Annotated in this window: 60 protein-coding genes (1 of these 60 running past the window's edge); 33 read left to right on the forward strand and 27 right to left on the reverse strand. The window is 69.8% G+C overall.

Features of this window, described 5'->3' with window-relative positions:
- Positions 1-307: 307 nt before the first annotated feature.
- Complete coding sequence (locus tag ACBJ32_RS51255; protein ID WP_375133118.1) at positions 308-745, reverse strand: ester cyclase; 438 nt, start codon at positions 743-745, stop codon at positions 308-310.
- 394 nt (positions 746-1139) lie between these two features.
- Here ACBJ32_RS51255 and ACBJ32_RS51260 point away from each other — a divergent pair, with 394 nt between their 5' ends.
- The 4 genes from ACBJ32_RS51260 (at position 1140) to ACBJ32_RS51275 (ending at position 5671) form a co-directional block, all read left to right on the forward strand.
- A complete protein-coding gene (locus tag ACBJ32_RS51260) occupies positions 1140-1589 on the forward strand; it encodes a hypothetical protein (protein ID WP_375133119.1) in 450 nt (149 codons plus the stop codon).
- A gap of 265 nt (positions 1590-1854) precedes the next feature.
- Positions 1855-2223, forward strand: a complete 369-nt coding sequence (locus tag ACBJ32_RS51265) for a hypothetical protein (RefSeq protein WP_375133120.1) — start codon at positions 1855-1857, stop codon at positions 2221-2223.
- Positions 2224-2396: 173 nt separating this feature from the next.
- On the forward strand, positions 2397-2795 hold the full coding sequence (locus tag ACBJ32_RS51270) for a hypothetical protein (protein WP_375133121.1): 399 nt from the start codon (positions 2397-2399) through the stop codon (positions 2793-2795).
- A gap of 152 nt (positions 2796-2947) precedes the next feature.
- Complete coding sequence (locus ACBJ32_RS51275) at positions 2948-5671, forward strand: ABC transporter substrate-binding protein (protein ID WP_375133122.1); 2724 nt, start codon at positions 2948-2950, stop codon at positions 5669-5671.
- Positions 5672-5686: 15 nt separating this feature from the next.
- Here ACBJ32_RS51275 and ACBJ32_RS51280 read toward each other — a convergent pair whose 3' ends face one another.
- The 3 genes from ACBJ32_RS51280 to ACBJ32_RS51290 all read right to left on the reverse strand — a co-directional run bounded on the left by ACBJ32_RS51280 (position 5687) and on the right by ACBJ32_RS51290 (position 8250).
- Positions 5687-6154 carry a flavodoxin family protein gene (locus ACBJ32_RS51280; protein ID WP_375133123.1) on the reverse strand — a complete coding sequence of 156 codons (468 nt, stop codon included), beginning with the start codon at positions 6152-6154 and terminating at the stop codon, positions 5687-5689.
- A gap of 77 nt (positions 6155-6231) precedes the next feature.
- Positions 6232-7044, reverse strand: coding sequence for an isocitrate lyase/phosphoenolpyruvate mutase family protein (locus ACBJ32_RS51285; protein WP_375133124.1), 813 nt, complete (start codon positions 7042-7044; stop codon positions 6232-6234).
- A gap of 291 nt (positions 7045-7335) precedes the next feature.
- The gene (locus ACBJ32_RS51290) at positions 7336-8250 is read right to left on the reverse strand and encodes an SDR family oxidoreductase (protein ID WP_375133125.1); all 915 of its coding nucleotides are present in this window, start codon (positions 8248-8250) and stop codon (positions 7336-7338) included.
- Between the two features lie 104 nt (positions 8251-8354).
- Here ACBJ32_RS51290 and ACBJ32_RS51295 point away from each other — a divergent pair, with 104 nt between their 5' ends.
- Together ACBJ32_RS51295 and ACBJ32_RS51300 are read left to right on the forward strand one after the other, a co-directional pair.
- Positions 8355-9569 carry a cytochrome P450 gene (locus tag ACBJ32_RS51295; RefSeq protein WP_375133126.1) on the forward strand — a complete coding sequence of 405 codons (1215 nt, stop codon included), beginning with the start codon at positions 8355-8357 and terminating at the stop codon, positions 9567-9569.
- A 168-nt stretch (positions 9570-9737) separates the two neighbouring features.
- A complete protein-coding gene (locus ACBJ32_RS51300; protein WP_375133127.1) occupies positions 9738-10715 on the forward strand; it encodes a DUF418 domain-containing protein in 978 nt (325 codons plus the stop codon).
- On the opposite strand, the gene ACBJ32_RS51305 is transcribed toward ACBJ32_RS51300, so the two are convergent.
- Both ACBJ32_RS51305 and ACBJ32_RS51310 read right to left on the reverse strand, forming a co-directional pair.
- The gene (locus ACBJ32_RS51305) at positions 10676-10954 is read right to left on the reverse strand and encodes a hypothetical protein (protein ID WP_375133128.1); all 279 of its coding nucleotides are present in this window, start codon (positions 10952-10954) and stop codon (positions 10676-10678) included. The two genes, ACBJ32_RS51300 and ACBJ32_RS51305, sit on opposite strands and share 40 nt — an antisense overlap.
- A gap of 62 nt (positions 10955-11016) precedes the next feature.
- Positions 11017-11775, reverse strand: coding sequence for a class I SAM-dependent methyltransferase (locus ACBJ32_RS51310; protein WP_375133129.1), 759 nt, complete (start codon positions 11773-11775; stop codon positions 11017-11019).
- 71 nt (positions 11776-11846) lie between these two features.
- On the opposite strand from ACBJ32_RS51310, the gene ACBJ32_RS51315 reads away from it, so the two are divergent.
- Positions 11847-12416 (forward strand): CGNR zinc finger domain-containing protein, encoded by a 570-nt coding sequence (locus ACBJ32_RS51315; protein WP_375133130.1) that lies wholly within the window; start codon positions 11847-11849, stop codon positions 12414-12416.
- 87 nt (positions 12417-12503) lie between these two features.
- Here ACBJ32_RS51315 and ACBJ32_RS51320 read toward each other — a convergent pair whose 3' ends face one another.
- From ACBJ32_RS51320 to ACBJ32_RS51330, 3 genes are all read right to left on the reverse strand, one after another.
- The gene (locus ACBJ32_RS51320) at positions 12504-13451 is read right to left on the reverse strand and encodes a D-2-hydroxyacid dehydrogenase family protein (RefSeq protein ID WP_375133131.1); all 948 of its coding nucleotides are present in this window, start codon (positions 13449-13451) and stop codon (positions 12504-12506) included.
- A gap of 256 nt (positions 13452-13707) precedes the next feature.
- The gene (locus ACBJ32_RS51325; protein WP_375133132.1) at positions 13708-14073 is read right to left on the reverse strand and encodes a ClpX C4-type zinc finger protein; all 366 of its coding nucleotides are present in this window, start codon (positions 14071-14073) and stop codon (positions 13708-13710) included.
- 18 nt (positions 14074-14091) lie between these two features.
- Positions 14092-14451 carry a hypothetical protein gene (locus ACBJ32_RS51330; RefSeq protein ID WP_375133133.1) on the reverse strand — a complete coding sequence of 120 codons (360 nt, stop codon included), beginning with the start codon at positions 14449-14451 and terminating at the stop codon, positions 14092-14094.
- A 291-nt stretch (positions 14452-14742) separates the two neighbouring features.
- Here ACBJ32_RS51330 and ACBJ32_RS51335 point away from each other — a divergent pair, with 291 nt between their 5' ends.
- The 10 genes from ACBJ32_RS51335 (at position 14743) to ACBJ32_RS51380 (ending at position 24293) form a co-directional block, all read left to right on the forward strand.
- Positions 14743-16584: a glycosyltransferase family 2 protein gene (locus ACBJ32_RS51335; protein ID WP_375133134.1), complete on the forward strand. Its 1842-nt coding sequence runs from the start codon at positions 14743-14745 to the stop codon at positions 16582-16584.
- Positions 16585-16671: 87 nt separating this feature from the next.
- A complete protein-coding gene (locus ACBJ32_RS51340; protein ID WP_375133135.1) occupies positions 16672-17673 on the forward strand; it encodes an energy-coupling factor ABC transporter permease in 1002 nt (333 codons plus the stop codon).
- A gap of 3 nt (positions 17674-17676) precedes the next feature.
- Positions 17677-18432 carry a cobalt ECF transporter T component CbiQ gene (gene cbiQ / locus ACBJ32_RS51345; protein WP_375133136.1) on the forward strand — a complete coding sequence of 252 codons (756 nt, stop codon included), beginning with the start codon at positions 17677-17679 and terminating at the stop codon, positions 18430-18432.
- The gene (locus ACBJ32_RS51350) at positions 18426-19163 is read left to right on the forward strand and encodes an energy-coupling factor ABC transporter ATP-binding protein (protein WP_375133137.1); all 738 of its coding nucleotides are present in this window, start codon (positions 18426-18428) and stop codon (positions 19161-19163) included. The genes cbiQ and ACBJ32_RS51350 overlap by 7 nt, the downstream gene beginning before the upstream one ends.
- A gap of 185 nt (positions 19164-19348) precedes the next feature.
- Positions 19349-19687, forward strand: coding sequence for an STAS domain-containing protein (locus ACBJ32_RS51355; protein WP_080043295.1), 339 nt, complete (start codon positions 19349-19351; stop codon positions 19685-19687).
- A gap of 47 nt (positions 19688-19734) precedes the next feature.
- Positions 19735-20508 (forward strand): SDR family NAD(P)-dependent oxidoreductase, encoded by a 774-nt coding sequence (locus ACBJ32_RS51360; protein WP_357892982.1) that lies wholly within the window; start codon positions 19735-19737, stop codon positions 20506-20508.
- A 10-nt stretch (positions 20509-20518) separates the two neighbouring features.
- A complete protein-coding gene (locus ACBJ32_RS51365) occupies positions 20519-21283 on the forward strand; it encodes a crotonase/enoyl-CoA hydratase family protein (RefSeq protein WP_357892980.1) in 765 nt (254 codons plus the stop codon).
- A gap of 108 nt (positions 21284-21391) precedes the next feature.
- Complete coding sequence (locus ACBJ32_RS51370; RefSeq protein WP_357892978.1) at positions 21392-22033, forward strand: rhomboid family intramembrane serine protease; 642 nt, start codon at positions 21392-21394, stop codon at positions 22031-22033.
- A 93-nt stretch (positions 22034-22126) separates the two neighbouring features.
- Positions 22127-22723 (forward strand): hypothetical protein, encoded by a 597-nt coding sequence (locus tag ACBJ32_RS51375; RefSeq protein ID WP_375133138.1) that lies wholly within the window; start codon positions 22127-22129, stop codon positions 22721-22723.
- Complete coding sequence (locus ACBJ32_RS51380; protein WP_375133139.1) at positions 22716-24293, forward strand: SRPBCC family protein; 1578 nt, start codon at positions 22716-22718, stop codon at positions 24291-24293. Before ACBJ32_RS51375 ends, ACBJ32_RS51380 begins: the two co-directional genes overlap by 8 nt.
- On the opposite strand, the gene ACBJ32_RS51385 is transcribed toward ACBJ32_RS51380, so the two are convergent.
- From ACBJ32_RS51385 to ACBJ32_RS51400, 4 genes are all read right to left on the reverse strand, one after another.
- Entirely contained in the window at positions 24290-24874 is a 585-nt protein-coding gene (locus tag ACBJ32_RS51385) for a TIGR00645 family protein (protein ID WP_375133140.1), read from the reverse strand. The two genes, ACBJ32_RS51380 and ACBJ32_RS51385, sit on opposite strands and share 4 nt — an antisense overlap.
- Before the next feature lie 205 nt (positions 24875-25079).
- Positions 25080-26189 carry a phosphoserine transaminase gene (gene serC, locus ACBJ32_RS51390; RefSeq protein ID WP_375133141.1) on the reverse strand — a complete coding sequence of 370 codons (1110 nt, stop codon included), beginning with the start codon at positions 26187-26189 and terminating at the stop codon, positions 25080-25082.
- An 85-nt stretch (positions 26190-26274) separates the two neighbouring features.
- Positions 26275-26421, reverse strand: coding sequence for a hypothetical protein (locus tag ACBJ32_RS51395; RefSeq protein WP_375133142.1), 147 nt, complete (start codon positions 26419-26421; stop codon positions 26275-26277).
- A gap of 204 nt (positions 26422-26625) precedes the next feature.
- Complete coding sequence (locus ACBJ32_RS51400) at positions 26626-27732, reverse strand: citrate synthase 2 (RefSeq protein WP_375133143.1); 1107 nt, start codon at positions 27730-27732, stop codon at positions 26626-26628.
- A gap of 182 nt (positions 27733-27914) precedes the next feature.
- Between ACBJ32_RS51400 and pdxH the strand changes: the two genes are divergently transcribed.
- Together pdxH and ACBJ32_RS51410 are read left to right on the forward strand one after the other, a co-directional pair.
- A complete protein-coding gene (gene pdxH, locus ACBJ32_RS51405) occupies positions 27915-28568 on the forward strand; it encodes a pyridoxamine 5'-phosphate oxidase (protein ID WP_375133144.1) in 654 nt (217 codons plus the stop codon).
- 10 nt (positions 28569-28578) lie between these two features.
- Positions 28579-29880 (forward strand): MFS transporter, encoded by a 1302-nt coding sequence (locus tag ACBJ32_RS51410; RefSeq protein WP_375133145.1) that lies wholly within the window; start codon positions 28579-28581, stop codon positions 29878-29880.
- Between the two features lie 3 nt (positions 29881-29883).
- Here the strand turns inward: ACBJ32_RS51410 and ACBJ32_RS51415 are convergent, their stop codons facing one another.
- Positions 29884-30501 (reverse strand): UdgX family uracil-DNA binding protein, encoded by a 618-nt coding sequence (locus tag ACBJ32_RS51415; RefSeq protein ID WP_375133146.1) that lies wholly within the window; start codon positions 30499-30501, stop codon positions 29884-29886.
- A gap of 100 nt (positions 30502-30601) precedes the next feature.
- On the opposite strand from ACBJ32_RS51415, the gene ACBJ32_RS51420 reads away from it, so the two are divergent.
- From ACBJ32_RS51420 to ACBJ32_RS51430, 3 genes are all read left to right on the forward strand, one after another.
- Positions 30602-31306, forward strand: coding sequence for a metal-dependent transcriptional regulator (locus ACBJ32_RS51420; protein WP_357892961.1), 705 nt, complete (start codon positions 30602-30604; stop codon positions 31304-31306).
- A 123-nt stretch (positions 31307-31429) separates the two neighbouring features.
- The gene (locus ACBJ32_RS51425) at positions 31430-33652 is read left to right on the forward strand and encodes a SpoIIE family protein phosphatase (protein ID WP_375133147.1); all 2223 of its coding nucleotides are present in this window, start codon (positions 31430-31432) and stop codon (positions 33650-33652) included.
- Entirely contained in the window at positions 33649-34428 is a 780-nt protein-coding gene (locus tag ACBJ32_RS51430) for an alpha/beta fold hydrolase (protein WP_375133148.1), read from the forward strand. The genes ACBJ32_RS51425 and ACBJ32_RS51430 overlap by 4 nt, the downstream gene beginning before the upstream one ends.
- Positions 34429-34560: 132 nt before the next feature.
- On the opposite strand, the gene ACBJ32_RS51435 is transcribed toward ACBJ32_RS51430, so the two are convergent.
- The gene (locus ACBJ32_RS51435; RefSeq protein WP_375133149.1) at positions 34561-35439 is read right to left on the reverse strand and encodes an NAD(P)-dependent oxidoreductase; all 879 of its coding nucleotides are present in this window, start codon (positions 35437-35439) and stop codon (positions 34561-34563) included.
- A 49-nt stretch (positions 35440-35488) separates the two neighbouring features.
- On the opposite strand from ACBJ32_RS51435, the gene ACBJ32_RS51440 reads away from it, so the two are divergent.
- On the forward strand, positions 35489-35896 hold the full coding sequence (locus tag ACBJ32_RS51440) for a MerR family transcriptional regulator (RefSeq protein ID WP_357892951.1): 408 nt from the start codon (positions 35489-35491) through the stop codon (positions 35894-35896).
- A 29-nt stretch (positions 35897-35925) separates the two neighbouring features.
- Here ACBJ32_RS51440 and ACBJ32_RS51445 read toward each other — a convergent pair whose 3' ends face one another.
- From ACBJ32_RS51445 to ACBJ32_RS51465, 5 genes are all read right to left on the reverse strand, one after another.
- Positions 35926-36468, reverse strand: coding sequence for a GNAT family N-acetyltransferase (locus tag ACBJ32_RS51445; RefSeq protein ID WP_375133150.1), 543 nt, complete (start codon positions 36466-36468; stop codon positions 35926-35928).
- A 155-nt stretch (positions 36469-36623) separates the two neighbouring features.
- Positions 36624-37091 (reverse strand): NUDIX hydrolase, encoded by a 468-nt coding sequence (locus tag ACBJ32_RS51450; RefSeq protein ID WP_375133151.1) that lies wholly within the window; start codon positions 37089-37091, stop codon positions 36624-36626.
- A gap of 10 nt (positions 37092-37101) precedes the next feature.
- A complete protein-coding gene (locus tag ACBJ32_RS51455) occupies positions 37102-37833 on the reverse strand; it encodes an XRE family transcriptional regulator (protein ID WP_375133152.1) in 732 nt (243 codons plus the stop codon).
- Positions 37834-38663: 830 nt separating this feature from the next.
- The gene (locus tag ACBJ32_RS51460) at positions 38664-38825 is read right to left on the reverse strand and encodes a hypothetical protein (protein WP_357892943.1); all 162 of its coding nucleotides are present in this window, start codon (positions 38823-38825) and stop codon (positions 38664-38666) included.
- Positions 38826-38880: 55 nt separating this feature from the next.
- Complete coding sequence (locus tag ACBJ32_RS51465; protein ID WP_357892941.1) at positions 38881-40026, reverse strand: acyl-CoA dehydrogenase family protein; 1146 nt, start codon at positions 40024-40026, stop codon at positions 38881-38883.
- Positions 40027-40304: 278 nt separating this feature from the next.
- Here ACBJ32_RS51465 and ACBJ32_RS51470 point away from each other — a divergent pair, with 278 nt between their 5' ends.
- From ACBJ32_RS51470 to ACBJ32_RS51495, 6 genes are all read left to right on the forward strand, one after another.
- The gene (locus ACBJ32_RS51470) at positions 40305-41579 is read left to right on the forward strand and encodes a hypothetical protein (protein WP_375133153.1); all 1275 of its coding nucleotides are present in this window, start codon (positions 40305-40307) and stop codon (positions 41577-41579) included.
- Positions 41579-42376, forward strand: coding sequence for a class F sortase (locus ACBJ32_RS51475; RefSeq protein ID WP_375133154.1), 798 nt, complete (start codon positions 41579-41581; stop codon positions 42374-42376). The genes ACBJ32_RS51470 and ACBJ32_RS51475 overlap by 1 nt, the downstream gene beginning before the upstream one ends.
- Before the next feature lie 140 nt (positions 42377-42516).
- On the forward strand, positions 42517-43824 hold the full coding sequence (locus ACBJ32_RS51480) for a hypothetical protein (RefSeq protein ID WP_375133155.1): 1308 nt from the start codon (positions 42517-42519) through the stop codon (positions 43822-43824).
- Between the two features lie 6 nt (positions 43825-43830).
- The gene (locus ACBJ32_RS51485) at positions 43831-44595 is read left to right on the forward strand and encodes a class F sortase (RefSeq protein WP_357892933.1); all 765 of its coding nucleotides are present in this window, start codon (positions 43831-43833) and stop codon (positions 44593-44595) included.
- Positions 44596-44618: 23 nt separating this feature from the next.
- Positions 44619-45347, forward strand: coding sequence for a hypothetical protein (locus tag ACBJ32_RS51490; RefSeq protein ID WP_375133156.1), 729 nt, complete (start codon positions 44619-44621; stop codon positions 45345-45347).
- Positions 45348-45404: 57 nt separating this feature from the next.
- Positions 45405-46550 (forward strand): acetyl-CoA C-acetyltransferase, encoded by a 1146-nt coding sequence (locus tag ACBJ32_RS51495; RefSeq protein WP_357892929.1) that lies wholly within the window; start codon positions 45405-45407, stop codon positions 46548-46550.
- A 473-nt stretch (positions 46551-47023) separates the two neighbouring features.
- On the opposite strand, the gene ACBJ32_RS51500 is transcribed toward ACBJ32_RS51495, so the two are convergent.
- The gene (locus ACBJ32_RS51500) at positions 47024-47428 is read right to left on the reverse strand and encodes a hypothetical protein (RefSeq protein ID WP_375133157.1); all 405 of its coding nucleotides are present in this window, start codon (positions 47426-47428) and stop codon (positions 47024-47026) included.
- An 85-nt stretch (positions 47429-47513) separates the two neighbouring features.
- Complete coding sequence (locus ACBJ32_RS51505) at positions 47514-47729, reverse strand: DUF397 domain-containing protein (protein WP_357892926.1); 216 nt, start codon at positions 47727-47729, stop codon at positions 47514-47516.
- A gap of 137 nt (positions 47730-47866) precedes the next feature.
- Here ACBJ32_RS51505 and ACBJ32_RS51510 point away from each other — a divergent pair, with 137 nt between their 5' ends.
- On the forward strand, positions 47867-48409 hold the full coding sequence (locus ACBJ32_RS51510; protein ID WP_375133158.1) for a GntR family transcriptional regulator: 543 nt from the start codon (positions 47867-47869) through the stop codon (positions 48407-48409).
- A gap of 2 nt (positions 48410-48411) precedes the next feature.
- Complete coding sequence (locus tag ACBJ32_RS51515; RefSeq protein WP_375133159.1) at positions 48412-49134, forward strand: GntR family transcriptional regulator; 723 nt, start codon at positions 48412-48414, stop codon at positions 49132-49134.
- Between the two features lie 55 nt (positions 49135-49189).
- Here the strand turns inward: ACBJ32_RS51515 and ACBJ32_RS51520 are convergent, their stop codons facing one another.
- Positions 49190-49543 carry a MerR family transcriptional regulator gene (locus tag ACBJ32_RS51520; RefSeq protein ID WP_375133160.1) on the reverse strand — a complete coding sequence of 118 codons (354 nt, stop codon included), beginning with the start codon at positions 49541-49543 and terminating at the stop codon, positions 49190-49192.
- Positions 49544-49596: 53 nt separating this feature from the next.
- Between ACBJ32_RS51520 and ACBJ32_RS51525 the strand changes: the two genes are divergently transcribed.
- Positions 49597-50760: an MFS transporter gene (locus tag ACBJ32_RS51525; RefSeq protein WP_375133161.1), complete on the forward strand. Its 1164-nt coding sequence runs from the start codon at positions 49597-49599 to the stop codon at positions 50758-50760.
- Positions 50761-50827: 67 nt separating this feature from the next.
- Here ACBJ32_RS51525 and ACBJ32_RS51530 read toward each other — a convergent pair whose 3' ends face one another.
- From ACBJ32_RS51530 to ACBJ32_RS51545, 4 genes are all read right to left on the reverse strand, one after another.
- A complete protein-coding gene (locus ACBJ32_RS51530; RefSeq protein WP_375133162.1) occupies positions 50828-51388 on the reverse strand; it encodes a hypothetical protein in 561 nt (186 codons plus the stop codon).
- Positions 51385-51936, reverse strand: a complete 552-nt coding sequence (locus tag ACBJ32_RS51535; protein ID WP_375133163.1) for an RNA polymerase sigma factor — start codon at positions 51934-51936, stop codon at positions 51385-51387. The genes ACBJ32_RS51530 and ACBJ32_RS51535 overlap by 4 nt, the downstream gene beginning before the upstream one ends.
- A 56-nt stretch (positions 51937-51992) precedes the next feature.
- Positions 51993-53384 carry a serine hydrolase domain-containing protein gene (locus ACBJ32_RS51540; protein ID WP_375133164.1) on the reverse strand — a complete coding sequence of 464 codons (1392 nt, stop codon included), beginning with the start codon at positions 53382-53384 and terminating at the stop codon, positions 51993-51995.
- A gap of 70 nt (positions 53385-53454) precedes the next feature.
- Positions 53455-53916 carry an Lrp/AsnC family transcriptional regulator gene (locus ACBJ32_RS51545; protein ID WP_357892911.1) on the reverse strand — a complete coding sequence of 154 codons (462 nt, stop codon included), beginning with the start codon at positions 53914-53916 and terminating at the stop codon, positions 53455-53457.
- 81 nt (positions 53917-53997) lie between these two features.
- On the opposite strand from ACBJ32_RS51545, the gene ACBJ32_RS51550 reads away from it, so the two are divergent.
- Positions 53998-54449: the 5' portion of an APC family permease gene (locus ACBJ32_RS51550; protein ID WP_375133165.1), read on the forward strand. The gene runs 772 nt beyond the window's last position; 452 of the gene's 1224 nt are visible here — the first part of the coding sequence; it begins with the start codon at positions 53998-54000; its stop codon lies beyond the right edge, outside the window.

Consider the following 54449-nt stretch of genomic DNA (forward strand, 5'->3'; position numbering starts at 1 on the left):
CCCGGTCCCGGCAGGCCTCCAGGCTCGAAGAACCGGGCTCCCGCCCGTCACCACGACGTGGGCAAGACCACCAAACGCGCCGAAACGCTCGCCGAGCACCAGAACAGGAAGGGTTAAACGTCAAGCTCAGACCAGCGAGCAGACCGGTCAACGCACAGATCAGGGGATCATGGAGGACGAGGTGAGCGACGAGCGCGAGCCAACCGTAGCCGAGATGCTGGCGTGGCGCCGCGACGGCGTGTTTCTCCCCGAGGCCGGGGCTACCCAGCACCTGGTTGATGACCGCGCGACGCCGTTCTGGTGTTGCTCAAGCTTCGGGTCTTTCGGGCTTCAACCGGACCCCGAGGGTCGCGAACAGCTCCAGCTGGTCAAAGTAGAACTGATGGCTGGCTATGACGTTGTCGTCCATGGTGACCGTGCTGCACGCGCGCACCACGACGCCTTGGCCGGTCGCATCGAGCGTGCCACCGCCGGGGATGAGGAAGGGGCCGAGGTGGGTGCCGGCCAGCGTCCACTCCTGCAAGCTCACGCTTCCGGATGTGATCTTTCTCCAGAGCGTGGCATGGACATCTGGGAAGCCTTCAAACATATACTCGTAGTAGGTGGCGATCTGATCGCGTCCCTCGGCCACGCCTCCCGGCGCCACGAGGACCGCCTGCGGGCCGTAGAGCCGCAGGATCCCTTCCAGGGTGTGCTCGTTGATGGCGTCGGTCAGCGCATCGCGGATCCGCTCGTTCTCCGGCATCGCCCCTCCATGAGCCAAGTGAGATCGACGCTACAGAGTCACCGGCGCTGACTTCGGCAACCAGGCGACGGACACGCCCATTCCTACGGCGGGGATCGCTCATCGGGACCTTTCAGCCGGTGCTGTCGTCCCGGTCACGTCCAAGCACCGCGGCGATCGGCAGGGCTGCTGCCAGGTCGCTGATCAGCACCGCGGCGACCGGCGCCCCACGTTCCCGCAGGTTGCCAATCCGTATGTGCGATCACGAACTGAGCCGGGTGGGTCTGAAGCCTCATGGTTCCGAGCCTCAGCCGGCGGCTTCGGAAACCGGGGTGCAGGCGGAAGGGCCTGGTGATGAGCCGGAACGCAAGGTGCACCTGTGGAAGGCCGGATGCCTTTCAGGGAGGATGACCGCATGGATCCCGCGGAGATCGTTGTCGGCCGGGGAAGGGACTCCGACCATGTACTTATCCAGGTTCACAGCCGCATGCATCCTGGCTCTACCGATTTCTGGGATGGAAATTGGCTGACCTCTCCCATCCATGTGAAGGTTGGCGGGTTCACGGCCAGAATCAACGCGGGGCTTCGGATCGATGAACTCCGCGACTTCCGAGTGGCTTTGGAAGGCGTCTACGCGGGGATCAAGGGCAGCTCGATCCAGTCCTCCATGGAGGACTGGATCGAGCTGACCATCGAATGCCGTCCTACAGGCTCTCTGTCGATCTCCGGGACTTTGGCTGATGAGCCTGGGATGGGGAACACCCTTCACTTCGTGATGGAAGGCTTGGACCAGACAGACATCCCGCCGCTCGTGGACGCTCTTGTTGCTGTTGAGGAGCGATTTCCTGTTCTGGGCTGCCAATGACAGCCTCGTGGGAGCTGCCTTTGTCACGGAGATCCGCGAGTGCGGCAGGATCGCAGGGCCGCGAATGGATGGACGTCGAGGGCAGCTGGCGGGGCGGTCCCGTCCGGCTACCTCGCCGCATCTTCGAATGGGGCAGAACTGAGGTGAAGAATGCGCTCTGTCGCCCGACCAGCCCTGTCCATCAGAATGGGGCTGTGACGAACACCGTCAAGGCACACCGGATGCCGGGCACCTCAAGGCGGTTCAGTTCATCATCACGCTGGAAGTGGCTTTCGGCCTGGTAGCCCTGGCGATCACGCTGGCAGGCTTCTTTTCCACCTTCGACGCAGGCATCCTGCCCGTGCTGGTCTACGTCGCGGGCACGGTCGCACTTCTCGGGTGGCTGCTGGGCCGCTGGTCGAGCCGCCGAAAGTACGTACGCTGGGCGATCATCAGCGTGCACCTGCTGCAGATCGGCGTCACCGTTCTCGACCTGGTTCTCTTCTCCACTGTCACCTGGGATGCGGTGCTGGGCTCTCGCCTGCTCACGTTGGTCGTCATCGTCCCGCTCCTCCTGTCCTCGGCTGGGCGCTGGTTCAGCGAGTCCAGGCGGGTGACGCCTGCGGGTTCAGCCGACGCTCTCACCGAGGCATGAACAGCGACCGGGCCGGGGTCGCGACGATCGTTCGCTTCCGTACTCGCCGTTGATGGGTGGGGCGGTCACCGCCGCGAACCGATCGTCGGCGGCGACGAAGCCCGCCACCACGTCTCCGCCCCTCCCGGGGCGAACAGGAGGTCAGGGGGCCGGTGGAGTGGCATACTCGCCGAATGCCATCCCGAGTCTCCCGCGAGAATGCGATCCACCTCAACGGTCCCGTGCCGGCGCTGGCCCTCGTCTCGGCCGCGTCCGTCGAGCAGCTTCCCGCGTTCGAGCTCCGGTCGGGTGAGCCGTCGGTGTGCGTCGGCTGGCGGCTTCTCACGGGTCTTGCCGTCTCGGTCGTGGACGGGCCGGGTGATGCCGGGTTCCTCGTCGACGGGCTCGTCTCTCCGGATGAGGTTGAAGAGCGTTTTGCGTGGTTGAGGGCGGTGGATCGGGCCGGCGGTGCTGTTGTGGTGGCTGTGGGCTCGCATGAGCAGGCGCATGACTGGGGCACGGTGGCCGCGAGTGGAGGGGCGCGTGGGGGATTCGTGCCTTTGGCGGAGCACGCCGAGGTGGCGGATCAGTAGAGGGGCGGTCGAGGAGGGTCTGACGTGGGACGGCGTCTCCTCGCACGGTTCTTGACAGCATCTTGACTCGGACGTGGGAACCACCGGACGCGGGTGCAGATCTTGAGAAAGGATGAGTCGCCCCAAGAGCACCTCGGAAAGTGAGGTTTCGGGTGAGCGACCTGCGCAGCGTTGTGGAGCAGCTGATTCGCCGGCCTGCGTTCTGGCGTGCCGATCCGCCGCTTCCCCTCGTGTACGTCACGGGCGGCTCGTACGCGTCCGTCGCCGTCGAAGCGTTGGTTGGAGCGTTCCAGAACGGCGTGCCGTTCGCCCGCGCGGAGGATGCGGGCAACGGCGAGGGCGCGGAGGACGACCCGCATCGGGAGCTGCTGAAGCTGGTCGAGGCGCTGGCCGCGGAGATGGGCAAGCCGGTGAACGGGTCGCTGCTGCCGCCGCCGCGCTTTCCGCTGGCCCAGTTCGTGATCTGGGCGCGGGAGCAGTGCCACGGCCGGCCGGAGGGCTTCGAAGGGGACTGGCCGCCGCGCTTCCGGACGAATGCCGGATACGGGGAGTTCAAGCACCAGTTCAGGCGCTGGCAGCGCAGCAAGTACGGCAGCGAGCACCGCACCAGGACCTCGGCCGACTTCGCGGCGCGGGCGGCGGTGGCGTGGGTGCCCGTCGGCACGCTGGCGATCTGGCTGGCCGGTACGAAGACCGAGCTCATCCCGTGGGACAACCTCGTGGCCCTCGTGCCCTGGGCGGTCGGCCTCGCGGTGATGCTGATCGGCACCGTGTTCCAGGGCCTGATGTCGATCACCGGTTCGCTCTTCTACCGCTCCTTCCGCAGGCAGCCGTACCTCACCCGGAGGCGCTTCGAACGGTTGCCGCACTACGCGTTGCGCGTGGCGAACGCGGAGGCCGCCGAGGTCGAGCGGCTGCTGGTGCACGCGCTGTTGCGGGATCTGCGCGAGGCCTACAAGAAGCGCCTCCTGCCCTGGCCGAACTGGGGGCGCGAGTGTTACGGACTGCTCGTCCTGAAGATCAACGACCCTCGCGGCGTGCGCGCCAGGTTCCTGCGGCTCATGGAGGAGACCACCGGGGAGACGGGGTTGCTGCCTCCCCTGGTCGTGGTGGCGAGCGTGCCCGAGGTCGCTCCCCGGCCTCCGCGCGCTCCGATGAGCCTCGGCCGGGTTTCCGAGGCGGTGAGGCAGTGGCGGACCGAGGCCGGGCGGCGGGTGCCCGATCTCCGCCTGAGCATCGAGGTCCCGGGGCCGCCGGAGCTCACCGCGTTCCAGCCCCGGCGTCCTCGGCGCTCGCGCGCCGTGGGTTACTGGTCGGTGGTCATGGCGGTCCTGCTGGTGCTTCCCGGGTGGGGCGGTTTCGCGTGGTGGGACGGCTGCGGTGGCCGGCACTGGGCGCAGATGAAGGGAGGGGAGTGCGTCGGCGTCCTCAACTGGGAGCGGCTCAACTACGGGCGGCTCTTCAACCGCGACGTCCGGGCATGGCTCACAAAGATCGACAAGAAGAACGAGCAGGCCGAGAAGTCGGGAAACTACGTCGACGTGGTGCTGTTCGGCGAGTACTCGCCGTGGAACGTCGATCCGGACGACCCTCGCGTCGTGAGCGGGCTGTCGGAGCTGGCGGCGGCCGAGTACGTGCAGAGCAACATCCACAGCTCGCCGCGGCTGCGCATCCTGGTCGCCAACGGAGGCGACGACTTCAGCCGGGCACGTGAGGCGGCGGAACAGATCGCCGCCATGGCCGAGGACAATCGCAAGCTCATGGGGGTGGTCGGTCTCCCGCGCAGTCTCCGCGGCATCAGCGAGGCGATCCAGGTGCTGCACAAGGCGAAGATCCCGATGGTGTCGAGCACCGCGACCGCGGACGGGATGGGGACGATCGCCTCGTCCGGCAACCCCTCCCAGTACTACTTCCACGTGGGGCCGACCAGCCATCGCGAGGCCCGGCTGGGCGTGAGCTTCGCCAAGTGGCTGTTCAGGGACGGCAAGCGGGTCGCCACGTCCGACAACGGTAAGAAGATCGATGCCGTCATCGTCAAGGACAGAACGAGCAAGGATCACTACACCGGCAACCTGGCCGACGGCTTCAAGGCCGCGCTGGACGAGGCACACACGGTCTTCCGCGTCGTGGACGAGCTGCCGTACTCCGCGCACGGCGGGCTGCCTCCCGCCGCCGCCGGGGCCTGCGGCCGGAGACCCGACGTGATCTTCTACGCCGGCCGGGCGGTGGACTTCGTCGATTTCCTCACAGCCGTGGAGGGCAGGAGATGCGGCCGGGTGAAGGTGATCGCGGCCGACGACGTGGCCAGGGTGATGCCGAACCACGGCGCGGCGATAGCCGCGATGAAGCAGGTCGAGGTCTACTACCTGGGGCTGGCAGGCCGCTGGTTGTGGGAGTTCGGCAGGGGGGCCGGCAAACAGCCGCCTCGTACGAAATTCGCGAATCACCTGCTGGGCGGCCGGCTCACCGACATGTCGGATGACAATCTCATCCTGACCTACGATGCGATCAGCCTGGTGTACCAGGCGATCAGCGACGCCTTCGAGCCGGAGACGGCCGAGGAGGTACGCGAGGACGAGCTGCCCAGCCGGGGTGAGATCAAGCAGCGGCTGAAGGGCACCAGCCTCCGCGGCGCGTGGGAGGGGACGAGCGGGCTGATCGACTTCCGCGGCGCTCGTCACGAGCCGCACGACAAGGTGATCGCCGTCATGAGACCAGGCCGCCAAGGCATCCCGGTGCTCTACTGCGGGACTCTCGACGACGACCACGCCCCCGAGAAGCAGCCCGAGGTGTGCGGGAGCGTGCCCAAGTCCGCCTCGCCGTACACGGACGAGGACGATCCAGACAGGGACGACGGCGCGGTCAGCCGGGGCTGATCGGCGCCGCGACGGTCAGTCAGGGCTGATCGTCGCGGCGATCGTGGCGCCGAGTTCCCAGCAGGCCGCCAGGTCGTCCTTGCCCGGCGTGCCCGTCACTGTCACCGGCGGGTGGGCGCGCTGCCAGCCGAGGCCGGTGGTGATCGACTCCACCGCGCGGACCGCGCCGGTCGTGTCGCTGTTGCCGTGCACGTACAGCGCGTACGGCAGGCGCCGGGTCTCCTCGAGGCAGGGGTAGTAGATGGTGTCGAAGAAGTGCTTGAGCGCTCCGCTCATGTAGCCGATGTTGACCGGCGTGCCGAGGATGACGCCGTCGGCCTCGAACACGTCGACGGCGGTGGCGCGCAGCGCGGCACGGGCGACCACCTCGACGCCTTCGACCTCGTCCGTGGTGGCGCCCTGCCGTACCGACTCGAAGAGCTCCTGCAACGTCGGGGAGGCGGTGTGATGCACGATCAGCAGGCGGCGGACGGGTCCTGACACGGTGCGATCCTCTCACGGACGGACGCGCCGGCGCCTCCGCTTGCTGCGGTGGTGCGTGTGGCAGGGGGCAGCGGTGATCAGGGTCGGTTCCGCGCCACCAGCAGCCCGTTGAGCTCGCCGTAGTCGAAGGTGCCGTCCAGGGAGTCCAGGGTGCCCTTGCCAAGGAGTTCGAGGGTGACCTGCCGGGCCGTGGTGTAGGCGGCCTGGGCGACGGCCGAGCCGAGGCTGATCCTGCGGACGCCGGCCCCGGCGAGGGCGGCCACGTCGGGGCCGCCGGCCATGGCCATGGCGTTGACCGGGATGGGAGAGGCGTCGCAGAGGGTGCGTAGCGCGGCCAGGTCGAGCAGGCCGGGGACGAAGATGCTGTCGGCGCCGGCCTCCGCGTAGGCGAGCGTGCGGGCGATGGCCTGGTCCAGGTCGCCGAGGCCGAACAGGATGACGTCGGTTCGGGCGTTGAGGACCAACCCGGGCAGGCCCGCCTGGGTGGCGGCGGTGCGCGCCTGCCGGATGCGGGCCGACTGCTCCTCGATCGTGTGAAGCGGGCCGCCGGGGGCCTGGGAGTCCTCCAGGTTGACGCCGACCGCGCCGGCGGCGACCACGCCGGTGACGGTGGCCGTCAGGTCGTCGTAGCCGCCCTCGATGTCGGCGGTGACCGGGACGTCGACCGCGGCCGCGATGCGGGCGACGGCGTCGATCGCGTCGGCGCGGCTGAGCGCCTGGCCGTCCGGACGCCCCAGGCTCCAGGACAGGCCGGCGCTGGTGGTGGCGATCGCGGGGGCTCCGGCTGCGGCGATCACCGCGGCGCTGGCGGCGTCCCAGGCGTTGGGCAGGAGCAGCACCGAATCGGTCTGCAGCGAGCGGAGCAGGTCGGCCTTGGCGGTGGCGGTCATGGAAAGGGGTCTCCTCGGTGGGGTGGGCGTCGTCTTTCTACCAGATATAGTGCCGGGTCGGTCGTGATCTACAGCGGAATTCGGACATCACCATTCCCGCCGCCACGAAGCTCGCGCGAGTCCGTCCAGCGGTACGTGGAGCTTGTGCGGCGGGAAGGGCGCCAGGATTCCCCTCCGGGAGTGGTGGCCGGCCGCGTCCGCGGGTCTGGGTGAGGTCAGCGGCGGCAGGTCGCGTCCGCGGGCCTGCGTGAGGTCAGCGGTGGCCGGTCTCCGCCGCGGGTCTGCGTGAGGTCAGCGGTAGCCGGTCGCGTCCGCGGGCCTGCCGGGGTCCTGGACCTCCACCAGGTAACGCCAGCAGTCGGGCTGTGAGCCGTCCACGTCCGTGAAGCCGTACTCGCGGGCGAGCTGCCCGCTGGACAGCGACTGCCCGCTCCAGCGCATCACGTCCGCGTCCGTGGCCAGGGCGGCGACCGCGCGGCCGACGTAACGGGGCGTCTCGGAGATCACGAAGTGCGGCTCGCGGGCGGTGGCGTCGCGCCAGTTCGCCTCGGTCACCCCGAAGTGCTCCAGCATCAGCTCGGACCTGAGCCAGCCGGGCGTCAGCGTCACGGCCGTGCACCCGTACTGCCGCAGCTCGCGCGCCTGGGCGAAGCCGAGCCTGATCACGGCGCTCTTGGCGTGGTCGTAGAAGAACGAGACGCGGTAGTTGTCGTCGTTGTACTCCTTGGTCCCGTCGGTCATCTCCACCACGAGCCCGCCCGGGCGCTTGATCAGCAGGGGCAGCGCGTAGTGGCTGGTGATGATGTGCGTGTCGATGGCGAGCCGGAGCAGGCGCAGCCCGGCGTCGAGGTCGTGCTCCCACAGCGGCTTCTCCCACTGGGCCAGCAGCTCCCCGCCCCAGATGTCGTTGACGAGCACGTCCAATCGGCCGTGGTCGCGCGCGATGCGGTCCACCAGGGCCTTGACCTGGTCCCGTTCCAGATGGTCGACCTGGACGGGGATGCCTTCGCCGCCCGCCTCGTCCACCAGCGCGGCCGTCTCCTCGATGGTCTCGGGACGGTTGTACTCGGATCTGCTCTCGCCGCTGGTGCGGCCGGTCACGTACACGGTGGCCCCGGCGGCGCCCAGCTCGACGGCGATGCCGCGGCCGGCGCCCCGCGTGCCCCCGGCCACCAGGGCGACCTTGCCCTTCAAGTCGTTGCTCATGCCGAAGACGCTAGAGCGAAAAGCCGACAGCGTGTGTCATGTTTTCCGGGAGCCGCCTTGACCGCCCCATGGCCCTTGCGTACGTTCCGGAGGAGGAGGCGGCCATGACTGAGCAGCCCAGCAGCAAGGGGGCCTGGCCCGATCTGCCCCCGGGCCCGTACGGCACCCCCTCGCCCGACCTGGCCCGCCGGCTCGCCGAGGCGCCGATGGAGCCGGCCACGATGCCGAGCGGCGACCGCATCCCCATGATCGTCCGGTACGCGGACGTACGCGGCCTGCTGGCCTCCCCCGCCGGCAGCCGGAACCTGCGCGAGCCCGGCCTGCCCAGGATGGTCAGCGGCAGGGCGCTGGACGACGACCCGGCGGCGCTGAACAACCAGGACCCGCCGGAGCACACCCGCTACCGCCGCATCATGCACGGCGCGTTCACCCCCAGGCAGGCCGAGCGCTGGCGGCCGCGCGTCGCCGCCATCGCCGGCGAGCTGCTCGACGCGGCAGGCGAGGAGTTCGACCTGGCGGCGGACTTCGCGCTGCTGCTGCCCGCGCGGGTGATCTGCGAGCTGCTCGGCGTGCCGATGGACCGCTTCGACCAGGTACGCGGGTGGACCGACATGTTCCTGTCCACCTCGGACACGAGCGCCGAGGCCAGGGCCGAGGGGTACGCCGCGTTCATGGCCTACGCCGCCGAGCTGATCGCCCAGCACCGGGCCGAGCCGGGCGACGACCTGATCGACCTGCTCATCGCGGCGCGGGACGAGGGCGACAGGCTCAGCGAGGCCGAGCTGACCAGCATGGTCTCCACGTTGATCCTGGCCGGGTACGAGACCACGGCCATGATGATCATCCGGGGAACCTTCCGGCTGCTGTGCCATCCCGGCCAGTACGCCGAGCTCGTGGCGCACCCGGAGCTGGTGGAGCCGGCGGTCGAGGAGATCCTGCGGCACGAGGGGCCCGGCGCGCCCGGCATGCTGCGCAGGATCACCGAGAACGTCGAGATCTCCGGCGGCGGCATCCCGGCGGGCACGGTCGTGCTGCCCAACCTGTCGGCCGCCAACCACGACCCGTCGGTGTTCGCGGACCCGATGCGGTTCGACGTGCGCAGGTTCGCCCGTGACGTGCCCAGCTCGCACCTGACCTTCGGCCACGGGCCGCATTTCTGCATCGGCGCGAACCTGGCCAGGATGGAGCTGCAGGAGGCGTTCCGCGCGCTGGTGACCCGGGTGCCGGGGCTGCGCGCGCGGGAGGACCTGGCGGCGGTGCGGTGGAACGACGACGCGTTCGCCTACCGGCCGTGGCGGCTGCTGGTCAGGGCGGGGTGAGCGGGCGGCGCTCTTGCCAGTGGAGGCCGCCCGCGCGGTCCACGAGGCCCGGACGCCGTGAAGGCGCGCCCCGTATCCCGGTGGTCAGCGGCTGAATCAGCCGAAAGTACTGCCGCAACCCTGCTCGCGGCTCATCCCGGCTGTGCGGCGGGTCCCAAGGATGGGTCCATGTCCCATCGACCCCGCATCGCCGCCCTCGACGTCCTGCGCGGCTTCGCGCTCTGCGGCATCCTCGTGGCCAACGTCAGACCGATCGCCAACGTGAACGCCGGGGTGCTGAACACCGCCGTGGGAGCCGACTGGCCGGGCTACCTGGTGGACCAGCGCTTCTTCCCGATCTTCTCGCTGCTCTTCGGCGTCGGCTTCTCCCTCATGCTGGAGACCACCGCGAACCGTACCGGCCGCCCCCGCGTGGTGCTGCTGCGCCGCCTCCTGGTGCTGCTGGCCATCGGCCTGCTGCACATGTTCCTCCTCTGGCGCGGCGACATCCTGACGATCTACGCGGTCGTCGGCCTGGTGGTGCTGCTGCCGTCCACGTGGTTGCCCCGCTGGGCGGTGGCCGTGTCGGCGGGGATCCTCCTGTTGGCGCCGCTGGTGCTCGGCAGCAACGGGGTCGTGCTGGTGCCCGGGCTGTTCCTGGTGGGCTCCCTGCTGACCAGGTACGGGGTGACGGAGCGGATGGAGCGGATCACCTGGTGGCCGCCGCTGCTGGTGTTCACGGTGCTGGCGGTGCCGGCGGCGTGGGCGCAGAGCAACCAGGTGCACAGCGCGTTCGCCGTCGCGGGGCTGTTCACCGCGGGAGTGTACGTCTGCGGGATGCTGGCCCTGCTCAGGACGCCGCTCCGCCCCGTGCTGGAGGCGGTCTTCGCGCCCCTGGGCAGGATGGCGCTGACCAACTACCTGAGCGCGACCGTGCTCGTGCTGCTGGTCAGCCCGTTGCTCGGCGGCGCGCCCGCCACGTGGTCCGAGGCGACGGTGCTGCTGGTCGCCACGGGCATTCTCGCCGCCCAGCGCGTGCTGTCCGGCCTGTGGCTGCGGCGCTTCCGGTTCGGGCCGGTCGAGTGGCTGTGGCGCTACGCCACCTGGTTGCGGCGCCCGCCGAACACCTACAGCTCGCCCAGCTCGCCGAGGGGCTTGGTCCAGTAGTCGCGGTCGAAGGGCCTGCCCTCCGCGAGGGCGTCGGTGTCGGAGATGGCGCGGTGGGGGTTGGCGGCGATGTGCACGATGTCGTTGAAGGTCTTGAACGCCTGCTCGTCGCCGGGCCGCATCGCACAGGTGTGGATGCGGTCGTACCAGTACTTCTGCTCCTCCTCGATGCGTGGCAGGAGCTCGGCGCGGGTGAGGGTTCTGGCCTCCGCGATCGTCAGCCGTTCGAAGCTCGGCATGGAGCCATTCTGCCGCCCGCCGCCGGTGAGGTGAAGGGCGGGGCCAGAACCCCTGCGGGGGCTCAGCCCCGTACGGCGCACAGCAGGCGGTTGTTGCCCCGCTGCCAGAGCGTGCCGATCTCGGTGAAGCCGGCCTCCCGCAGCGCCTCCACGTGGTGCGAGAGCAGGTGGGACTCCGAGCCGCGGTGGGCGGAGCCGGCCGTCGTCCTGGCCGCGTTGAGTGCGGCGAGGTCGGGGTCGGCCTCGATCGCGTCCCACCAGGAACGCCAGTCCTCCGGCGGGTTCTGGCCGAACACCCGCTCGGTCTCGAGCCGGTGCACCTCGTGCTCCAGGCGCGAGAGCGTGGGCGTGGTGTCCTCGGTGTCCATGTGGTCGCCGTTGAGCAGCAGCCCGCCGGGGCGCAGCACGGTGGCCAGCTCCGCGTACACGCCCTTCAGCTCGGGGCCCGAGATCCAGTGCAGCGCCGTCGTGCTGACGGCCGCGTCGACCGGCCGGCCGTCCAGGCCGAGCAGGCCGGTCCACCCGCTCGTCCGCAGGTCCGCCGGGACGAACGTGAGCTGCGGGTAGGCCGCCCGCCCCAGGCCCAGCAGCAGCGGGTCGGCGTCCACCGCGACCACCGTGGCTCCGGGCAGCCGCTCCAGCAGCCGCGCGGACAACGACCCGGGGCCGCAACCCAGGTCGACCACCACGGGATCGGGCCGTCCCAGCGCCTCCACCGCGTCGATCAGGGCCGTGAAGCGAGCCTCCCGGTCGGGCAGGTAGCCCTCCTGCTGGTGGTCCCAGCGCGCGATCCACGCCTGCGCGGCATCGTGAGTAAGCATGAACGCCCCCTGTAACTGTCATCTAAGATTTGGACAGTCACAACGTAGAACATGAAGGTGTAACTGGTCAATTGGACTACAACAGTCACACGGACGCCGTGGTGAGGGTGGCGGTGTCGCTCGTCAACGAGCTGACCCCGGGTGAGCGGCGCGGGCGGCCCTTTCCCGAGCCGGTGGACGCAGGCGCCGCCGCCACCGCCGGCCTGCGTGCCGTCTACACCTCCTACCGCGAGGTGACCGAGGCCGAGGGGGCCGAGCTGGCGCGGGTCGCCGCCCGCCTGCGTACGGTCTTCGCCGCGGTCGCGGATGGCGACGTCGACAGCGCGGCGGCGGAGGTGAACGCGCTGCTGGAGGAGACGCACGCCAGGCCGCTGCTCGAACGGCACGACGGCGAGCCCTGGCACCTGCACTTCCACGGCCGCGGCGGCACCATGGCGGGCGACTGGGCGGCGAGTTGCGCCACGGGGCTGGCGATCGTGCTGGGCAGCGAGTTCAGCGATCGCCTGGGGGTGTGCACGGCGCCGCACTGCGACCGCGTCTACGTGGACGTCTCGCGCAACGGCACCCGCCGGTTCTGCTCCACGGCCTGCCAGGGCCGGGTGAAGACGGCCGCGTTCCGGGCCAGGACCCGGTCGGAGTGAACAGGCCGAGGGGCCGGGTCGGAGTGGCCAGGGGGGAAGGGGCCGGGTCGGAGTGAAGTCGGAGTGAAGAGGGCGAAGGGCGCCGGATCAGGGTGACAGGACGCGGATCGGGGTGCCGTCGATGAAGGCGTCGATGTCCTCGACGGCCTCGCGGAAGTACGTGCCGTAGTTCAGCTCCGTCACGTAGCCGAGGTGCGGCGTGGCCAGCACGTTCGGCAGCGTACGGAACTCGTGCCCCTCGGGCAGCGGCTCCTGGTCGAACACGTCCAGCCCGGCCCCCGCGATCCGCCTCGCCCGCAGCGCCGCGGCCAGCGCGTCCTGGTCGACGATCGCCGCCCGCGCCGTGTTGATCAGGTAGGCCGTGGGCTTCATCAGCGCCAGCTCCCGCTTGCCGATGAGCCCCCGCGTCCGGTCGCCGAGCACGACGTGGATCGAGACGATGTCGGAGCCGGACAGCAGCGCGTCGAGGTCGGGGGCCAGGCGCGCGCCGCCGGCGGCGGCCCGCTCCTCGGTGAGGTTCGCGCTCCACGCCACGACGTCCATGCCGAACGCCCGCCCGACCGCCGCCACCCGCTCGCCGATCTTGCCCAGTCCGACGAGCCCGAGCGTGCGGCCGTGCAGGTCCGCGCCGATCGTGTGCTGCCAGGGCCCGCCGGCGCGCATGGCCGCCGACTCGGGCACCAGGTGGCGGGTCAGGCCGAGGATGAGCGCCCAGGTCAGCTCGACCGGCGGCGTGGCGATGCTGCCCGTGCCGCAGACCGTGACGCCGTGTTCCCGCGCCGCCGCCAGGTCGATGGAGGCGTTGCGCATGCCGGTGGTGACGAGCAGGCGCAGGTTTGGCAGCCGGTCGAACAGCTCGGCGGGGAACGGCGTGCGCTCCCGCATGGCGACGACGATCTCGCAGTCGCGGATCGCGGCCACGAGGTCGTCCTGGCGGCTGAAGTGCTCGCGGAAGCTCTCCACCCGCACCCGGGACCAGTCGGCCAGGGCGAGGGCCACATCCTGATAGTCGTCCAGCACGGCGCATCGCAGCATGACTTCGGATCTTACGCTCAGCCTCGCGGGCGACTCGGCGTGAGGTGGCCCCCTGCTCCAGCTCCCCGGTGTGCACCGGGGAGCTGGAGCCCGTTCAGTCGGCGGCCAGCCGCTCCGCCTCTTCGTGCAGCGCCTGGATCAGGAGCAGCTCCAGCCGGAGCCGTTCGAGATCGGGCGCGACATCGTCCAGGACGTGCATGATCGGGCCTCCCTGAAAGTTTAGGACGTCCCAGGTGCCCCAGAGGTTCACAACGTCTCAGGTTTCGCTCCTGAAACGCTCCCACGCGGACTGCCTCGTCATGCCGAGGGCGGCGCCGACCCGTTCCCAGCTGACGTCCCGGGAGCGGAGGTGCGCCACCCAGTCGCGCAGGTTGTCGTCCACCTGTGCCTGTACGGCGGCGATTTTCGGGAGATGTTCGAGTATTTGCTCGACGGTCATGGTTTCCCATGCGGGAAGTCGCGGTTCGGTGGAAGCGGCGAGCCGCTCCTGTTCGAGGATTTCCGTGCACAGCCCGACACATTGGTCACAAATGTGTACGCCCGGCCCGGCAATCAGCTTGTTCACGTCCCCGCTCTTCTTATGACAGAAGGAACAATGGAGGTTCTCTTTCCAGTCAGGCATGTCCTGACGGTAGCGTTGTCAGGCGACTCCTGACAACCCCTGGAGCCGATCCCGGTCCATCTGCGCCCGCAGGATCTCCTGCCGCTCCTCGTTGATCCTGCGGGACAACAACAGGTACGCGTTCAGCACCTGCCCGTACCTCTCGCGTGCCTGTTCGAGCTGGCTGCGCAGCAGGTACGTGCGCGCGCTGTCGCCGCGTCGTTCGGCCTCGGCCAGCAGCGCGCGAGCCTCGTCCACGATCTCTTCGGCCCGCGCCCTCGTGCGGCGCAGCACTGCGGAGCATTCGTGCAGCTCCGTCAGGCGCGCCGAGGAGACGATGAACTCAGCAGTGTGCACGGCCGAGCCGTCGGCCGTTCCGCTGCGGAGATCAGATCCCATTTCCCGCCACCTCCCGGTCAAGGTTGCCTAACTGTAGACGCGCAACTCTCGCTCCGGGATCACCGGAGGCTCGCGGTGGTGACGTAATGAACCCGGCGGAGAGAAATCCTCTCCCGGGGAGGAAATCCTCCTCCCTGAAACTCATTCGGTGCCGGTTGAATGAGATATTTGGCGGAGATCCCGCAGCTTATCGGTGGAATGCCGTGAATCTCCAATGGCGGCAAAGCAGTGAGAAGAAGACGTCGCGATCGGCCCCCGCGGACACCCGCGCTCGTCACATACTGAGACGGGATGACGACGAGACGTGACTGTGGAGTGGTGGAGATGCACGGGGCAGGCGACGATGACGACGCGGTCGACGTCAGCGTCGTCATCCCCGTCCACAACTGCCGGGACTTCCTCGACCGGTGCCTCACCTCCGCGCTCGTCCAGCGGGTGAAGAAGGAGATCGTCGTCGTGGACGACGGCTCCACCGACGGCAGCGGCGAGCTCCTCGACCTCTACGCCGCCTACCACCCGGGCACCGTCAAGGTCGTGCACATCGAGGCCAGCGGCGGCGCGGGCCGGCCGCGCAACGTCGGCATCGAGCACGCCACCGGCCGGTACGTCTTCTTCTGCGACGCCGACGACTACCTCGGCCCCGAGGCGCTCGAACGCATGGTCGCGGTGGCCGACCGCAACGACACCGACATCGTCCTCGGCAAGATCGTGGGCCACGGCAGGCGGGCGCCCGTGTCGATGTTCGCGCGCAGCGCCGACCGGGTGGGGCTCGGCGACAGCAACGTCTACAACAGCCTGAGCTGCTTCAAGCTGTTCAGGAGGGAACTGCTCGTCCGCCACCGCATCAGGTTCGGCGAGGGCATGCTGGTCGGGGAGGACATCCTCTTCACCGTGCACGCCTACTGCCACGCCCGGGCGGTCTCCGTGGTGGCCGACCACGACTGCTACCACCTCGTCTCCAGGCCCGACGGCAGCAGCATCATGCAGCAGCCCGGCAGCAGGGACCCGCTGGCCTGGCTGGCCATGATCCGCGAGCCCATCCGGCTGATGGCCCGGCACGTCGAGCCCGGCCCGCTCCGCGACCACCTGCTGCGCAGGCACTTCAGGCTGGACGTGTTCACCCAGCTCGGGGCCGTGTTCCTGGACAGCGACGACGTGCGGCGCAAGGACATCGCGCGCGAGGTCGCCGCCCTGTGCGAGGAGTGGTACACCCCCGGCGTCCACGAGCGGCTCAACACCGTGGACCGGCAGCGGGCCGGCGCCCTGGACGACCTCGACCGCCTCATGCGCCTGGCCCGCATCGAGAGCGCCACCGTGCGGCGCCGGCTGACCGGGCTGCGCTGGGACGGCGAGCACCTGGTGGTGACGGGCGCCGCCAGGCTCGCCGGGATCACCAGGGACGACGGCCTGACCGTGGTGCTGCGCGCCAGGCACGACCCGGACAAGGAACTGGTGGTGCCGGCCGACAGGAAGGGCGGCGAGTTCACCGCCAGGGTGGACGTCGGCACGCTCGACTCCGGCATCTGGGACCTGCGGATCGCGGTCGAGATCGAGGGCGTGATCCGGCTCGGCAGGCTCGGGGCCGACCGCGACAGCGGCATCGGCAGGCCGCAGCCCCGGATGGTCGGCGGCGTCGTGGCCCTGCCCTACTTCACCAGGGACAACGGGAACCTCAGCATCGACGTGGGCGGTCACGTGGTCGCGGTGCCCGGCACGGTGCGGCTGATCAGGATGCGCTGGTCGCTCGCGCACCGGCTGCTGATGGACGGCGAGGTCACGGTAGCCGGCACCACCCCGCCCACCTCGGCGGTCAAGCGGCTCGTGTGGCGGGAGCGGCGCACCGGGCGCGAGCGCGCCGAGCGGGTGATGGCGCTGCCCGGCGGCGGGTTCGCGGCCCGGCCGGCGGTCGGGAAGCTGACGCCCGGCACCTGGGACGCCTACCTGGAGCTCGATCTGGGCGGGCCGCCCGCGCGGTTCAGGATCGAGACCGATACGGTGGCCGGGCCGCGCCGCGGGTGGGGGGCGGCCCTGTTCAGGAGCGTGCGGCCGTACGCGACCTCGGGGAAGGGGCGGCTGAGCGCTGTGGTGCGGCGGCTGACGGCGGAGAGCGTGGTCAAAAGAATTCTGCGGTAATTGCCATCTATGTGCAGGTGCAAGACGATGTCCTAAAGTAGGACCGTTTGTCCGTCCTCTTCTCGGATCCTCTTCCTGGAGGCAGCCGTGCACGTACCCGATGGCTTCTTCAACGCGGTGACATCCATCTCGGCCGGCGTCGTCGCGGCCGCCGGCGTCGCGGTCTGCCTGCGCGGGGCCCGGCGCGAGCTCGACGACCGCACCGCGCCCATGGCCGGGCTCGTCGCGGCGTTCATCTTCGCCGTGCAGATGCTCAACTTCCCCGTCGCCGCCGGCACCAGCGGCCACCTGCTGGGCGGCGCGCTGGCCGCGATACTCGTCGGGCCGTACACAGGAGTGCTGTGCATGGCCGTGGTCCTGCTGGTGCAGGGCGTGTTCTTCGCCGACGGCGGGCTGACGGCGCTCGGCGTCAACATCACGATCATGGGCCTCGTCACGGTGCTCGTCGGCTGGGGCGTCTTCCGGCTGGTCACGACCATGGCCAGGGGGAAGGTCGTGGTGGCGGCGTTCCTGGCCGCGCTGATCTCGGTGCCGGCCTCCGCGCTGGTGTTCACGCTGCTGTTCTGGATCGGCGGCACCGCGCCGATCGAGGTCGGCACGGTGGCGGCCGCGATGGGCGGGGTGCACCTGCTGATCGGCATCGGGGAGGGCCTGATCACCGCGATGACCGTCGGCGCCGTGCTGGCCGTGCGGCCCGACCTGGTGCACGGCGCCCGCGGCCTGGCCAGGCCGCTGGAGCTGCGCGGCGCCGATGGCACGACCACCGTCGTGGGCGAGGAGCGGCCGGTGGTCACCGGCGGCGGGCTCAAGCCGTTCCTGCTCGGTGGGGTCGGCGTGACGCTGGTGCTGGCCGGGGTCGTCTCCTTCTTCGCCTCCTCCTCGCCCGACGGGCTGGAGGCGGTGGCCGAGGACAAGGGCTTCATCGACCAGGCGGCCGACCACCTGTTCGGCGGGTGGGCGCTGGCCGACTACGGTGAGGTGGGCGGGATTCCCGTCGGCGTGGCCGGGATCGTCGGCGTCGGTCTGGTGTTGCTCATCACCGGGGCCGTGGCCTGGGCCGCGCGCGGCCGTAACAAGATCAAGGTGTGATTCGTGGGCGCTGGGCACCACCACCGGCTCTACCTGCCGGGCGAGTCGGTCGTGCACCGGCTGCCGCCGCAGTGCAAGCTGCTGGCGGTCTTCGCGTTCGCGCTCGTGGTGGTGGCCACGCCGCGCGAGCGGTTCTGGGCGTTCGCCGCGTACGCCGTCCTGCTGGGCGGCGTGGCGGTGGCGGCCCGGGTGCCGGGGACGTACGTGCTGCGGCGCATGGTGATCGAGGTGCCGTTCGTGCTGTTCGCGTTCCTCATCCCGGTCGTCGGGCTGGGGGAGCGGACCGAGGTGCTGGGGCTCTCGCTGAGCGTGCCCGGCCTCTGGGCGGCCTGGAACATCCTGGCCAAGGCCTCGCTGGGGGTGGTGGCGTCCATCCTGCTGGCGGCCACCACGGAGCCGCGGGCCATCCTGCTGGGGGCGCAGCGGCTGCGGCTGCCGAGCCTGCTGGTGCAGATCGCCATGTTCATGCTCAGGTACCTGGACGTGATCGTGGACGAGATGCGGCGGATGCGGGTGGCCAGGGAGTCGCGCGGGTTCGAAGCACGAAATCTCCGGCACGTTCCGGTGATCGCGCGGTCGGCCGGGGCGCTGTTCATCCGCTCGTACGAGCGGGGCGAACGCGTGCACCTCGCCATGCTCAGCCGCGGCTACTCAGGCCAGATGCCGGTCATCCAGAACCTGCCGGCGTCCGTGACGCACTGGGGTACCGCCCTCGCCCTGCCCGCCGTCGCCCTCGCCATCTGGGGACTAACGTGGTGAACTCTCTCGAGGTCCGGCAGCTCGCCTACGCCTATCCGGACGGCACCCAGGCGCTGTTCGGGGTGGACCTGACGATCGGCCGCGGCGAGCGCGTGGCCCTGCTCGGCCCCAACGGCGCCGGCAAGACGACGCTCGTGATGCATCTCAACGGCATTCTCACCGCCGGGCACGGCAGTGTCACCGTGGCCGGCACGCCGGTGCGCAAGGACACGCTCAAGGAGGTCAGGCAGCGCGTCGGCCTGGTCTTCCAGGACCCTGACGACCAGCTCTTCATGCCCACGGTCCGCGACGACGTGGCCTTCGGCCCCGCCAACGCGGGCCTGCGCGGCGAGGAGCTGGACCGGGTGGTCAAGGACGCGCTGGACCGGGTGGGCATGCTGGACGCCGCCGACCGGCCGCCGCACCACCTGTCGTTCGGGCAGCGGCGCCGGGTGGCGGTGGCGACGGTGCTGGCCATGGCGCCCGAGATCCTGGTGCTCGACGAGCCCTCCTCCAACCTCGACCCGGCCGCCCGCAGGGAGCTGGCCGAGATCCTGCGCTCCCTCGACGTGACGGTGCTCATGGTCACGCACGACCTGCCGTACGCGCTGGAGCTGTGCGAGCGCTCGCTCATCCTCTCCGGCGGCGTGATCGCCGCCGACGGGCCCACCCGCGAGCTGCTCGCCGACGCCGACCTGCTGGCCCGGCACCGCCTGGAGCTCCCGTACGGCTTCGCGATCCCCGCCGTTTGAGGCAAGCTGGCCTCCCAGGTAAGGGCATCGGCGGCGAGATGGGTAGAAACCCGGAGCATGGTTCTTGACGGGGCATTTGGTACGCGTTTACGCCCGCCTTGTTCTCCTGCATCCGACTTTTCGTAGTTTGTGCATGCCCGGTATCCGGGGATGTCGAAGTACAGTGGCTCATCGAGGAGGGGCCCATGAAGCTGCGGCTTGCGCGACACGCCCTGGGCGACGCCGTGGTGGTGGCCGTCGAGGGAGAGCTTGACCTGTTCACCGCGCCGTTCCTGCGTGACGAGGTGCGTGACGCCATCAAGCAGGACAGCGCGCGGCTCGTGCTCGATCTGCAGCAACTGTCGTTCATGGACTCCAGCGGCCTGTCGGTGCTGATCGAGGCCTGGCGGCTGGCGACGGGGGAGGGCGGTGGCGTCTCCCTGGCGGCGCCGCAGGCGCCGGTGGCGCGCATCCTCCGCACGACCGGGCTGGACCGGCGGATCAAGGTGTACTCCGACGTGGACACCGCCGTGGGCGAGTTTTAACCGCCCCCGAGTAGAACTTCATTCGGTCTGCGGGTTAGGGTCCGGCTATGGACGTGAACGGATCTGCAGCAATCATCTCCGGCGGCGCCAGCGGCCTCGGTGAGGCCACCGCCCGCGAGCTGGCCCGCGCCGGCGCCACCGTGGTCGTCGCCGACCTCAACGAGGAGCGCGGCAAGGCTGTCGCCGACGAGATCGGCGGCGTCTTCGCCAAGACGGACGTCTCCGACGACCAGCAGGTGCAGGCGGCCGTGGACGCCGCCGTGGCCACCGGGAAGCCGCTGCGCGTGGTGGTCAACAGCGCCGGCATCGGCTGGGCCGAGCGCACGGTCAACCGTGACGGCAACCCGCACAACCCGGCCTCCTACCGCAAGGTCATCGAGGTCAACCTGATCGGCACGTTCAACCTCATGCGCATCGCCGCGGCCGCCATCGCCAAGACCGAGCCGGCCGACGCCGACGGGCAGCGCGGCGTGGTGATCAACACCGCGTCCGTGGCCGCGCTGGAGGGGCAGACGGGCCAGCTCGCCTACTCGGCCTCCAAGGGCGGCATCGTGGGCATGACCGTGCCCGCCGCCCGCGACCTGGCCGCCATCGGCGTACGGGTGAACACGATCTGCCCCGGCATCATCGACACCCCCATCTACGGCTTCTCGCCCAACTCCGAGGAGTTCAAGGCCAAGCTGGTGGCGCCGGTGGTCTTCCCCAAGCGCATGGGCCGGGCCGACGAGTTCGCCCACCTGGTCAGGTCGCTCGTCGAGAACGACTACATGAACGCCGAGGTCATCCGCTTCGACGGCGGCATCCGCTTCCAGCCCAAGTAAGGCAGGTCCCGTGTCTGACGAAGTGCTCGTCGAAGAGTCCGGCAACGTGGCGATCCTCACCATCAACCGTCCCAAGGCGCGCAACGCCATCAACGGGGCGGTGGCGAGGGGCGTCGCCGAGGCGCTGGACACGCTGGACGCCCGTCCCGACATTTCCGCTTACGTGCTGACCGGCGCCGGTGGCACGTTCTCCGCGGGCATGGACCTCAAGGGGTTCCTGTCCGGGGACTTCCCGGTGGTCAAGGGCCGCGGGTTCGGCGGGCTGACCGAGGCGCCGCCGAAGAAGCCGCTGGTGGCCGCCGTCGAGGGGTACGCCCTGGCGGGCGGGTTCGAGCTGGCGCTGGCCTGCGACGTCATCGTGGCCTCGTCGGAGTCGAAGTTCGGCCTGCCGGAGCCCAAGCGCGGGCTGGTGGCCGGCGCGGGCGGGATCATGCGGCTGCCGCGGCGGATCCCGTACCACGTGGCCATGGAGATGGCCCTGACCGGCGACCACTACGAGGCCGCCCGCCTGTACGAGCTCGGCCTGGTCAACCGGATCACCGAGCCCGGCGCGGCCCTGGAGGGCGCCCTGGAGCTGGCCAGGAAGATCGCCGCCAACGCCCCGCTGGCGCTCGCCGCGACCAAGAAGGTGGTCATCGAGTCGCAGGACTGGTCGCTGGAGGAGATGTTCGAGAAGCAGGGCGCGATCATCAACCCGGTCTTCGGCTCGAAGGACGCCATGGAGGGCGCCGCCGCTTTCGCCGAGAAGCGCGCGCCCCGGTGGAAGGGCGAATGACCGTCCCCCTCCCGTCCTCCTCAAGGAACGGGAGGGGTCTCCTTCAGCGCGCGCATAGCTCTGCCTGGATACGGTAAAGAGAGAGGAGACAAGTTACCGGGAGAGCGCATGAGCGACTATTCGGGTTCCAGGTTCGGGTCGGCCAGGCGCGGTGCCGGAGCGCTCCTCTCCGGAGCTCTCAGCGCGCTGATCATCGTGGTCGGCATGGTCGCGGTCATGTGGGTGGTCGAGGGCGTCGACTTCTTCGTCGGCGGTGCGCTCGACTACCAGTTCGGCATCGTCGGCTGGGATCCTGACGGCCTGGTGGGCATCCTCTTCGCGCCCTTCCTGCACGGCGGCTTCGGCCATCTGATGGCCAACTCCGTGCCGCTGCTGGTGCTGGGCTTCCTGGCCGGGCTGCGTGACGTGCGCAAGTTCCTCTGGGCCACCGTGCTGATCATCTTCATCGGTGGCCTGGGCACCTGGGTGACCAGCCCCGCCGTCCTCACGATCGGCGCGAGCGGGCTGGTGTTCGGCTACTTCGGTTACATCCTGGCGCGTGGCCTGTTCAACCGCAGCCTGCTCGACATCGTCATCGGCGTCGGCGTGGGCATCGCGTACTGGGGGATCCTGGCGGGCCTTCTGCCGAACCAGCAGGGCATCTCGTGGCAGGGGCACCTGTTCGGGCTCATCGGCGGCGTGGTGGCCGCCTGGGTGCTGCGCCGCAGGCCGCGGCGCGAGGTCGCGCCGGCCAACCCGTACTCGTTCTGATAAGAAATGTCCATCTTTCTCCCTACCTCGGGTCCTTAGCCCGAACGCGGGCAGGCGACGGTCAGAGCTGCTGAAGGAACGGGAGCGCTGACCATGTCGAACAAATGCCGCATTGCCCTTGCCCTGCTCGCCGGGTACTTCCTCGGCCGGCGACGTAAGCTGCGCATGGCCGCGGCGCTGGCCGCGGCGGGGCTGGCCGGTCGAGCACGCGGTGGCAAGGGCGGAGGCGGGGGCGGGGGCGCCGGTGGCCTGCTCGCGCAGGGGATCAAGGGCCTCACCTCCTCCGCGGACGTGGCGCCGATCGTCGACCGCCTGCGTGGCGATCTCCTGGAGGTCGGCAAGGCGGCGGCGGTGGCCGCGGCCGGCAGGCAGATCGACTCCCTGAGCGACAAGCTGCACGAGCGCGCCGAGACCCTGCGGTCGCAGGGGAAGAAGCCCGGCGATGAGGCGGATCAGGCGGATCAGGCGGACAAGCCTCAGGAAGGGCCTCGCAAAGGGCCTGAGGAGGGGCCGGAGGACACCACCGAGGACACCGCCGAGGACACCACCGAGGACACCGCCGAGGACGAGGGCGCCGGCGGGGAGCCGGAATCAGCGGCTCAGGAATCGGAGGAGCCCGAAAGGACCCAGCGGCGGCCCCGCATGCTGCGGCGGACCCGCCGGTCGGTGAGGGGGAACAGCCATGGCTGAGGCAGAGACGGGGCGAGCCAGGAGAGTGGCCCAGGCGGCGGGCCGGGCCGGGACGGGAGCGGCCAGGAAGGCCACCGGCGCAGGCAGGCGCCTGGCCGGGGCGGCGAAGGGCACGGCCGAGCAGACCACCCCCGCGGCGAACAGCACGGAGGAATCGGCGGCCCCTGAGGCGAGGGGTGCCGGCGGGGATGCGATCGGCGCGGTGAAGGGTGCCGGCGAAGGCGCGATCGGCGCGGCGAAGGAGGCCGGCGAAGGCGCGGCCGGCGCGGCGACGGGAGCCGCTGGAGGCGCGGCCGGCGCGGCGACGGGAGCCGCTGGAGGCGCGGCCGGCGCGGCGACGGGAGCCGCTGGAGGGCTGGCCGGCGCCGCGAAGGGGACCACGCGAGCGGTGGCCGGCGCCGCGAAGGAGGCCGGTCAGGAGATCGTCAAGAACCTGCCCACGGACCGGCTCAAGCAGGAGGCGCAGAACCTGCTGCACGCCGCGGCCGGGCGGGCACTCGCCCGTGCCGAGGACAAGCTCGAAGGGCTGACCGGCCGCCTGTCCGACTACGCCGGGGGCAAGGGGGCGAGCCTCCTCGGCGCGGTGACCGGCTCCGGTGGCGACGACCAGGGCGGGGGCGGCGGTCTGGTCGGCGGAGCCCTCAAGGGCGGGCTCAAGGGCGGCCTCGCAGGCGGCCTGAAGGGCGGGCTCAAGGGCGGCCTCAAGAGCATCATGCAGAAGATCACCGGCAAGGGCGACAAGGGAAACCGGAAGATCACCAACATCATCGAGACGATCGACGTCGGTGCTCCCCGCCGCCTGGTCTACAACCAGTGGACCCAGTACGAGGACTTCCCGTCGTTCATGAAGAAGGTCGAGAACGTCAAGCGGGAGTCGGACCAGGACTCGATGTGGAAGGCCCAGGTCTTCTGGTCCCACAGGCACTGGAAGGCGCGCATCGTCGAGCAGATCCCCGACCAGCGGATCATCTGGAGGTCCGAGGGCCCGAAGGGGTTCGTCGACGGCGCGGTGACCTTCCACGAGATCACCGACGACCTCACCCGCATCCTGGTGGTGCTGGAGTACCACCCGCAGGGGCTGTTCGAGCGTACCGGCAATCTGTGGCGAGCCCAGGGACGCCGCGCACGGCTGGAGCTCAAGCACTTCAGGCGGCATGTGATGGCGCACCTCCTCCTGCATCCCGACGACGTGGGCGACGGCTGGCGCGGCGAGATCCGCGACGGCGAGGTCGTCAAGGATCACGAGACGGCGATGGAGGAGGAGCGCGCCGCCGCGGAGGAGCCCGAGGAGGAAGAGGGCTTCGAGGAGGAAGAGCCCGAGGTGGAAGAGGAGCCCGAAGAGGGCGAAGAGGAAGAGGAGGAGGGTCAGGAGCCCGGAGAGGAGGAGGGCGAGTACGAGGAAGAGGGCGAGGAGCCCGAAGAGGAGGAGGAAGAGGGCGAGGAGCCCGAAGAGGAGGAGGGCGAGTGCGAGGAGGAGGAAGAGGAGCCGGAGGAAGAGGGCGAGTACGAGGAGGAGGAAGAGGAGGAGCCCGTCCCCGCTCGTGGCGGCCCCCGCCCCCGGACTCGTTAGAGGTGGGAGCGCGTGTGCTCGGCCGGTGACGTGGCCAGCAACCGGTCGATGTAGGCGAGGCCCACGGCCGACGCCACGAACGCCAGATGGATCAGCGTCTGCCACATGATCTTGTCGTTGGGCGTGCTCTGCGCCCGGATGAACGTCTGCAGCAGGTGCACCGACGAGATCCCGATGATGGCCGTGGCCAGCTTGACCTTCAGCACGTTCGCGTTGACGTGGGAGAGCCACTCCGGCTCGTCGGGGTGGTCGTTGAGGTCGATGCGCGAGACGAACGTCTCGTAACCCCCGATGATCACCATGATCAGCAGGTTCGAGATCATCACCACGTCGATGAGGGCCAGCACCGTGAGCATGACCACGACCTCGGGCGAGGGAGCCCCGGAGACCGGGGCGTCACCGTGCAGGAACACGGTCTCGATGAGGTGCCACAGCTCCAGCGCGAACTGGTAGACGTACACGGCCTGGGCCACGATGAGCCCCAGGTAGAGCGGAACCTGGAGCCAGCGGCTGGCGAACATCAGGTAACCGAGGCTCTTCGGCCGGGCGGTTCCCTGGCCGAATGCGGGCTTAGCGGGCAAGAAGGTTCCTACTCGTCGAGCCGGAGGGGTTGTGAGGGGGGCGACCCGGGATCCCCGGGGCCGGCGAAGCGACGACGGCCGGTACCGGCAGGCTGCCGGTACCGGCCAGGTTCGTGCGGAGCGTCGAGGAGGCGGACACGCCCGTCTCCCGGACGCGCCCGCCTCCTCGACGAGCCGGCCCGCGGGGACGGGCCGCAAGGACTGACTAGAGGCGCTCGACCACGTAGTCGACGCAGGTCGTCAGCGCCTCGATGTCGGCCGGGTCGATGGCCGGGAACATCGCGATGCGCAGCTGGTTGCGGCCCAGCTTGCGGTAGGGCTCGGTGTCGACGATGCCGTTGGCGCGCAGCACCTTGGCCACGGCGGCGGCGTCGACGGAGTCGGCGAAGTCGATCGTGCCGACCACCTGGGAGCGGAACTCGGGAGCGGCGAACGGCGTGGCGTAGGCCGACTTCTCCGCCCAGGTGTAGAGGCGCTGGCTGGACTCGCCGGTGCGGGCGGTGGTCCAGGCCAGGCCGCCGTTGCCGTTCATCCAGTCGAGCTGGTCGGCCAGCAGGAACAGCGTGGCCACCGCCGGGGTGTTGTAGGTCTGGTCCTTGGCGGAGTTGTCGATCGCGACCGGCAGGCTGAAGAACTCGGGCACGTACCGGCCGCTAGCGGCGATCTCCTCGACCCTGGCCAGGGCGCGCGGCGACATGATCGCGATCCACAGGCCGCCGTCGGAGGCGAAGCTCTTCTGCGGCGCGAAGTAGTAGACGTCGGTCTCGGCGAGGTCGACGGGCAGGCCGCCGGCGCCGGAGGTGGCGTCGACGAGCACCAGCGAGTCGTCGGAGCCGACGCGCTTGATCGGCATGGCCACGCCGGTCGAGGTCTCGTTGTGGGTGAGCGCGTAGGCGTCGACACCGTCCTCGGCGACGGGCTCGGGGTAGGTGCCCACCTCGGCCTTGATCACGCTCGGCTCGGCCAGCCAGGGCGCCTTCTTGGCGACCGTGGCGAACTTCGAGGAGAACTCGCCGAACGACAGGTGCTGGGACTTCTCGCGGATCAGCCCGAAGGCGGCGATGTCCCAGAACGCGGTGGTGCCGCCGTTGCCCAGCACCACCTGGTAGCCCTCCGGCAGCGAGAACAGGTCGGCGAGACCGGAACGCACGCGGCCGACCAGGCCCTTGACCGGCTTCTGACGGTGCGAGGTGCCCATGAGGCTCGCGCCGGAGGCGGCGAGCGCGGCCAGTTGCTCGGTGCGAACCTTCGAGGGCCCGCAGCCGAAGCGGCCGTCAGCGGGCTTGATGTCAGCGGGAATAACGATGTCAGCCACGTAACGGAGCCTACCGACCTGCGCCGGATGGCTTGAACCCGGTCCGGAGTATGAGATCGGTGAAAGTTTCCCCTTGCGCGCCAGGTCAGCGGCGCGCGCTGGTCGTCCTGCACGCCAGGTGCCCGATCGCCGCCGAGGTGGTGACGCGGGCGCTGATCGGCGCGGGGTGGGCGCCGGCGGCCGTGCGCGGGCCTGTGACGTACGACGAGGAGATCCGGGGCATCCGGCTCACGGCGGTGCTCGTGGACCCCGTACCGGCGGACTGGGCGCTTCCCTGGCGCCTCGGGGGGCGCGCGGTCGCCGTGCCGTCGGCCCCGCCCTCGAACCGGCCGCCGCTCCTGGGCCTCCAGCAGGAGACGTTCAAGGCTTTCGTCCCCGGGAACGCGAAACGGCTACCGCGGCGGCGACGGGGCCGCGCGGTAGCCGCACCACGGGATCAGTACTTGCCGACGACCTCGTCGGCGCCCTCGAGCTCGCTGAGTGGGCGCGAGGTGGGACCGGTGTAGGTGGCACTCGGGCGGACCAGCCTGCCCGTGCGCTTCTGCTCCAGGATGTGCGCGGCCCAACCGGCCGTGCGGGCGCAGGTGAACATCGAGGTGAACATGTGGGAGGGCACCTCGGCGAAGTCCAGCACCACGGCGGCCCAGTACTCGACGTTCGTGGCCAGCACGCGGTCCGGCTTGCGGGCGTGCAGCTCCTCCAGCGCGGCCTGCTCCAGCGCCGCCGCGACCTCGTAGCGGGGCGCGTCGAGCTCCTTGGCCGTACGGCGCAGCACGCGGGCGCGCGGGTCCTCGGCGCGGTAGACGCGGTGGCCGAAGCCCATGAGACGGTTGCCCTTGTCGAGCTCGCTCTGGACGTACTTCTTGGCGTCGCCGAGCTGCTCGACGCCCTCGATCATGTGCAGGACACGCGCCGGCGCGCCGCCGTGCAGCGGGCCGGACATGGCGCCGACGGCGCCGGAGAGCGCGGCGGCCACGTCGGCGCCGGTGGAGGCGATGACGCGGGCGGTGAACGTCGAGGCGTTCATGCCGTGCTCGGCCGCCGAGGTCCAGTAAGCGTCGATGGCCTTGACGTGCTTGGGATCAGGCTCACCGCGCCAGCGGATCATGAAGCGCTCGACGATGGTCTTGGCCTCGTCGACCTTGCTCTGCGGCACCATCGGCAGGCCGAGCCCGCGCGCGGACTGCGCCACGAACGACAGGGCCATGACGGAGGCGCGGGCGAGCTGGTCGCGGGCCTCCTCGTCGGTGATGTCGAGCAGGGGCTTGAAGCCGTAGGCAGGGGCCAGCATCGCCAGCGCGCTCTGCACGTCTACACGGATGTCACCGGAGTGGACAGGAATGGGGTACGGCTCCGCCGGGGGCAGGCCCGGCTGGAACTGATTGTCGACCAGCAGGCCCCAAACGTGCCCGAACGGGACACGGCCGACCAGCTCTTCGATGTCGACGCCCCGGTATCGAAGGGCGCCCCCTTCTTTGTCCGGTTCCGCGATCTCGGTCTCGAAAGCTACGACGCCTTCGAGCCCGGGTTTGAAGTCGGACATACTCGGCCGCCTCCCTTTCTTGCCATGTTTCGGCAACGCGATGCCTTGATGTCGAGATACCGGCGGGTCAATTTAACCCCCTCCCAGCTCATGCTCGGTCTCGGGACCCGCCGTTCAGGCAAACCCGCTGGTCGGGAGCGGTGCATGGGATCTACCACGCAAGCGCGCAAGAATATCGTCTCGTGGATGCCACCCCGCTCCCGCCCACGCTGGCGGGGCTTCGCCGTACGTACGAGGGCGAGCCGTTGCTCGAATCAGACCTCGCGTCCGACCCCATCGCGCAGTTCACCACCTGGTTCCAGGACGCGCTCGACGCCGGCCTGCCGGAACCCAACGCCATGATCCTGGCCACCGCCTCCGCCGGCGGCCGCCCGAGCGCCAGGACGGTCCTGCTCAAGGGCTACGACGAACGCGGATTCGTCTTCTACACCAACTACGAGTCGCGCAAGGGCCGCGACCTGGCCGAGAACCCGCGCGCCTCCCTGCTGTTCCCCTGGCACCCGGTACGCCGCCAGGTGCGCATCGAGGGCACTGTGACGAGGATCTCCCACGCGGAGTCGGCCGAGTACTTCGACTCGCGCCCGTACGGCTCGCGCATCGGCGCCTGGGCCTCGCGGCAGTCGGCGGTCGTGCGTTCCAGGGAGGAGCTGGACGCCCGGTACGAGGAGCTGGCGGCCCGCTGGCCGGAGGACCCGCCGGTGCCCGACTTCTGGGGCGGTTTCCGGGTCGCCCCGATCGAGATGGAGTTCTGGCAGGGACAGCTCGACCGGATGCACGATCGGCTCCGCTACCGGCGGACGCGACCCGGGTGGGTTCTGGAGAGACTTGCCCCTTAATGTTCGTTAAGTGGCATTCGGGGAGCTGGTCAAGCGTCATCTCGTAGACACCCGGCCGCTGGGCGTCCCCGCGTACCGGCGGATCTGGCTGGGCCAGGCCGTGTCACACGTCGGCGTCGGCGTGACCGTCGTGGCGGTCGGGCAGCAGGTCTACGAGATCACGCAGTCGTCGTTCTACGTCGGCCTGATCGGCATCGCCAACCTGATCCCGCTGATCGTCTTCGGCCTGTGGGGCGGCGCGGTCGCCGACGCCGTCGACCGGCGCAAGCTGCTCGTCGTCGGCTCGGTGGTCGCCTGGGCCGCCACGCTGTTCATCCTCGTCCAGGCGCTGCTCGGGCTGAACAACGTCTACCTGATCTTCCTCGCGGTCGCGCTGAACTCCACCGGCTTCGCCATCACCGGGCCGACCCGGGGCGCGATCATCCCCAGGATCCTCGACGCGGAGCTGGTGCCGGCGGCGAACGCGCTCAACTCGCTGGTGTACAGCATGGGCGCCGTCCTCGGGCCGATGATCGGCGGGGTCGCGATGACGTACGGCGACAACGCGTGGGCGTACGCGGTGGACGCCGTCCTGTTCACCGCCAACCTCTACGCGGCGCTCAGACTGCCCTCACTGCCTCCGCTGGGCGAGGTGACACGTCCGGGAGCCAGGGCCGTCCTGGACGGGCTCAGCTTCATCGTCAGGAGCCCGGTGCTGATGATGTCGTTCGTCGTGGACATCATCGCGATGGTGTTCGCCATGCCCCGGGCGCTCTTCCCGGAGCTGACCGCCGAGCGCTTCGGCGGGGACCTGCTCGCGCTGGGCTGGATGAACTCCGCCATGGCCATCGGCTCCGTGACCGGCGCGCTGTTCTCCGGGTGGGTGGGGCGCGTCAAGCGGCAGGGGGTGGCGCTGACGGTCGTCATCGCCGTCTGGGGGCTGGCCGTCGCCGCCGCCGGGCTCGTCCACGACCTGTGGCTGCTCGTGCTGTTCATGGCCGTCGGCGGGGTGGCGGACGTGATCTCCTCGGTCTGGCGGCAGTCGATCCTGCAGCTCTATGCGCCGGACGAGATGCGGGGGCGGTTGCAGGGGGCGTTCATGGTGGTCGTGGCGGGCGGGCCGCGCCTGGGCGACCTGCGGGCCGGCGCCACGGCCACCGCCTTCGGGCTGACGGGGGCGTGGGTGGGTGGCGGCCTCGCCTGCGCCGTCACCGTGCTGGTCGTGGGGCTGTCGGTGGCCGGGTTCCGCAACTACCGGGCCGGCGCGCCCGCCGTGGTCCGGCCGCGTCGATCGCAGGGGCCCGGCCCGTTGAGTGAGGAGCCCGCGGACTGACGCTCAGGCGGCCCGCGCCGCCGCCTGGAGGTCGGCCAGGAAGCCCGCGTAGGCCGCGTCCCTGTCGGGCGCGCGCAGCACGGCCGACGGGTGGATGGTCGCCACCGCGAGCGACTCGCCGAGCGGCACCGGCTCGCCGCGGTGCTGCGTCACCTTGAAGGCGCGTCCCAGCAGCGACCGCGCGGCCGTCGCGCCGAGCACCACGACCACCTCCGGCCGCACCGCGGCCAGCTCGGCGTTGAGCCACGGCTGGCAGGCGTCGATCTCGGCGGCCGTGGGCTTTTGATGAATCCGCCTTTTACCCCGTGGCGTGAAAGAGAAGTGCTTGACGGCGTTGGTGAGGTAGACGTCGTCCCGCTCGATCCCCGCCTCCTGCAACCCTTTGTCCAGAATGCGCCCCGCCGGGCCCACGAACGGGTGCCCCTGCCGGTCCTCCTGATCTCCCGGCTGCTCGCCGACCAGCATGAACCGCGCCTGCCGCGGCCCCTCGCCGAACACCGTCTGCGTGGCGTTCCTGTACAGGTCGCAGCCCTCGCAGAAGGCAGCGGCACTCCGGAGCGAATCGAGATCGAGACGGTCGGGAAGGAACTCGGCCGCCCCATTGTTGCCGTCCTTAACCATCGTCGGTCGTTCTCCCAATAGGGTTCCCTGTGACTCCTGTGCCCGCAGCGGACGGGCTCAGTCCCACGATCGGCGAAGTACCATTCACTTGGGAGGAGCCTTGACCGCACACGGCTTGATCGACACCACGGAGATGTATCTCCGTACCATCTACGAGCTCGAAGAAGAGGGCATCGTCCCGCTGCGGGCCCGCATCGCGGAGCGTCTTCAGCAGAGCGGCCCCACCGTCAGCCAGACTGTCGCGCGCATGGAACGTGACGGGCTCGTCCGCGTCGAGGGTGACCGCCACCTGTCGATGACGGAGCTGGGCCGCACGCTCGCCACGCGGGTGATGCGCAAGCACCGCCTCGCCGAGTGCCTGCTCACCCAGGTGATCGGCCTTCCCTGGGAAGAAGTGCACATCGAGGCGTGCCGCTGGGAGCACGTCATGTCGGAGTCGGTCGAGTCACGCCTGGTGACGCTGCTCGACAACCCGACGGTGTGCCCGCACGGCAACCCGATCCCCGGTCTGGCCGAGCTGGGCGCCAGGGAGCCGGTCGACAGCGGTGACGACGTGCTGACGACGATGTGCGACCTCGCCGGCACACGCGACACAGCGGTAGTCGTGCGTCGAATTAGCGAACAAGTGCAAAGCGATCCCGCTGTGATGCTTAAACTCAAGCAAGTTGGGATACAACCCGGACGCGAGGTGACGCTCGCGGCGAGCGACGACGGTGTACGGGTGACAGGTGACGGTGACGCGAAGGATACTCCTGCGGAGCTTCCGCGCGATGTGGCCGCGCACGTTTTTGTCTCCAAGCGCTGACGCGCGCCCAGCTACTTGGTTGAATCCCTCCTGGGAGGCCCTCCACTCTCCCCTGGCCAAGACTGTTGCAGGAGCGCCCGTGGTCCGCTTTGCAGACACGCCACCCCGAGGAGTGGTCTCCGGATGAAGCGATGGGGGGATCTGTCACAAGAAGCGGCTGATCACCTTGCTGCCGGGTCCGTGCTCGACCACGCCGAAATGGCAGTGGTCGTCACCGACCGTTTCAGCAATCTCCTCTATTGGAATCCGTTCGCCGAGAAACTTTTCGGCCGGCAGGGTAAGTCGCCTTCGCGTGACTCGTCCGTCCTGTCCCTCGGGATCATGGAGAAGGACCACCCGATGGCGATCGAGCTCGCCAAGCACGTGCTCAAGGGCGGCGTGTGGGAGGGCACGTTCGACGTCAGGCGCGGCGACGGGACCATCGTCTACGTCCGCGCGCAGGCCGTGCCCCTGCGTCCCTCGTCGGGCGGGGTGACGGGGATCGTCATCATGGCCCGCGAGGCGCTGCGCAGCAACGAGCGGGAGAAGGACCGCTTCGGGCTGCTGGAGCGCATCGGCGAGCGGCTGGCGGGCTCCCTGTACGTCGAGGAGACGCTCAAGCGGGTCGCGGAGATGCTCGTCCCCCAGTTCGCCGACCACTGCTTCATCGAGCTGATGGAGGGCGACCGGCTCGTCCGCAGGGTCTCGCAGCACGTACAGGGGTGGACGCCACCGTCGGGAACATGGAAGCCGGTGGGCGCGGAGATCCGCTACCCCTCCGGCCACTACGCTGACACCGCCCTCCGCCGCCAGGAGACCATCCTGGTCGAGGACTTCGCCACCAACCGCAGCCCCGTCCCCCACGAGGGCAGCGCGCGCCTGTGCGGCGAGATCGGCATGACCTCCGCCATCGTGGCGCCGCTGCTGGTGCGGGGGGAGACGCTGGGGCTGATGTACCTCGGCCTGTCCAACCTCACCGACCGCCGCAGCCCCCACTACGACGCCTTCGACCGCGACTTCGTGGGTGCCATCGCCACCCGGGTCGCGCTGGCGATCGACAACGCGCTGCTGTTCGAGGAGGAGCGCCACACGGCGGAGTCGTTCCAGAAGTACCTGCTGCCCCGGGCGCTGCCGCAGCTCGACGGCCTGCAGATCGCCGTGCGCTACTACCCGGCCGCCCCGCTGGCCTCCCACGGGCAGGGCATCCAGACCCAGGTCGGCGGCGACTGGTACGACGTCATCCCGCTGTCCGCCGGCCGCGTCGGCATCGTGATCGGCGACGTCGAGGGCAGGGGTGCCAAGGCGGCGGCCATCATGGGCCAGCTCAGGGCGGCGCTGCGGGCCTTCGCCCAGGACGACAAGTCCCCGGCCGACATCCTGGCCAGGCTCGACGAGTGGACCCGCATCATCGCCACCCCCGAGCAGGACGACAACGGCGCCGACGTCAGCATCCCGCCCATCGTCACCTGCCAGTACCTCGTCTACGACGCCTGGTCCCGCCAGCTCTCCTTCGCCAACGCCGGGCACGCCCCGCCGCTGCTGCTGGTCGACGGGCAGTGCGTCGAGCTCGACATCGAGGAGGTCGGCCAGCCGCTCGGGGTGCGCGCCAAGGGCCTGCACGCCGACCTGGTCTACAAGGAGGAGACCCGCACGCTGCCGCCGGGCGCGGCGCTGCTCCTCTACACCGACGGCCTGGTCGACCGCCGCCCCGGACGCGACGGCCGGATGCCGAGCGAGGCCGAGACGCTGGGCGTGCTCTGCGAGAAGCTCGCCAAGATGTCCGACGCCGAGGTCGAGCGCATCGCCGACGCCGCCACGGTCGCGGTGCCCGGCGAGATCGACGACGACATGGCCATCCTCGTGGTCCGCTCCAGCGACGTGGACCTCGACGTGGAGTCCCGCACGTTCCCCGCCCAGCCCATCATGGTCGGTGAGGCGCGCCGGATGGCCGCCGAGGCCTTCGCGAGCTGGAACGTGCCGGAGGAACGCGCCGAGCTGGCCTGCCTGCTCGTCTCCGAGGTCGTCACCAACGTGGTGCTGCACGCCGCCACCGCCGGGGTGCCGCGCAGGGAACTGGTCGTGGAGGGGCCGCCGCTGCCGTTCGAGGAGTCCTGGGACACGCCGGGCTTCGAGGACGAGGTGGTCGGCGACAAGGAGTTCACGCTGCGGCTGCGCAGGGGCGAGGAGGCGGTCTGGGTCGAGGTGTTCGACCAGGACCTGCGGCTGCCCCGCATCCGCAGCGCGGGCGAGAACGACGAGGGCGGGCGCGGCCTCTACCTCGTCGACCAGCTCGCCAGGCGCTGGGGGTCCCGGCCCACCAGGGAAGGCAAAGCCGTCTGGTTCGAGATTCCCACGCGTGGTAGGTGAGTGATTCACTGGCGACCATGGAGCTGGCCTTCGAACGCCGGGGCACCGGCGCGCCGCTGATCCTCGTCCACGGCATCGGCCACCACTGGCAGGGCTGGCTGCCGGTGCTCGACCGGCTCGCCGCCACCCGCACGGTGTTCGCGGTGGACCTGCCCGGCTTCGGGGTCTCGCGCGAGCTGCCGCCGCGGATCCCGTACACCGCCGAGTCGCTGGCCGACGCGGTCGAGTCGTTCTGCGCCCGGCTCGGCATCCGCGAACCCGCCGTGGCGGGCAACTCCCTGGGTGGTTACATCGCGCTGGAGCTGGCCTCGCGCGGTGTCGTACGCTCGGCTGTCGCGATCTCCCCGGTCGGCTTCTGGTCCCGCGCGGAGCTGCTCTACTGCCAGGCGATGCTGCGCGCCATGCGCGCCTCGGCCCGCACCCTGACCCTGGAGCAGCTGGAGAACCGCCACCTGCGTGCGGTGGCCGCCGGGCTGCTCGTCGCCCACCCCGCCAGGCTCGACCCGACCGCCCTGATGGCCGCCACGCAGGCGCTGAGCAGCGCGCCCGGCTTCGACGAGACGCTGGAGTCGTTCGGCGGGCTGATGCCGCCCGCGCCGCCGAAGTCGCCGATCACGATCGCGTGGGGCGAGCAGGACCGGCTGCTGCCGCGCCGCCAGGCCGTACGCGCGGCGCGGTGGTCGGGGCAGCGGGTCAAGCTGCTGAAGGGGTGCGGTCACGTGCCGATGAGCGACGATCCGGAGCTGGTGGCCCGCGTCATCCTGGAGCCGGCGTAGGGTCCCGCCATCGTCCGCGACACGTCCGGATCGCGCAGGGCGGGGGAGAACGAGAAGATCGTGACCCTCATATAGGCGGGGGGATGCGGCCTGGCGGTCACGTGGCCGGGTGGCGGCCGGGCGGGTCAGCCGTCACCGGGGGGTGACGAACTCCTCGATCAGGACGGGGTACTGCTCCCCACCGTGCCCCGCCGCGATCGCGCGATCGGCTATCGCCTTGATCAGCTTCGGCAGTTCGGCGTTGACCCCGGCCGCCTCGCTCTCCTCGACCAGGTGCGCCATCGCCCGCACGTCCGTCTCCAGAGCCGACACCTCGGCGGGGAAGGAGCCGCTGTCGACCTGCTCGGCATATCCGGGCAGCCATCCGGCCACGCCGGTGGCGAGCTCCCGCGCGAACGGCGCGAAGGTCGCCGCGTCGATCCCCGCCGTCCTGAGCAGCGCGGTTCCCTGCAGCCAGGCGTTCAGGATGCTCCACATCATGGTCAGCCCGGCCGCGTCGTACAGGGACGCCAGCCCCGGGTCCGCGCCGAGGTGGGTGAGGGTCCCGAGCACTTCCAGCGTCTGCTCGTGCGCCTGGAAGTCCTCGCGCGGCCCGCTGTGCAGGATCACCGCCTCGGCGGTCCCGATCGCAGGCGGGACGGCCATGATGGCGCCGTCGAGGTAACGGGCACCGCGCCGGGCGGCCCACTGGGCGGCCTCCCTGGCCTGGGCCGAGGTGCCGGAGGTCAGGTTGATCAGCGTCGTGCCCTCCAGCGGGCTCTCGCTTCCTCCGAGCAGCTCGCGCACGGCCTCGTAGTCGGTGACACAGATGATCGTCAAGGGGCTCGCCCGGAGCGCGTCGCCGACCGTCGGCGCCAGTCGCGCGCCCCCGGCCACCAACTGGTCGGCCTTGGAGGCCGTACGGTTCCATACGGTCGTGGGATGCCCCGCCTTCAGGAAGGCGCCGGCGAGGGCCTGGCCCATCAGCCCGAGCCCGATGACCGTCACGGGTGCAGCGGTTCTGTTGTTCATGGCAGCATCGTCAACGTTGAGACCGGTATGAAGGTCAAGTGGGGGTTCGATGCGAATCGGGGAACTGAGCCGTCGGACGGGCGTCCATGCCCACCAGTTGCGCTACTACGAGGCCCAGGGCCTGCTGGAGGCGGAGCGCGGCGCGAACGGCTACCGCGAGTACGACGAGAGCGCGGTGCTGCGGGTGAAGCAGATCCGGCACCTGCTCGGTGCCGGCCTGTCGTCGGAGGACATCGCGTACCTGCTGCCCTGCGCGGTCGGCGAGGCCCCGGAGCTGTTCGGATGTCCCGAACTGCTGGCGGCGATGCGATCACGGCTGCGGCGGCTCGACGATCAGATGGTGCGGCTCGCCCAGTCCCGCAGCGCTCTGGCCGACTACATCGACGCGGCCGAGCGTACGGGCCGCGAGAGCTACCCGCCCTTCGACCACGCCGACCTGGAGCCCGTCCCCGGCTGAGCGACCGGGGCGGACAGTCCGGCGGCGTCCTAGCCCTTCGAGTCCGGCTCGTAGTCCTGGACGAGGAGCCCGAGCAGCACCTCGTCCAGGAACTCGCCCATCACCCAGGCCGAGGAACGCAGCACGCCCTCGCGCACGAACCCGTTCCTCTCGGCGGAGCGCAGCATCGCGGTGTTGTCCACCAGCGTCTCGATCTGCAGCCGGTGCAGGCCGCGCACGACGAAACCGTAGCGGCACATCACCGCCACCACGTCGGTGCCGTAACCCTTGCCGCGGGCGGAAGGCCGCAGCCCCAGCCCGATGTGCGCCGACCGGTTGTGGGTGTCGATGCCCCACAGCGTCGCGGTGCCGACCAGCGTGCCGCCGTCCAGCTCCACCACGGAGAACGCGACGTGCCCCTGCTCCCTGTCGTCCACCACCACCAGCGATTCCTTGGAGCCGGGCGTGATCGGGCGCCATGGGCCGGCCTGGGCCCGCGAGTGGGTGACCACGTCGTCGTAGAGCTCGGCCTGCAGGATCGGGATGTCGTCCTCGTGCCGGGCCCTGAGCCCGACCTTGCTGCCCTTCAGCATGCGAGATTCCTAGCCGACCGGGCCGACCGTCGGCAAACCCATATACTCAGCCGCTGATCCATGTCCTCGACGTCGGAGCGGCCACCCTCTTCTCCTGGGCGTCACTGGAGCGTGCCGGAAGAGGGAGGTGTCGAGATGCCGGCCATGGTCCCAGGTCAGTCGACGTGGGAGTGCCGTCCCTCCAGGTAGTCGTTGAGCTGCCGCCACTGCGTGGGATGAATGTCGAGAGAGTGCAGCTCGCCCGGCTCGACCCACCGCACGTCGCTCGCCTCGTCGTTCGCCTCAGGACGCCCGCCGACCGGACGCGCGATCAGCATGACCTCGTACTCCTGGCGGATCTCGCCGTCCGTGTAGGCCACGATGTGGCCGGGGTCGGAGTAGATCCCGAGAATACCCACCGGCTCGACCCGGATACCGGTCTCTTCCTCGGTCTCCCGCACGGCGCACTGAGACGGCGTCTCGCCGATCTCCATCTTGCCCATCGGCAGAGCCCACTGGCCGGTGTCACGTCGGAGCTGCATGAGGATGCGACCGGCGTCGTCCACGGTGACCGTCCCGCAGGCCGGCACCAGGCTGTTCGCCTTCGGGGCTTCCGGATCGTTCCAGTACTCGACTCGTCCCATGAGGTGCCTCTCAGATCTCCGCGCCGGACCACGGAACGGCGCCGGCCCAGACCCGTTCGAACGACGACATGTAATGCTCGGCCATCGTCCCGCCATCGAGGCGGCGAAAGTGGAAGGTCGGGTTGGCCGAGGCCGGCTCGCCGTACGCGTGCGGGTTGACCAGGATGTCATCGTCGTAGCGGAACAGCGAGGCGTACAACGTCGTCGCGTGCAGCCGCATCTCACAGCCGTCCAGCTTGGGCAGCGTCCGGTAGTAGGTCAGGGATGAGCGGATCTTGGCGGCCAGCGTGCCGCCGAGGCCCTCTTCACGGTCGCGCGTCTCGACGGACTGAGCGGTGGGATCACCGAAGCACAGCCTGATCGTGACACCGCGCTCCGCCGTCTCGGTCAGCAACTGGGCGATCTTGGGCTGTGTCTGAGCGAAGAACGTCCCCGAGAAGACCAGTACGTCCACGCTGGCCTGCGCGTCACTGAGGAGCCGCAGCCACAGCTCGCGAGGAACGCTGGCACGGTCGGGGAAGACCTCCACCAGCTCGGACCGGTTCGCCCGACCACGGCGCGACTGGCTGGCTTCCAGCACGTCAGGCCACAGATACGTCTCGTCAGCGGTCAGCAGTTTCGCCGCCGCCCACCGGTGCCGACGATGCGGCACCCGTCCGGTGTTGATCCACCGTTCGACCGTTTTGGGCTCGACACCGCACGTCTCGGCCAGGTCCTCCAGAGACAGGCCGTGGCGGAGCATCGCTGTGCGTAGGCGCTCGTTCACACTCCCAGTGGACGTGAACGTCCCAGGACGTTTCAAGGCCGTGGCGGGACGTTTCTCAGTGACTTGACACGTCCCAACGACGGGCTGCCGCGCAGTTCAAAGGTCCCCGCCCACCTGGCTTCACTTGGACTCATCGGAGTCGCAACGTCTGAGAGGTGGGTGGATGAGCCTCTGCCAAGCATTGCCCGGCCCTGTACTCGGGGTGCCGTCGCTCGATGCGGCCGAGCAACTGAAACGAGAGCTACACCTCTTCGGCGTCCCCAGCGACGTCCATGACGGGTACGGGCTCGCGCTGGTGTCCGTGTGCGTCGGCCTCGTCGTGTGGTGCGACTGTGAGAGATTCTGGCGGCGTACGGGCTGGGACGTCCTCCGGAAGCGGGCCATCTACGCCTGGCATCCCATCCAGGAGCCTGCGAGAGCCGCTGGCCGGCTTTCCCGTCGTTACGTGGACGTGCGCGCGTCCCATCCGGTCGCCGGAGTATGGCGGTGCCAGTGACCGCGGCACAGGTGATCAGCGCGTTCCCGGGGTGGCAGATCTACGACCTGGCAGGTGGTTGGGCGGCCATCCGCACGAACTTGGTGCCCAGGACCAGCGGACTCTCCAACGTACGCTGCGGAGAGACCTTGGAAGAGCTCGTCAGGCATCTCGAATCCGAGACCCGGCAGCGAGCCTAGCCGGGCACGTTCCTCGCGGCGCGGACGCCCTTCACACCACCGGCCCGGCCGAGGGACCCGGGAACAGCCAGGACGAGACCGGCGAGCGTGAGCACGGACGTCGGGGCATCCATGGGCGAGGCTCCACGGTGCTAGATCTTGGTCTGGCCCCAGAGCAGCAGCATGACCAGGACGAACACGATCACCACACCGGCATAGCCGATCGGCCCCAGGCGGATCGCCCGGCGCACGCGGTTGAGCAGCCAGGCGAACAGCAAGGCCAGGAAAATCAGGAGGATCAGGCCGCCGTCCATATCGTCCAGTATGCGGCCCGATCCGGCCTGCCGCGCGGTGACGATTCAGAACCCGTCAGAAACCGAACGACCTGCCGATGATCTCTTTCATGATCTCGGTGGTGCCGCCGTAGATCGTCTGGACCCGGCTGTCGAGCCACGCCTTGGCCACGGGGTACTCGGTCATGTAGCCGTACCCGCCGTGGAGCTGCAGGCAGCGGTCGATCACCTTGGTCTGCAGCTCGGTTGTCCACCACTTCGCCTTGGCCGCGTCCACGGCGGTGAGCCGGCCGGCGTTGAGGGCGAGGATGCACTTGTCGACGTAGTGGCGGGCGATGTCCGTCTCGGTGGACAGCTCCGCGAGGACGAAGCGGGTGTTCTGGAACGAGCCGATGTTGCGGCCGAAGGCCTGGCGGGTCTTGCAGTACTCGATGGTCTGCTCCAGCACCGCCTCCGCCGCGGCCACCGCCGCCACGGCGATCGACAGGCGCTCCTGCGGCAGGTTGTGCATGAGCTGGAAGAAGCCCTCGCCGTCCTTGGGGCCGAGGCGGTTGGCGACGGGCACGCGTACGTTGTCGAAGAACAGCTCGGCCGTGTCCTGTGCCTTCATGCCGACCTTGTCCAGGTTCCGCCCGCGGACGAAGCCTTCCATGCCGCGCTCCACCATGACCAGCGTCGTGCCCCTGGCGCCCGCCTCCGGGTCGGTCTTGGCGACGACGACCACGAGGTCGGCGTTGATGCCGTTCGTGATGAACGTCTTCTGTCCGTTGACGACGTAGTGGTCGCCTTCGAGGGTCGCGGTGGTCCTGATGCCCTGCAGGTCGCTCCCGGCGCCGGGCTCGCTCATGGCGATCGCCGTGATCAGCTCGCCGGACGCGAAGCCGGGCAGCCAGCGTTGCTTCTGCTCGTCGTTGGTGAGGTCCACGACGTACGGGGCCATGACGTCGTTGTGCAGCGAGAAGCCGAGGCCGGTGGCGCCGTTCCTGATGAGCTCCTCGACGATCACGGCGTTGAAGCGGAAGTCCTTGACACCCGCGCCGCCGTACTCCTCGGGCACCGAGAAACCGAACATGCCCAGCTCGCCGGCCTTCTTCCAGACCTCGCGCGGGACGATCCCGTCCTTCTCCCACTGGGGGTGGTGCGGGACGACCTCGCGGGCCATGAAGTCGCGCACGGTCTCCTGGAAGAGGAGGTGCTCGTCGTCGAAGAGGTCTCGCTGCATCAGTCGCCTCCGCCTGCAGAATAGGATTCTGTTACCGGAAGGTATACCCGGCGCGGGGGGCTGGGGACACGGGTTCATCACAAGTGCCGGAAGAAGCGTTTTTCGGCATGTGTTGCCGGTGTTTCGACCCTAAGATCTACCCTCGGTCTGGTATGTGGGGGATCGGAGTCTCCGTGAGTCGGTGGCACAAGGCGTTATTCGCCGCATCCTTGGGCGTGGCGGCATCTGCTGGGTTGGTTGTGACGTCCTCGATTCCCAGCCAGGCAGAGTCGTCCCTGGTGATCAAGTACCGATGCACGGGGGGCATCGCGGGCACCGGCGTGGACCTGGAAGCTCGCATGACGCCGCAGGTCACGGCCGGACGGATGGACGTCCGCTGGGACATGTCCTACAAGAGCCTGCAGCGATTCGGCTCGCCGGGCTTCTTCCCGGAGGGCTCCACCCTGAGTCTCGAGGGCGTGGTGAAGGCCAGCGGCGCCTGGAACGGTCAACTCGAACCTCGCGGAGACAAGAGCCAGGGGCAGCTGGTTCCGGGCAGCTACCTGGATCTGCCCGAGGGGCTGACCGATGGCGCGGCGCTCGACCGTGCGGGCACGATCCGCTTCGAGCCCGCCGGCCTGAGCCTCAAGTTCACGCCAGCCGAGGGTGACGTGAAGGTCAACAGCGACGACTCCACGGACATCCAATACACCGGGTCTTGGCAGTGGGACTACACCGCTGCGACATATGACGACCACCTGAAGGACATTCGCTGGACCGAGGGGCTGGAAGCGAGCGCCAAGCTGGCGTTCCTCGGCACCAAGGTCTCCTACATCGGCCGGCGTGAGCAGGACCTCAGCAAGATCAGGGTGAAGATCGACGGGCAGGAAGTCACCTCGGGCCTGGTCGAGCCGGGCAAGGACAGCAGCGGCAAGCCCATGACGGGCACCAAGAGCCAGGAAGTGCTCTGGACGTCGCCGCAGCTCGACTACGGGCCGCACACCATCGAGATCATCAACACCGAGAGCAAGCGCGCCTACCTGGACGCCTTCCAGGTGTTCATCAGCGACGTGCCCGAGCCGCCGGAGCACGACAAGACGACCTGCGCCATGCAGAACGATCCGGGCGCCATCGACGTGACCGTCCCCGGCAGCACGCCCACGGGCACCGGCACGCAGACGCCGACGGACGACCCCGGCACGGATCCGCCCACAGACGACCCGAACGACCCGGATCCGAACGACCCCGACCCCAATGACCCGGACCCGAACGGCAACGAGCACGACTCCGACGCCACCATCGGCGGTGACTTCGTCCAGGTGGTCACGCCGACCGGCACCAGCACCACCACGGCAACCGTCACGCCGAAGAGCACCGGCCCCACCGCGACCAAGTACTACCGCGCCCAGGTCGCCAACACCCCGAGTGGCGGCGTGGACACCGGAGTGGCCCCCGATGAGGAGAGGCCCCCGCTCGGGCTCATGGCCGGCGGCATGGCTCTGGTGATGGGAACCGCCGGCGGCGGGCTGCTGCTGCGACGGCGTAGGGCCGAGCACGCGGGAGGAGCGCTCTGATGGAGGAGCAGCAGCAGAAGACGCCGATGCAGCGGGCGCTGCCCGGGCTGCTCATCGCCGGCTCGCTCGGCGGCATCGGCCTGGTCATGGTGAGCCTGCTCTCGCTGGCACCCCCGGTGGACGACGGCTCGGGCTCAGGGGAGCCGCTCGCCGCGCCCCAGGGCGCGCCGTCCACGGTCGAGATGTCGAACGCGGGCGCGTTCATCCTCCCGCCGACGGTCGGCCCTGGCGGCAAGAACGTCCCCCTGACCCCGGCCCGCCTGGACGCGCCGCCCCCGCTGGCGGCGGCTCCGGTCGTACCTGCGATCCCCAAGGCCAAGCCCAAGGTCGGCAAGGCCGCGCCCAAGCCGATCCGTATCAAGATCCCCAAGATCAAGGTGAACGCGCCGATCGGCTCGGTATCGGTGAACAAGAAGGGCGTGCTCGGCACGCCCCCCTTGAGCAAGCCCAACCAGACGGGCTGGTACAAGGGCTCGCCGGTGCCCGGGGAGACCGGCCCGGCCATCGTCAACGGCCACGTGAGCACCCGCTCGGGGCCCGCCGTCTTCGATCGGCTGCGGGAGCTGGCCAAGGGTGACCAGATCTACGTGTACCGGTCGGACGGGAAGGTCACCCGGTTCACGGTGAGCGGGATCGAGCAGGCGAGCAAGAACTCGTTCCCGACCAAGCGGGTGTACGGCAACACCAGCAACTCCCAGCTCAGGCTCATCACTTGCGGTGGGGTCTATAACAAGGCGACCCATCACTACACAGACAACATCGTCGTGTACGCAACGTTGTCGAAGAAGAAGGGATGAGGGGGAAAGTTGGGGTGGATTTGGCGGTTTACGGGAAGTTGACAGGGACAGTTCGTAGGATCTCTACCTAACCGTGACCAACGGCTGGAAGTCTGGCACGACTGTTGACAACGCTTTGAAACGGAGAAGGACCCGTGCTTATGTCCCAGGTGAGGCGACGCCTCGCCCAAACGACATCCGCGTTGGGATTGATGAGCGCGCTCGTCATCTCCGTCTGCTCCGTCTTCATCGTGGCGACGCCGGCGCCGGCGTCCGCGGCGTCGAAGCAGTTCAGCTATACCTGCGGTACGGGCGGGCCCTTCACGTTCACTGCCAACACTCCGATCACTGTCACCCTTAGTGCGCCGGACTCGGTTGCGGCTGGCCAGACCTTTGACCTGACCGTGAACATCCCAGCGTTGACGCTGGCTCAGGCTGCCACTGCCAACAACACCGTGCAGGCCACCCTGACGATGACGGCGACCGGCGGCAGCGTCTCCGACGCTGGTGCAAAGTCGGGGCCGACCATTACATCCGGCCAGAACGCGTCGCAGCCCGGGAACGTCGTCTACAAGATCGCGGCAGGCGCCACCACGACGACTAAGGTAAGCGTGGATCCCGGTGACCTGAAGCTGGGCCTGACCACTGGTTCGACGACAACCGCGACCTGCACTACGACCTCCACCGAAGTCCTGGACGTGACGATCGGCACGGGCAACGGTGGCGGTACCAACGACGACGTCGTCGCCTACGTCTGCGACGTCCCCACCAGCACCACTGACACGAACTACCCGTCCGAGGCGGACGTGGACATCAAGGTCGTCATGACGCCTCCCACCACCGCCTCCGCCAACGCCGACGCCTCGATCACCTGGACCGGCACCATCCAGGCCACAGGTGACACGCTGAAGGCCCCTCAAGCCTGGCCCGCCTCAGGCGCCAAGCTCTTCGCCACGATCAAGGCGACCGGCGCCGGAGCCCCGGCCACCGCGACCGGCGAAGGCTCGTTCACGACCACCATCCAGCCGGGCGCGGACATCACGACCCTCCCCAGCATCACGATCAAGGTCAAGCCGACGACCACGGGCACCGTGTCGCTGACCGCGGGCGACCTCGCCTTCGGCACCAGCTCGACCAGTCCCGTACTCAAGTGCACCGCCCCGACCACCGGTCTCAAGGCGTACACGTTCACGGTGGGCAACGCATCGACCAGCCCGAGCCCCACCACGACCAGCCCCACCCCCACGAACACCAGCCCCCGCCCCACCACCACCCGCACCTCCACGGTGACGATCACCCCCAGCAGCAGCACCACCAGGAAGTCCCAGACCCCCAAGGCGGGCGCGGACACGGGTGCAGGCGGGACGATGGGCCCGGACGGCCGGCTGTTCATCCTGACCGGCACAGCCCTGGTAGGAGCAGCCGCGGTCGGCGGGCTGATCATGCGACGCCGTTCGATCAAGGGCTGACGAGACGTGTCGGGCTACTATCCGTACGGCGGCGGCCAAACCCCCACGCCGCCGCCGCCCCAGGACAAGGGCAGCACCGCCCTCAGAGCGGTCCTGATCACGGCCGCGATCGCCGGGGTGGTGACGGTCGTGGCAGGCCTGCTGATCGTGCTCAGGTCCCCTGAGGAGTACGGCCTCCAGAGCAGCAGGGACACCCTGAACCTCCAGGCCCAGCCGAAGCAGACCGCCCAGCCCGAGCAGGCGTGGTTCCAGGCCCCGGCGAACGTGCCGCCGCCGCTGCCGCAGATCACCCCGGCGCCCGCCATGCTGCCCTCCACCCCGATCAGGCTCGTGATCAAGCGTCTGGGCATCAACGCCCCGATCCAGTCGGTCGGTCTGAAGAGGGACGGCACGATCCAGGTGCCCCCGTCGGAGAACCACAACCTGGTCGGCTGGTACCGGAACATGTCCACCCCGGGCGAGGTGGGCCCCGCCGTGCTGCTCGGCCACAAGGACACCCGGACGCGTCCCGCCGTCTTCGCCCGCTTGCCGGAGCTCAAGAACGGCGACACCATCGAGGTCAAGCGCCAGGACAAGACGACCGCGGTGTTCACCGTCGGCGGGGTGGAGCAGGCGGACAAGAAGACCTTCCCGACCCAGCGCGTGTACGGGGAGCAGCAGAACGCCCAACTGCACCTCATCACCTGCGGTGGCACCTACGATCGGACCACCGGGCACTACACGGACAACGTCATCGTGTACGCCACGATGACGAGCTCTTACAGAAGCTGAGCGCGGAGGCGGGCATGGGCTGGATGGCGAAGCGGAGACTGCGTACTGGCCCCACGGCGGCACTGCCCGCCAAACCGGACCCCGGCGAGCTGCTGCGTCTCGTCCAGCTCGCCGACCCGAACGCCAGGCGCGACGGCGACGACATCGTGGCGGTGGACGTCCGCGTGCACGCCCCGGTCGAGGCGGACAAGGACCTGACCGGCGGCGAGCTGGAGCAGGCGTGGGCCGTCAGGGTGGCCGCCGAAGGGCCGCTGCCGCTGGACTTCTTCGACCGCTACCTGGCCGAGGGCCTGGCGTTCCGGCTGGGCGGGCTCGCGGTGTGCCGGGGCGAGGTGAGCGATCCGGCCGACGACAGCGCCGAGAGCGGTCCTGCGGTGATCCTCCCGGTACGTCCCACCGCCGAGGAGCTGGCGCCCCTGCTGCAGCAGGACGAGGACGACGCGTTCATGTTCACGGCCGGCGAGGTCAAGGCCGCGCTGGTGCCGCAGAAGGGGCAGCCTCCGGCCGTACAGGAGCTGCTGCCCTTCGCCACCGAGCTGACCGCGATCGAGCTGCGCGGCGACGACCAGGTGAAGCTGGGCGCGCTCGCGCTGGAGCTGTCGGAGGCGCTGAACGGCATCCCCGTGGACCGCTGGCGCTTCCGGATCGACGCGCCGGAGGATCTCGCCCCCGCCGCGCAAGACGTACCGGAAGACGCACCGGAAGACGCGCCGGAGGACGCCGTACCCCCCGCGGCCCCTGCATCCGAATGACGTTCTGTTGTACCCTGCCTCTAGTAACCGAATAATGCTCGGTTTCCAGGAGGCACTGTGGCAGAGGCGTACATCGTCGGGGCGGTCCGCACCCCGGTCGGCAAGAAGAAGGGCGGCCTTTCCACCGTCCACCCCACTGACCTGGCCGCTCACACGCTGAAGGCGCTGATCGACCGCACCGGCGTCGACCCCGAGGCGGTCGAGGACGTCATCATGGGGTGCGTCATGCAGTTCGGCCCCCAGAGCATGGACATCGCGAGAAATGCCTGGTTGTCGGCCGGTCTGCCCGAGACCACGGCCGGCGTCACGATCGACCGGCAGTGCGGCTCCTCGCAGCAGTCGATCCACTTCGCCGCCCAGGGCGTCCTGTCCGGCACGCAGGACCTCGTGGTCGCCGCCGGCGTCGAGTCGATGAGCATCGTGCCCATGGGCTCCTCGATCACGGCCGCCCTGGAGAAGGGCATGCCCTTCCCGTTCGGCGAGAAGTGGGTGGAGCGGTACGGCAAGCAGGAGATCTCGCAGTTCCGCGGCGCGGAGCTGATGTGCGAGAAGTGGGGCTACACGCGGGAGGTGCTGGAGCAGTTCGCGTTCGAGTCCCACCAGCGCGCCGCCAAGGCCATCGCGAACGGCTACTTCAAGGACCAGATCGAGCCCATCAACGGCGTCGAGGACGACGAGGGCCCCCGGGCCGACACGACGCTGGAGAAGATGGCCGGCCTGAAGACCCTGAAGGAGGGCGGCCAGATCACCGCCGCCACCTCCTCGCAGATCTCCGACGGCTCCGGCGCCGTGCTGATCGCCTCGGAGCAGGCCGTACGCGACCACGGCCTGACCCCGCGGGCCCGCATCCACCAGCTCGCGCTGATGGGCGACGACCCGGTCTACATGCTGACCGCGCCGATCCCCGCCACGCAGCGGGCGCTGAAGAAGGCCGGCATGTCGATCGGCGACATCGACGTGGTCGAGATCAACGAGGCGTTCGCGCCGGTGCCGCTGGCCTGGATGCACGAGCTGGGCGCCGACCCGGCCAAGGTCAACCCGAACGGCGGCGCCATCGCCCTCGGCCACCCGCTGGGCGGCACGGGCGCGATCCTGATGACCAAGCTGCTGCACGAGCTGGAGCGCACCGGCGGCCGGTACGGCCTGCAGACGATGTGCGAGGGCGGCGGCCAGGCCAACGTCACCATCATCGAGAGGCTGTAGGAAAGGCGCGAGCGCCGCCCCGGGCGTAACGAGGGGGCGGCGCTCGCCTAACTACCATCCCGGTAGTTGCTTCATCTGCCCTTGGAGGGGATGCGGCGCGGCGGCGCGATGGGCCGCTGCGGCATCTTGGGCATCGGCCGCACGACCGGCAGGGCGGGGCGGCTCTTCTTGTTGCTTGCACGGATGAACATACAAAGCTCCTCTACGTAATTCGGGGACGCGGCTGCCTACGGAAGGGCCGCTCTGCGAGCTCAGCTGCGTGCCGCGTCACATGGCTGGACGGGGACAGGGCTTGCGTGCGAATTACAGGTAAAGGCGCATGTCCAAGAGGCTAGGGGGGCGCCGGGTGCCCGTGCAACCGAATTAACGACCGGGCCCCGCCGCCACGGCCGGGTTCGACTGCTCGGACGCCGAAGCCATGGCGCGGTTCTGGAGCGAGGACGGCGACTAGCCCGGTCCACGCCTGCCGGTCGTCATCTGGAGGGGTGGCGGACCGGGCAGGGATGGGAGACGTGCCGGTTGGGGCAGCAGATCACGCCGATCGTGATGAATCGCCCGCCCTGCAGCCATTCGCCCCACTGCACGTCCACGCCCCGAGCCAGCAGATCGACGGCGGTCTCCAAGCGCTCCTCCAGGGGCACCCGCTCGGGCAGCAGCAGCGCGTCGTGCACCTTGGCGTACTCGGCGGCCATCCACCCGGCCGCCTGGCCGGGCTCGTCGAAGGTACGGGCGATCCGCGCCGGCGGCTTGGCCAGCCAGTCCCCGGTTCGCATCGGAGGCACCGGCGACGAGGGGAAGTCGGGTGAGGCCGGTCGGCGTTCGGCCTCGTTGCCGCGGTCGGCTCCGGCGCCGGTCCACTGGTAGGCGTGCCAATGCATGCTCGGGCGCTCCCGTAGAGTGCGAGGGGATGGCGGGCCCTGCTTGCTGTGATCAGGCAGGGACCGCCGTCCTTCGGGGTGACGCTCAGATGGTGGCGAGTCCGGCGGCGCGAAGCTCGTCACCGGTGAAGCGGAGGGTCCCGGCGTCCGGGTTCTTCGAGTCACGCAGGGCGTAGGCATCCTCCACGCCGGGGATCGGGGCGATCAGGACACAACTCTCCCCGTCCTCGTTCTGCTGGTTGCCGCCGCACAGCCTGGTGAACGGCACCTCGCCGAGGCTGTTGCCGTACAGGTCCGTCATTCTGTTCCTCCTCGTACTTGCGAACGCTTCCAACCGTACTGCCATATTGAAACCGCAGCAAGGTACGTGAGATCTAGGACCTTACTGGCGTACTAGTAAGGTGATGAAGTAGGACGAGTCGTCTGAGGGGATGGGACGTGCGACCGTCAGGTTGGAGCAACAGCTCGGCTCCCTATATCCGGCCTCGCCGCGATGGGGAGCCCGATGCGTGGACCGAGGAAGCCGCCCAGCGGGGACATGCAGGGACGAACGAACTGCGCGAGGTCGGCGAGATCCCAGCTCCGCCGGACATCGCCCGTGACCTGGACCTCCAGGGGGAGCAGCACGTCGTGGTCCGGCGACGCATCGTGCTGCTCGACGGCGCGCCGATCGAACTCGCCGACTCCTACTACCCGGCCTCCATCGCACGCGACACGCCCCTCGCACATCCGGGCAAGATCCGTGGTGGCGCGGTGAGGCTGCTCGCCGAGCTGGGCCATCGGGCGCGCAAGGTCGAGGAGACGGTGAGCGCCCGGCCGGCCACTGCGACCGAGCGGGGCCTGCTCAAGCTCGATGCGACCGACTGGGTTCTGGTGCTTCGCCGCGTCACCCGGGACAGCGCCGGAACTCCCTTCGAGAGCACGGTGATGACGATGGTCGCCAGCGGCCGTGAGCTGCGATACGAACACGAGGAAGGCTGAACATGGCAAGACGGGTCGACAGCCGGCCTCGGCATCAGCAGGTGGCCGCGGACCTGCGGGCCCAGATCATGTCCGGGGCTCTTCCCGCAGGTGCGCAACTGCCGTCCACACCCCAACTCGCGCAGCAGTACGGGTGCGCGCCCGCCACCATCCAGGGGGCGATGAAACTCCTGAAAGACGAGCGCTTCCTGGAGGGACAACCCGGCAAGGGCGTCTTCGTGCGGCAGCGGCAGCCCTTCACCGTCACTGCAACGGCCTACAAGACCCCCGCATCGGGCGGCTACGGCTACGACCTCCTGCACGTGCACGAGGTGGAGCCGCCGGCCGACATCGCGCAGGCGCTCGATCTCGACGAAGGCGAGCGCTGCGTGGAGCGGCACCGCATCCTGCTGCACGCCGGGGATCCCATCGAACTCTCGTGGTCGTACTACCCGCTCGCCATCGTTGCGGGATCAGCTCTCGCCGGGCGAGCGAAGATCAAGGGTGGAGCTCCCAAAGCGCTTGCTGACCTGGGCTTTCCTCAGCGAATGTTCGAAGATCGGATCTCGGTGCGGCAGCCGCGCACGGAAGAGGTCGTGCTGCTCGACCTGCCGGCGGACGTACCGGTCATCCGGCAGTTCCGGGTGATCCGCAGTGATGACGAGCGGCCCGTTGAAGCTTCGATTCTGATCAAGGGCGGCCACTTGTTCGAGGTGCTGTACCAACAGCCGGCTCAGCCTCAGTGACGACCGCCAACTGTATGAGTGGCCGGTGGGGAAGGCCCGGTGACCTGTTCCCGGTTCACACCCGTGCGGCCGAGATGACCAGGTCCAGGGCCTGGCGCGACTCCCGGAGGTCGCGCATCGCCTGGTCGATGCGGTCGCGTTCCGCGCGCAGCTGCCCCACCACGTCCGGGCAGGTGGGCGCCAGGCGCTCGCCACGAGCCTCCAGGCACGGCAGCACGGTGGCGATGGTCGAGGTGCTCAGGCCGGCCGCGAGCAGGCAGCGGATGCGGCGCACGGTCTCCACGTGGGCCTCGGTGTACTCGCGGTAGCCGCTGGGCAGGCGCGACGGGTTCAGCAGGCCCTGCTCCTCGTAGTAGCGCAGGAGCCGCTCGCTGACGCCGGTGCGCCGGACGAGCTCGCCGATCCGCATCCCCACCTCCACGACTTGACTCTCACATACATGTGAGACTTTAGCGTGCCCGCATGAAGAAGAGTCTGCTGGTGCCGGCCGTGCTCATGGTGAGCGTGTTCGTGGTCGGCACGTCCGAGTATCTGATCGCGGGGCTGCTGCCCCAGGTGGCCGCCGACCTCGACGTTTCCGTGTCCACAGCCGGGCAGGCCGTGACGGCGTACGCGCTGGGGGTGGTGGTCGGCGGGCCGCTGGTGACGATCGCGACGGTACGGCTGCCGCGCAAGGGGCTGGCGCTGGGGTTGCTGCTGCTGTTCGCCGCCGGGAACGCGGCGTGTGCGGCGGCCGGGTCGTACGAGGTGCTGATCGCCGGCAGGGTGGTCGCCTCGCTGAGCCACGCGGCCTTCCTGACCCTGGCGCTGATGGTGACGACGCGGGTGGTGGAGCCGCAGCGGGTCGGGACGGCCATCGCCGCCGTCGGGTCGGGCTTCTCGGTGGCGACGCTGCTGGGCGTGCCCCTGGGGGTGTTGCTGGGGGAGGACGCGGGGTGGCGGACGCCGTTCGCCGTGCTGGCGGTGCTGGCGCTGGCCGTGACCGGGTTGCTGGCCGCCGTGCTGCCCCGCCAGGACGCCCCTGCCACCAGCGTGCGGGACGAGATCGCCACCGTGCTGGGTCGGCGGGTGCTGGTGGTGATCGCGACGACGGCCGTCGGGCTGGCGGCGACCTCGACCGTGTTCACCTACCTGGCGCCGACGCTCACCGAGATCACCGGGTTCGGGACGGCGGCGGTGTCGACGCTGCTGCTCGTGTACGGGGCCGGCAGCCTGGCCGGAGGGCTGGTGGCGGGGCGGCTGGCGGACCGGTCGCTGGGTGCCACCGTGCGCGGCACGTTCATCGGGCTGAGCGTGGTGATGGCCGTCTTCCCGTTCGCGGTGCCGTGGGCCGGCTCCGCCGTGGTGGCGGTGCTAGTGCTGGGGCTGCTGACCTCGGCCACCACGCCGGCGCTGCAGAGCCTGGTGCTGCGGCACGCCGGGCGGGCGCCCACGCTGGCGGTGTCGGTGAACGTGTGCGCGTTCAACATCGGCATCGCGGCCGGGTCGGCGCTCGGCGGCGGGCTGGTGGCGGTGGACGGGCTGCGGTGGCTCGGGCTGGCCGCCGCCGCGCTGAGCCTGGCCGCCCTCGCCGTCAGCTACGCCGCCATCCCGCGCCGGGAACCGCTGACGAGTTCCGCGGCCTGAAATCATCCGTCCGGGGCCGGTGATGCGCCCCGGACGGATGACCGTCACAGGCGGATCACGCCGCCCGTCAGCCGAGCTGCGTCGGGTCGTGCTCCGGGACGCACGGCTTGACGGAGCCCTCGATCACCATCGCATTGAGCTGCGACTTGACCGGCCCCTTCGGGTTCTCGGTGAACTCCAGCACCACCGTCTGCTCCTTCCCGACCTGGCGGGGATCGATGACGAACCCCTTCGCCCCCGGCCTGGCGACCTTGTAGTGCACGGACGCGCGCCACTCCTCCGGAGTGTCGTACCCGCCGCCGACGAGCGCGCCCCGGTCGTTCTGGCACTTGGTGTAAGGCTTGAGGTAGGTGACGTCGGCGGTCACGCCGAGCTTCCCGAGGTCCTGCTCCAGCTGGTCGGCGTCCCTGAACTCCTTGAGCTCCACCGTGATGGTGCCGTTGGCGTTCTTGCTCACCGCGTACGCCGGCTCGGGCCCGGTCAGCAGCGGCACAGCCACCGCCGCCACGGCCGCCAGCCCGGCCACCGCCGCCCCCGCGAGCAGGCGGCGGCCGACACGGCGGCTACGTTGGTTCCGCGCGGTCATCTCGGTCTTGAGGTCCATCAGCAACTGCTCCTCGAATCTCATCGTGGATTTCCTTCCATGACGAAGGGCAGGTCGCGAAGTGCCTTGCGGGCGCGGTGCAGCCGCACCATGGCGGTCCCCGGCCGGATACCCAGTGCCATCGCCGCCTCCGACGGCGTGAGCTGCTCCAGAACCACCAGTTCCAGGACGGCGCGCTCCCCGTCGGGTAATCCGGTCATGGCCTCGAAGGCCGCCCTGGCGGGCCGTTCCGCGTCTATCTGCTCCTCCAGCCGGGACACGTCGTCGCCGTCGAGCGGACGTCGCCCGCTCACGCGGTTCGTGAGCTGGGACTCCCGCAGCGCCCGCCGCCGCTCGGACGACAGCGTGTTGCGCGCGACGCCGTACAGCCACGCGATCTCGCTGCCCTTGCCCGGGCGGTACGTGTGCGCCGAGTCGAGCACCGCGAGGAACACGTCGGCCGCCAGGTCGGCGACCGTGTGCGGGTCGTCGACCCGGCGTGACAGGAAACGCGTGACAGCGTCGATGTGCCGCCGGTAGAAGGCTTCGAACGCCACGGGGTCGGTGGCGAGCTTCCCCCGTATGAGACGCACCGGCCTTGCTCCCTTCGTCGATCTACACCAGTACTTGGTGAGAACCGGCTGGAGGCTTACAAAGCAGAAGAGCGGTTATACAGTGCACGAATCCGGCTGGCCGTCACCGCCAGGCCCGCGAGCGCCGTGACCAGCACCATCACCGACAAGGGCGCGGGGAAGTAGGTGAGCTGCGCCCAGGTGACCGTCCGCCCGTTCACCAGGACGGACACGAGGTCCGGATACGCGGCCAGCACCGCCACCGGGACGAGCGCGGGCAGCAGCCGCAGCCCGATCCGCCACCACGGCCGTCCCGGCCTGCGAGCGGCCCAGCGCCCCGCCCGCGCCACGCCCAGCACACCCAGCCCGGCCGCGACCAGCGCGAACGCCCCCAGCACCGCCTCGAAGAGCTGCCGGTCGTTGCCCGGCCCTTCCGGCGCCCTGCCCTCGCTCATCGCCGTGAGCCCGAGCATGATGTCGTACGTCGGGTCGTACAGCGTCGCGTTGTTGGTCATCACCGCGAACCCGTAGCCGGTCTTGGGCGAGACGGCCTCGACGGCGTTGTAGGTGAACAGGTTCCCCGAGTGCACGAGCTGCCCGTTGTCCTCGATGCCCCACCCCATCCCGTACGGGCGCAGCTTCGTGGGCTGGTGCATGGCCTCCAGGCTCTGCCGCTTGACCAGCGGGCGGCCGTCGCCCGCCTGCGCGATCAGCCACTTTCCCATGTCGGCGGCGGTGGTGATGACCCCGCCCGCCCCGCTGTCGTCGTGGAACCCGGCCAGCTCCGGCCGGGGCAGCCAGAGGCCGAAGAGGGAGTTGTAGCCGTCCGCGACCGGCACGACCTTGTCGGAGACCGCGCTGGACGCCATGCCCAGCGGCCCGAACACCCGATCGCGCAGGTAGTCGCCGAACCGCCGCCCGCTCGCCACCTCCACCAGCCGCGCGGCCAGGTCGTAGTTGACGTTGCAGTACTCGTAGCGGGTGCCGGGGTCGGCGGCGAGCCGGGAGCCGGCCAGGCGGGCGGTGTAGTCGGCCAGCGAGGCGGCCTCCTCCGTGGCGGCGATGTCCACGGTGCGGTCCGACAGGCCGGAGGTCTGGTTGAGGAGCTGCCGTACGGTGATCCGCGCCGCCCGGGGGTCGGCCATCGTGAAGCCGGGCAGTTGCGCGGCCACCGGCTCGTCCAGCTTGATCTTCCCGCGCTCCACGAGCGTCATGACGGCCATGGCGGTGAACGACTTGCTCACCGAGGCCACCCGCATCGGCGTGTCGGCGCTCATCGGCCGCCCGGCGGAGTCGTGCCCGTACCCGGCCGCGTGCACGACCTCGTCGCCGTGTGTCACGACCACGGACAGGCCCGGCACCCCGGTGGACTCCATCGCCTCCTGGAGGTAGGCGTCGATGGCGGCGGGGGTCAGCTCCGGGGCGGGGGCCGGGGTGAGGGTCAGGGTGAGGGCCAGAAGGAGTTTCACGGGGAAGAACCTAGGAACGCGGGGCACCCTCCCGTATCCGCCGACCGTCCAGAACCACCCTTGACGAAAGTCAGGTGTCCTCCAGCCGCGTCGGCACCGCCTTCTGCACCTGCTGGAACACCACCGACGTGCGGAACCCGACAATCTCCTTGCGCTTGCTCAGCCGGTCGAGCAGGAACCCGTGCAGGTGGTCGAGGTCCCGCACCCCCACGTGCAGCAGGAAGTCGTCCCCGCCGGCCAGCACGAACACGCTCAGCACCTCCGGCATCTCGGCCGCCGACGCCTTGAACGCGTTGATCACCGCCCGGCTCAGCGGCCGCACCTGCACGGAGATCATCGCCTGCACGCCGCGGTTGAGCGCGGCCGGGTCGATGTCGGCGTGGTAGCCGCGGATCACCCCGCGCCGGGTCAGCGACCTGACCCGCTCCAGGCAGGTGGAGGGCGCGATGCCGAGCTGCCTGGCCAGCTCGCGGTTGGACTGCCGAGCATCCGTTTGCAGCAGCCGTATGATCGCCGAATCAAGTTCGTCCATGCGGCCAGGTTCCCATGCCATTCCGGCCGAACGTTCGCCCAGCACGGAATCAGGCCGAATGTTCGGACTACTTTCAGCGACATGAATGGACATATGGGGGCATGGCACGGCACGGCGCTTCTGGTGGGCGCGGTGCTGGGGCCCGGCATGCTGGTGCTGCCGCACCTGGCCGCCGCCGCGGCCGGGCCCGCGTCGGTGCTGGCCTGGGCGGGGATGCTCGCGCTGAGCGTGCCCGTCGCGCTGACCTTCGCCGCGCTCGGCGCGCGCTACCCCGGTGGCGGGGGCGTGGCCGCCGTCGTCGGCCTCGCGTTCGGCCGCCACGCCGCTGCGGTGACCGGCTGGTGGTTCTACGGCGCCGTGCCGATCGGGACGGTCGCCGGCGCGCTGGTCGGCGGCCAGTACGTCGAGGCGTGCCTGGGCCTGGACGCCACCCTGGCCGCGTGCCTCATCCTGGTCGCCGCGTTCGCCGCCAACGCCGCCGGGCTGCGCACGTCGGGACGGTTGCAGATCGGCTTCGTCGCCCTCCTCGTCGC

This window comes from Nonomuraea sp. GTA35, assembly GCF_041950525.1.
Lineage (GTDB): Bacteria > Actinomycetota > Actinomycetes > Streptosporangiales > Streptosporangiaceae > Nonomuraea.

What these genes read in the sequence shown, in the direction of transcription:
- ACBJ32_RS51255 (WP_375133118.1), bottom strand. Translation starts at nt 745, where the DNA reads ATGCCGGAGAACGAGCGGATCCGCGATGCGCTGACCGACGCCATCAAC.
- ACBJ32_RS51260 (WP_375133119.1), top strand. Translation starts at nt 1,140, where the DNA reads ATGGATCCCGCGGAGATCGTTGTCGGCCGGGGAAGGGACTCCGACCAT.
- ACBJ32_RS51270 (WP_375133121.1), top strand. Translation starts at nt 2,397, where the DNA reads ATGCCATCCCGAGTCTCCCGCGAGAATGCGATCCACCTCAACGGTCCC.
- ACBJ32_RS51285 (WP_375133124.1), bottom strand. Translation starts at nt 7,044, where the DNA reads ATGACCGCCACCGCCAAGGCCGACCTGCTCCGCTCGCTGCAGACCGAT.
- ACBJ32_RS51290 (WP_375133125.1), bottom strand. Translation starts at nt 8,250, where the DNA reads ATGAGCAACGACTTGAAGGGCAAGGTCGCCCTGGTGGCCGGGGGCACG.
- ACBJ32_RS51295 (WP_375133126.1), top strand. Translation starts at nt 8,355, where the DNA reads ATGACTGAGCAGCCCAGCAGCAAGGGGGCCTGGCCCGATCTGCCCCCG.
- ACBJ32_RS51300 (WP_375133127.1), top strand. Translation starts at nt 9,738, where the DNA reads ATGTCCCATCGACCCCGCATCGCCGCCCTCGACGTCCTGCGCGGCTTC.
- ACBJ32_RS51305 (WP_375133128.1), bottom strand. Translation starts at nt 10,954, where the DNA reads ATGCCGAGCTTCGAACGGCTGACGATCGCGGAGGCCAGAACCCTCACC.
- ACBJ32_RS51310 (WP_375133129.1), bottom strand. Translation starts at nt 11,775, where the DNA reads ATGCTTACTCACGATGCCGCGCAGGCGTGGATCGCGCGCTGGGACCAC.
- ACBJ32_RS51320 (WP_375133131.1), bottom strand. Translation starts at nt 13,451, where the DNA reads ATGCTGCGATGCGCCGTGCTGGACGACTATCAGGATGTGGCCCTCGCC.
- ACBJ32_RS51325 (WP_375133132.1), bottom strand. Translation starts at nt 14,073, where the DNA reads ATGCCTGACTGGAAAGAGAACCTCCATTGTTCCTTCTGTCATAAGAAG.
- ACBJ32_RS51330 (WP_375133133.1), bottom strand. Translation starts at nt 14,451, where the DNA reads ATGGGATCTGATCTCCGCAGCGGAACGGCCGACGGCTCGGCCGTGCAC.
- ACBJ32_RS51335 (WP_375133134.1), top strand. Translation starts at nt 14,743, where the DNA reads ATGACGACGAGACGTGACTGTGGAGTGGTGGAGATGCACGGGGCAGGC.
- ACBJ32_RS51355 (WP_080043295.1), top strand. Translation starts at nt 19,349, where the DNA reads ATGAAGCTGCGGCTTGCGCGACACGCCCTGGGCGACGCCGTGGTGGTG.
- ACBJ32_RS51360 (WP_357892982.1), top strand. Translation starts at nt 19,735, where the DNA reads ATGGACGTGAACGGATCTGCAGCAATCATCTCCGGCGGCGCCAGCGGC.
- ACBJ32_RS51370 (WP_357892978.1), top strand. Translation starts at nt 21,392, where the DNA reads ATGAGCGACTATTCGGGTTCCAGGTTCGGGTCGGCCAGGCGCGGTGCC.
- ACBJ32_RS51375 (WP_375133138.1), top strand. Translation starts at nt 22,127, where the DNA reads ATGTCGAACAAATGCCGCATTGCCCTTGCCCTGCTCGCCGGGTACTTC.
- ACBJ32_RS51380 (WP_375133139.1), top strand. Translation starts at nt 22,716, where the DNA reads ATGGCTGAGGCAGAGACGGGGCGAGCCAGGAGAGTGGCCCAGGCGGCG.
- ACBJ32_RS51400 (WP_375133143.1), bottom strand. Translation starts at nt 27,732, where the DNA reads ATGTCCGACTTCAAACCCGGGCTCGAAGGCGTCGTAGCTTTCGAGACC.
- ACBJ32_RS51415 (WP_375133146.1), bottom strand. Translation starts at nt 30,501, where the DNA reads ATGGTTAAGGACGGCAACAATGGGGCGGCCGAGTTCCTTCCCGACCGT.
- ACBJ32_RS51425 (WP_375133147.1), top strand. Translation starts at nt 31,430, where the DNA reads ATGAAGCGATGGGGGGATCTGTCACAAGAAGCGGCTGATCACCTTGCT.
- ACBJ32_RS51435 (WP_375133149.1), bottom strand. Translation starts at nt 35,439, where the DNA reads ATGAACAACAGAACCGCTGCACCCGTGACGGTCATCGGGCTCGGGCTG.
- ACBJ32_RS51440 (WP_357892951.1), top strand. Translation starts at nt 35,489, where the DNA reads ATGCGAATCGGGGAACTGAGCCGTCGGACGGGCGTCCATGCCCACCAG.
- ACBJ32_RS51445 (WP_375133150.1), bottom strand. Translation starts at nt 36,468, where the DNA reads ATGCTGAAGGGCAGCAAGGTCGGGCTCAGGGCCCGGCACGAGGACGAC.
- ACBJ32_RS51450 (WP_375133151.1), bottom strand. Translation starts at nt 37,091, where the DNA reads ATGGGACGAGTCGAGTACTGGAACGATCCGGAAGCCCCGAAGGCGAAC.
- ACBJ32_RS51455 (WP_375133152.1), bottom strand. Translation starts at nt 37,833, where the DNA reads ATGCTCCGCCACGGCCTGTCTCTGGAGGACCTGGCCGAGACGTGCGGT.
- ACBJ32_RS51460 (WP_357892943.1), bottom strand. Translation starts at nt 38,825, where the DNA reads ATGGACGGCGGCCTGATCCTCCTGATTTTCCTGGCCTTGCTGTTCGCC.
- ACBJ32_RS51465 (WP_357892941.1), bottom strand. Translation starts at nt 40,026, where the DNA reads ATGCAGCGAGACCTCTTCGACGACGAGCACCTCCTCTTCCAGGAGACC.
- ACBJ32_RS51475 (WP_375133154.1), top strand. Translation starts at nt 41,579, where the DNA reads ATGGAGGAGCAGCAGCAGAAGACGCCGATGCAGCGGGCGCTGCCCGGG.
- ACBJ32_RS51480 (WP_375133155.1), top strand. Translation starts at nt 42,517, where the DNA reads ATGTCCCAGGTGAGGCGACGCCTCGCCCAAACGACATCCGCGTTGGGA.
- ACBJ32_RS51490 (WP_375133156.1), top strand. Translation starts at nt 44,619, where the DNA reads ATGGCGAAGCGGAGACTGCGTACTGGCCCCACGGCGGCACTGCCCGCC.
- ACBJ32_RS51500 (WP_375133157.1), bottom strand. Translation starts at nt 47,428, where the DNA reads ATGCATTGGCACGCCTACCAGTGGACCGGCGCCGGAGCCGACCGCGGC.
- ACBJ32_RS51505 (WP_357892926.1), bottom strand. Translation starts at nt 47,729, where the DNA reads ATGACGGACCTGTACGGCAACAGCCTCGGCGAGGTGCCGTTCACCAGG.
- ACBJ32_RS51515 (WP_375133159.1), top strand. Translation starts at nt 48,412, where the DNA reads ATGGCAAGACGGGTCGACAGCCGGCCTCGGCATCAGCAGGTGGCCGCG.
- ACBJ32_RS51520 (WP_375133160.1), bottom strand. Translation starts at nt 49,543, where the DNA reads ATGCGGATCGGCGAGCTCGTCCGGCGCACCGGCGTCAGCGAGCGGCTC.
- ACBJ32_RS51525 (WP_375133161.1), top strand. Translation starts at nt 49,597, where the DNA reads ATGAAGAAGAGTCTGCTGGTGCCGGCCGTGCTCATGGTGAGCGTGTTC.
- ACBJ32_RS51530 (WP_375133162.1), bottom strand. Translation starts at nt 51,388, where the DNA reads ATGAGATTCGAGGAGCAGTTGCTGATGGACCTCAAGACCGAGATGACC.
- ACBJ32_RS51545 (WP_357892911.1), bottom strand. Translation starts at nt 53,916, where the DNA reads ATGGACGAACTTGATTCGGCGATCATACGGCTGCTGCAAACGGATGCT.